Source organism: Streptomyces sp. NPDC006197 (assembly GCF_040613865.1).
In the GTDB taxonomy this organism is placed as follows: domain Bacteria; phylum Actinomycetota; class Actinomycetes; order Streptomycetales; family Streptomycetaceae; genus Streptomyces.
In genome coordinates this window covers 1-56,731 of record NZ_JBEXSZ010000031.1, presented here as the reverse complement: position 1 = coordinate 56,731, position 56,731 = coordinate 1, and the positions used below count along the sequence as shown (strand labels likewise).

The window sequence follows — 56,731 nt, the reverse complement described above, 5'->3', positions numbered from 1 at the left end:
CGCCGGAGGCGGGGATCGCGACATGGAAGGGGAGCGGGGAGCGCGCGGCGATCTCGTGCAGCAGCAGCGTCGCGATGGCGCCCTCCCGCCCCGACAGGCCGTAGTCGGGCGGGAACTCGACCGCCGCCAGCAGCAGTTCGCGCAGCAGCGGCGGCACGTCCACCACCGTGCAGCGGGCCGGCCACCACGGAACGACGCCCGGCTCCACGTACAGGCTGCGGGTGCTCACGCCCAGCATCCGGACCCGGTGCGGGGTCGCGGCCGGGATCAGCACCGCCCGCTCGGGCGGGACCGTCCACGTGCCGTCGGCGGTCTCGACGACCATGACGCCGGTCGCCCCGTAGAGGAACTGCGTCCGCCGGTGCTCGTGCCAGTCCAGGACCTGCCCCGCCGCGTAGTCGGTGCCGATCGGCAGCACGGCCCGGTCGAGGTGGTCGACGGCGTCCAGCGGGATGTTCTTCACCGGGCCACCGTACCGGCCGAGACGCGAAGGAATCCTGCCGACCATCGCATGCGGGAACCCCGGGCCACCTGGTGATCTTGAGCCATGGACGTGGTGACACTGATGGCGATCGGGCTCCTCACCGGAGCGACGACGGTCTTGTTCGGGTTCGGCGGCGGGTTCGTGGCGGTCCCGGTCGTGGTGTGGGCGGACGCCGCCCTCGGCACGGCGGCCCTCCCGGTGGCCACCGCCACCTCGGCCCTGGTGATGGTCGTGAACGCCGCCTTCGCCACGGCCGTCACCCCGCGGCCCGTGCTCCTCGCCCTGCGCGGCAGCGGCGCACTGCTGCCCCTGCTCGCGGCGGGCGCCTGCGCCGGGGCTTACGCGTCCCGCTTCGCCCCGCCGGCCCTCGCCCGCTGGGCGTTCGTCGCGTACACCGCCCTGACCGCCCTCGACCTGCTGCTCCGCCCCGGCTTCCTCCGCACCGCGACCCCGCCGGGCGCGGAGCCGGCGCGGACCCCGCGGCCGCTGCCGGCCGCCGCCGGCGCCCCGATCGGCGTGGTCGCCGCCTTCCTCGGCGTCGGCGGCAGCGTGATGACCGTCCCCGCCATGCGCCGGGCCGGCCACCCCATGCGGATCGCGACCGCGCTGGCCAACCCCCTCACCCTCGCCGTGGCGCTCCCGGCCGTCGCGGTCTCCCTCGCCGCCTCCCCGCCCCCGGCCGCGACCGGCACCGGCCTGGTCGGTCTGGTCGATCCGTACGCGGCGGGGGCGCTGCTCCTGGGCGCCCTCCCGGTCATCGCCGTCCTCCGCCGCCGCCCGCCCCGGATCCCGGACCGGGTCCACGCGTGCGCGTACCTCGCGCTGCTCGGCCTGGTGGCCCTCGCGATGCTGCTCACCGGCGGCTGAGCCCACCGCCCCCGGCGGGAGGGGGCGCACGGGAGCCGGGGCGGCGTCGGAGGCCCCAGGGAGCCGCCGCGCCGCGCGCCCGCCTTCGCCGGACGGCCGAATGCCGCGCCCGGGTCGGGCGAATCCGGGGCCTCGGGGGTGGTGCCGTGCGCCGGCGGTGGTACGTCGATGGCCATGCAGCCAGGCACACCCCCGACGGTCTCCCCCTTCCTCCGTACGGCCGCCGCCTACGCGTGGCGGCTGCTCGCCGTCGGCCTCCTCGTCTACAGCCTGTTCGCGGTGCTCGGGCGCTTCCACGAGATCGGGGTGGCCGTCTTCCTGGGCCTGGTGATCACCGCGCTGCTCCGGCCCGTCGCCGACCTGGTCGCCCGGCTGCTGCCCCGCCCGCTGGCCGTCGCCCTCACCCTGGTCGGCAGCATCGTGCTCGTCCTGGGGGTGCTCGCGCTGGTCGGCGAGGCGGTCGCGGGGGAGCGGACGACGCTCGTGCGCGAGTTCCGGGCGGGCGTCGGGCGGATCGAGGACTGGCTGGAGCGGCCGCCGTTCCGCCTCGACCCCGACACGCTCTCCGGAGTGCAGTCCAGGATCGGGGACTACCTCTCCAGCCACCGGTCGGCCCTGCTCAGCACGGCGGTGAGCGGAGCCGGCCACGTCGTCGCCGTCTTCGCCACGCTGGCCCTCGGCCTGTTCTCCTCGGTGTTCTTCATCCACTCGGGGGACCGGCACTGGTCCTGGTTCCAGGAGCAGTTGCCGAGGTCGGTGCGCGGCCGGGTGGGCATCGGCGGGCGCGCGGCCTGGAGCACCTTCACCGGCTACACGCACGGCATCGTCCTGGTGGCCGCGACGAACGCCGTGCTCGTCGGCATCGCCCTCTGGGCCCTCGGGGTCCCGCTGGCGGTGCCCCTCGCCCTCCTGGAGTTCTTCGCCGCCTTCGTCCCGCTCATCGGCTCGCCGATCGCCCTCGCGATCGCCGCCGTGGTGGCGCTCGCCTCGAAGGGCCCGCTGGTGGCGGGCCTCGTCATCGCCCTGATCGTGATCATCGGTCAGATCGAGGGGCACCTGCTCCATCCGCTGGTCATGAGCTGGGCGGTGCGGCTCCATCCGCTGGTGGTGGCCATCTCGGTCGTGGCGGGCTCGATCGCCGCGGGTGTCGTGGGCGCGGTGGTGGCGGTGCCGCTGGTGTCGGTGGTGTGGGCGGTCCGCACGGCACTCCGGGACGCGCGCACCTGAGTCCGCCCGTGCGCGGGGTCTTGCGCCGGAGGTGCGGCCTCTCTACTCTCCCCGCCAATGGTTAGGAATATTTCCTAACCATTGGCCATGGAGGGAAAGGGAGTTGACATGCGTCGACGAAGCGTCTCGCTTCTCGGGCTCGTGGGTCTGCTGGCGTTGCCCCTGACGGTCATGCCGCAGGCGCAGGCCGCCGACGGCCTGGTGTCCGGCGGAAAGACGGTGACCGCCTCGTCCGTCGAGACCTCGGCCTTCGGGCCCGGCCTCGCGGTGGACGGCAGCACGGCCACCCGCTGGGCGAGCGTCGAGGGGGTCGACCCGCAGTGGATACGGATCGACCTCGGCGCCGACCACACGATCTCCCGGGTGAAGCTCGACTGGGAGGCCGCGTACGGCAAGGCGTACCGCATCCAGACCTCCGCCGACGGGTCGACCTGGACCGACGTCTACTCCACCACCGCCGGCGACGGGGCGACCGACGACCTCACGGTCTCCGGCAGCGGCCGGTACGTCCGGATGTACGGCACGGGCCGCGGCACGCCGTACGGCTACTCCCTCTGGGAGTTCCAGGTGTACGGCGCACCCACCGGCACCGGCGGGGGCGGCGGCGGACCGGCCGTCCCCTTCGGCAGCCACCTCAAGCCCTACGCCGCCGGCATCCTGAAGCCCTCCGGCACGCGGTCCGCCCTCGACCAGAAGGTCGTCGACTACTACAACCGGTGGAAGGCCGCCTTCGTCCGGCAGAACTGCGGCAACGGCTGGTACCAGATCATCTCGCCCGACGCCGACCACCCCTACGTCGCCGAGGCCCAGGGCTACGGCATGGTCGTCACCGCCACCATGGCGGGCGCCGACCCGGACGCCAAGAAGATCTTCGACGGCCTCGTCAAGTGGAAGATCGACCACCCGTCCTCCGTCAACCCGAACCTCCTCGCCGCCGAACAGGACACCGCCTGCAAGAGCGTCAACGGCGGAGACGGCGCCACCGACGGAGACATGGACGTCGCCTACGGCCTGCTCCTCGCCGACAAGCAGTGGGGCAGCGCCGGCACGTACGACTACAAGGACCTCGCGCTCAAGCACATCGCCGCCATCAAGAAGGACGAGGTCAACCCGACGACCAAACTCCTGAAGCTCGGCGACTGGAGCAGCTCCGGCGACCAGTACTACTACATCTCCCGCACCTCGGACTGGATGGTCGACCACTTCCGCGCCTTCCGCGCGGCCTCGGGCGACACCACCTGGGACGCCGTGCGCGGCGCGCACCAGACGCAGATCTCCCGCCTCCAGTCCACCTACGCCTCCGGCACCGGACTCCTGCCCGACTTCGTCGTCGACACGAACACCACGCCCAAGCCCGCCCCGGGGCAGGTCCTGGAGGACCCCAACGACGGCGCCTACTGGTGGAACGCCTGCCGTACGCCGTGGCGCATCGCCGACGACGCGGTGACCAGCGGCGACGCCACGTCCCTCGCCGCCGCCCGGAAGCTCAACGGCTGGATCAAGACGAAGACCGGCGGCGACCCGAACAAGATCGCCGTCGGTTACAAGCTCAACGGCACCCAGATCTCCTCGGGCAGCGAGGCCGCCTTCTTCGCCCCGTTCGCGGTGGCGGCGATGACCGACCCGGGCAGCCAGGCCTGGCTGGACGCCCTCTGGAACAAGATGCTGGCGACCCCGATCGACACGAGCAGCTACTTCTCGGCCAGCATCCAGCTCCAGGTCATGATCACGGCCTCGGGCAACCACTGGGTCCCGTAGCGGGACGCCCGGCCGCACGGACAGGGCCCTGAGACGGGGTCGCTCAGGGCGGCGGCCGAACGGGCGACGAGCCGCCCGCCGGGACGGGCGACGAGACCGGTGACGCCGTCGGGGAGCCGGAGAGCACGAACTCCCCGACGGCGTCGCGGTGGACGGACACGGCGTCGACGGCAGGTGGTACGACCTTCCGGCGGCGGGCGGTACGGCCTTCCGGCGGTGGGCCGACCGGCGGGCGGTACGGCCTCCCGGGCACGGGGCCGACCGGCGGGAGTGTCGGTCGGGAGCGGTACTGTCGCGGCCATGCTGGCACTGATCACTCCCACCGCCCGACTGCATGCCTCCTGGACGGAGGCGTGCGACGAGTGGCCCGCCGACGCGCAGCAGGACGGCGCGGGACTCCGGCTCGCCCCGGACGGCGGACTCGACCGGCCGGACGCCTTCGCCGCCTGGGTGGAGAGGCTGCGCAGCCAGGGCGACGCGACGGTGCCCGCGGCCCCGGGCCGCGTCCACGCCACGTACCTGTGGATCGTCGACGGCGACAGCTACCTCGGCGCCGCCGAACTCCGGCACTCGCTCGACGACTTCCTCCTCGACGCCGGCGGCCACATCGGCTACAGCGTGCGGCCGTCCGCCCGGCACCGGGGCGTGGCGGCCTGGGCCCTGGGCGAACTCGTCGTCAGGGCCCGGGACCTGGGCCTCGACCGGGTCCTGGTCACCTGCGACGAGGACAACTCCGGCTCCGCCCGGACGATCGAACGCAACGGCGGCGTCCTGGAGGACGTCCGGACGACCGACCACGGGACCAAGCGCCGGTACTGGATCACCACATCCCCCGCGCTGCCGGTCATGCGCCCCGGCGGGATCCCCACGCACGAACTCCGGGTGTGGGGCCGGGCCCAGGGCTTCGCCGTACCGGACCGCGGTCGGCTGCCGAGCGAGCTCCTGCGCGCGTGGAGACGTGCCACCGAAGAGGCCGAAGAGCGCGCCGAATGATCGCGGAACTGCTGCCGCCTGATCCGCACGGACGGACCGGACCGCCATGTGCGGGGTCTGGACGCGGTCGACGGCACGCCGGTCCTCGACATCAAGCCGTACATGACGGAGGTCGGCCCCCAGGGCCCCACCATGCAGCCCGCCTGGGCCGACGAGCTCATGCGCCGCTCCTACTGAACAAGATCTCCTAAGCCTTCGGTCGCGCGGCGCGTGCCACCACCAGGAGGAAGAGGCCGCACGCCGACACGACGAGCCAGCCCGGGCGGGTCGCGGCGGGGAGGTCGGCCGGGGTGCTGCCCGCGACCAGCCCGCCGGCGACGGCGATGCCGACCGCCACGCCGACCTGGCGCGAGGTGGAGGTGATCGCCCCCGCCACTCCGGCCCGGGACGGCGGCAGGCCGCCGACCGCGGTGTTCGTCAGCGGGGCGTTGGCGAAGCCGAAGCCGATGCCGATCAGCAGGAAGGCGAGCAGGATCCGCCACACGCTCGTGTCGCCGTCCAGGCCCATGAGGCAGAGGCCGCCGGCCGCGGTGAACCCGCCCGCGAGGACCAGCGGGCGCCTGGGCCCGACGCGGCCCACCAGTACGCCGGACCAGGGCGCGCACAGCGTGGCGCCGAGCGCCATGGGCAGGGTCGCGGCGCCGGTCGCGAGCGGTGTCCAGCCGCGGGCCTGCTGGAGGTAGAGGGTGCTGAGCAGCAGGGTCATGTTGAGGGCGACGAAGACCGCCGTCGCGCCGAGCACCGCCGTGACGAACGGCGGGCGGCGGAACAGGCCGAGGTCCATCAGGGGCTCCTCGCGCCGGAGTTCGACCCGGGCGAAGCCGGCCGCGGCCGCCGCGGTCAGCGCGTAACCGGTGAGGGCCGCGGGTGACGTCCAGCCGATGCGGGGGCCTTCGATGAGGAGGCCGACGGTGAGGAAGAGCACCACGGTGAGGAGCAGTTGACCGGGCAGGTCGAGGCGGCGGGCACGCTCTCCGCGCGACTCCGGCACGAACAGGGCGACCAGGACGAGGGCGAGGACCACCACCGGCGCGTTGATCCAGAACACCGAGCGCCAGCCGAACGCGGCGATGAGCGCCCCGCCGGTGACCGGGCCCGCCGCCATGCTCAGCCCGAAGACCGAGGCCCAGACGCCGATCGCGCGGGCCCGTTCGCGTGGGTCGGGCATCGCGTTCACCACGATCGCCAGGGCCACCGGACTCAGCATCGAGGCGCCGATCCCCTGGACGGCCCTGGCCGCCACCAGCACGCCGGGCGACGGGGCGAGGGCGCACACGAGGGAGGCCAGGCCGAAGACGAGCAGCCCGCACCGGAAGACCCGGCGGCGCCCGAAGCGGTCGGCGAGGGCACCGGAGACGATGAGCAGACTGGCCATGACCACGGTGTACGCGTCCACGACCCATTCGAGACCGCGGGTGCCCACGTCGAGGCCCCGGCCGATCTCGGGCAGTCCCACGTTGACGATGGTGGCGTCGACGCCGACCAGGAACATGCTGAGCGCGCAGACCGCCAGCACCGTCCAGCGCCGGCGCGAGCCCAGCGGGGCGGGTGGAGCGGCGGTCAGGGATTTCGTGGGCATGTGTGTTCCCCCTTCGACGAGACCGGATGCCGCTCAGACTCGGACCGGGGGAGGGGGAGTGGCAAAGAAGTTTGCGGATATCGCAAAACCGGGCGCTGAGGGAAGACCGCGCACTGAAAGATGGGGGAGCGCGCGTGTTCAGGCGGTGCTGAAGAGGTCGCCGGGCGCGTCGTCGAGGACGAAGCCGTTGTCGAAGCGGACACGGACCGTCAGACGGAGCCTCCGTTCCCGGTAGGCGGTCCACGCCGGCTCCAGCGAGCCGACCTGCTCCTCCAACTGCCGCCTGCTGCCCGGAGGCATCTGGTGACCGAAGTCGTCGAGGAGCGACTTGAGCCGCTCGTACTCACGGACCTCCTGGCTCTGCGGCCGGTCCTCGTCCACCCGCTCGACGGTGCCCTCGGTGCCCGCGGCCAGGGCCAGGAACCCCGCCCCGGCCCCCTCCTCCGCAGGGTCCTCGCCCGCCGGGACGACCCGGCCCAGCCGGAGGTCCACCGCCAGCTTCACCCGCAGGCCCTCTTTCAGCGTCATCGGTCCTTCGTCTCCACGGTGGTCAGGGGGTGCCATTATCCGACCCCGAGGCCGTACCGGTTACCCCCCCGTGGCCCCGTACGGGTGGACTCGCCGCGCACGCGCCGGACCGGAGCCCCGTCGCCCCGGCCTCCGGCGGTGATGATGCCCCTCCTGAGCCCGCGACCCCGAGCTCGTGACCCGGAAGAGGCACCCCCGACATGCGACGTACCCCCTCCCGCCGGCTGTTCGCCGCGACGCTCCTCGTGGCGTCCGTGCTGGCCCCCGTGACGGCCACGCCCGCCGCCGCCGTCCACGCCGTGAGCGGCGACGCCGTCGTCAGGCACGGCGAGGACGACTGCCCGCCCGGCGGACTCGGCCCCGAGCTCACCGCCCGGCTCGACCGGGCCATCGAGGACGTCCGCAAGCAGGCCGGCATCCCCGGCGTCGCCGTCGGCCTGTGGATGCCCGGCAAGGGAAGCTACGTCCGCGCGACCGGCGTCGCCGACAAGGTCACCCGCGAGCCGATGACCACCGACGGCTTCGTCCGCATCGGCAGCGAGACCAAGACCTTCACGGTCACCGCCCTCCTGGAGCTCGTCGACGACCACCGGATCCGCCTCGACGCCCCCATCGCCCGCTACGTCCGCGGAGTGCCGAACGGACACCGGATCACCCTGCGCCACCTCGCCGAGATGCGCAGCGGCCTCTTCCCGTACACCTCCGACCCCGGCTTCATCCACGACCTGCTCAGCGACCCGCAGCGCTCCTTCACCCCGGAGGAGGCGCTCGCCTACGGCTTCAGGCACAAGAACACCTTCGCGCCGGGCGCGAAGTTCGAGTACTCGAACAGCAACCTGGTGCTCCTCGGCCTGGTGGTGGAGAAGGTCAGCGGCCAACCGCTGGACGAATTCCTCCGCGACCGCGTGCTCCGCCCCGCCCGCCTGCGCCACACGTTCCTCCCCACCGGCCCCGAGTTCCCCGAGCCGCACCCCCGCGGCTACACGAACCAGACGCTCAGCGGCGCGGTCGTGGACTCCACCGACTGGAACCCCAGCTGGGCCTGGGCGGCCGGGGCGATGATCTCCGACATGCACGACCTGCGCCGCTGGGCGAAGATCCTCGCCACCGGCGAGCTGCTCAGCCCCCGGACGCAGGCGCAGCGGCTCAGGACGCTGCCGACCGGCCACCCCGGCCTCGGCTACGGCCTCGGCATCTTCGACGCCAACGGCTGGATCGGGCACAACGGTTCGATCCCGGGGTACGAGACGGTGACCGTCTATCTGCCCGAGCGGGACGCCACGCTCGTCATCATGATCAACACGGACATCACCAGCCAGGGCCAGGAGCCGTCCACACCGCTCGCCCGCGCGATCACCTCGATCGTCACCCCGGACCACGTCTACGACGGCGCGGTCCAGCCCCGCTAGGCGGCATCCGGCACCCTTCCAGGGGTGTCGATCGAGGCTATCTGCACGAAACTGGGGAAGAGGTGGTCTGGCAGAGCGGTACGAGGAGGTGGGCCGGTGTCCATGGACGCCGACGACAGTACGGGGGAGGGGCCGCCGCCCCCCGGCCCCCGGTTCGTCGTCCGGGCCCGGCCCGGGGTGCCCGACGCGGTGGTCGTCCTCGAGCTGGGCGGCGAGCTCGACCACGACACGGCCGGCCCGCTGTGCCGGGCGCTGGACGAATGCGCCCGGGCCCGGCGGGTCGTCGTGGACTGCTCCGGTCTGACCTTCTGCGACTCGACCGGCCTGAACGAGCTGTTGCGGGCCCGTATGCGCCTGCTGGAGAGGGGCGGGCTCCTGGACCTCGCCGGGCTCCACCCGCCGGTGGACCGGATGTTCGACATCACCGGCGCCCGGACGGTCTTCCGGGTGTACGCGGACGCGGCCGAGGCGCTGGCCGACGAGGGCGCCGGGACGCGGGACGGGGGAGACACCCATGGCTGACGAAGGCGACGGCGGTCCCCTGGACCAGGTCCGCAGGCTGGTGCTGCACGGGACGCGCGGCGTCGTCTCGCGCTGCCGGGACTTCACCGCGAAGGCCCTGGCCGACTGGGGGTGGATCCCGGCGGACGGCGAGGAGGCCGAGGAGCGCGTCGAGGACGTCCTGCTCCTCGTGTCGGAGGTCGTCACCAACGCCTGCCTGCACGCCGGCGGACCCGAGCAGTTCGTCCTGCGGAACGGGCGGGGGCGGCTGCGCGTCGAGGTGTACGACGCCAGCCCGGAGCATCCGCGGGTGCGGACGCCCCGGTCCCCCGCGCTGCCCGGCGGGCACGGCCTGATGGTCCTGGACCGGCTCGCGGGCGACTGGGGCAGCCGGGACAAGGGGCCGGGAGCCATGGGCAAGGTGGTCTGGCTGGAGGTCGACCGCCCGCCCCGGAGGAAGCGGGACGAACCGGATTAGACCCGTCGGGGGCGGGCAGGCGTCGGGCGCGGGGGCAAGCGCATCCGGACGGAGAGGAGCGGGTCATGCCGCGCGGATCGAACGCCAAGCGGGAGCGGCAGTACGAGCACATTAAGGAGAGCGCTCTGGACCGGGGCGAGAGCGAGAAGCGCGCCGAGGAGATCGCCGCGCGCACGGTGAACAAGGAGCGGGCGCGGTCCGGCGAGGCGAAGACCGCGAGCAAGAGCTCCACGCAGGACATGTCCTCCTCGCGCCGCGGCGGCAAGCGCTCGCACAGCGGCTCGGAGGGCCCGACCTACGACCAGCTCTACGCCGAGGCCCAGCGCCGCAACATCCACGGCCGCTCCTCGATGGACAAGGCCGGACTGAAGCGGGCCCTGGGCGAGTAGGGAGCGCCTCGGACGGCCGCCGGGGACCCGGGCCGCTCATCCGGCCCGGGACCGCCCCGGAGGAGGCCCCACGACGCCCCGGACGACACCGAGGTCCACCAGGTCCTGGGGGCGCAGACGCAGCTGGTCTGCGGTGGTCGCGGCCTCCGCGGGAGCCCGCTTGAGGATGGCGGCGGCTGCCTCGGGCGCGATGACGGAGAAGTAACCGTCCGGCGTGGCCCAGGTGTTGCCCGGCGCGGCGAGCGCCAGGGCGCCGCCGGAACCCCCCTCGCCGATGAGCAGCGAGGTGAGCGGGGTGCGGGCGGAGGCGACGGCGGCGAACAGGTCGGCGATCGCCGTCCCCGCCCCCGCGCGCTCCGCCGCCGGGTCGTTGGCGGCGCCCGGGGTGTCCACGAGGGTGAGCACCGGGATGCCGAGGCGGTCGGCCAGGCGCACCAGGCGGGCCGCCGTGCGGAAACCGGCCGGACGGGTCGCGGTGCCGCACTGGGCCGCGTAGGCGACGGTACGGCCGTCGGGGAGCCGCCCGAAGCCGCACCGCATGCCCGGGTCGACGCCCCCGCAGCGGTCGCCGGAGATCTCCTCGCGCAGGGTGAAGTGGGCGTCGAGGTACGCGGCGGCCCGGGGCCGGTCCGGATGCCGGGCGCGCGCCACCGCCTCCCGGCCGCTCGCGGCAGGCGGCGCCCCCGGGTCGCCGAGCGCGTACGGCGGCGGAACGGGGCCCTCGGCGGGCCGGACCAGCAGCGACAGCCAGCGCCCGAGGGTCTCGCGCAGCGCCGCGGGCGGCACGATCGCGTCGAGGTGGCCGTGGGCGAGCTGCGCCTCGGCGGTGTACGCGGCCGGGTCCGCGTCCGGCGGCCGCACGCGGGAGCCGGCGAAGCCGACCTGGGCGCCAGGCAGGGCGAGGACGACGTCGGAGCCGGCGCCGAGCGTGGCCCAGCCGCCGCCCGTGGTCGGATCCCGCAGGACGGCGATCTGCGGCAGCCCCGCGGCCCGGGTGGCCTCCGACTCGCGCGCCAGGAACTGGAGTTGGAGGAGGGCGCGCATGCCCTCGTGCATCCGGCTGCCGCCGGTGGCCGGGAGGACGACCACGGGCAGCCGCCGCGCCCGGGCCAGGGCGTGGGCGGCGGCGGCCCGCGCGCCCGTCCGCTCCCCGAGGGACCCGCCGAGGAACCGGAACTCGAAGGAGATCAGCACCGCCGTCACCCCGCCCACCACGCCGGTGCCGCAGACCACCGACTCGGTCTCGCCGGTGCGGTCGGCGGCGCGGGCGTGCGCGGCGGAGTAGCCGGGCCAGCCGATCGGCCCGTCACCGGTCAGAGGGCCTTCCGCGAAGGGGAGTTCGCTGAAGTCGTCGGTGACGAGGGCGATCGCCTCACGTGCCGTCGTCGGGTCGCTCATGCAGGCCTCGCCGCTCGTCGCCGGAGTGTACGGACGGGATGGTGCGGTGCTCGGGTGCCTACGGGGCCGTGCGGTGCCGCCCCTCCACCGTACCGCCCGGTACCCCTCAGCAGCCCGGGACGAACGCCGGACGGCGGGCGATCCGCCGCCGGTCCGCCTCCGTGCCGAAGCGGAGGTCGATCGCCCGCGTGGCCTCCGCCCACTCCCGCATGGTCCGCACCCGCGCCAGGGCCTCCCGTACGAACGGGCCGTGCCGGCGGGCGACGGCCCGCCGCCACAGCTCCGTCGGGATCGTCCGTCAGGACGTTCCCGACGGTGCCCTCGTAGGCCGCCATCGCCCGCACCGCGCCGTCCGGTTCGATCTGCAGCACCGGCAGGCACACGCCCGCGTCAAGCAGCTCGTGCTCCGCGAGCGGATGGGCGCGCTCGGCGGGGCCGCGGCGGCGGTGCCGCTCAGCGCCCGGGAGCGGGACATCGCGCTGATGGCCGCGCGCGGTCGCACGAGCCGGGAGACCGCCGAGACGTACGTCCTGTCCGTGCGGACCGTGGAGAACCACCTCGGCAGGATCTGCCGCAAGCTCGGTGTCAGCGGCCGGGCGGACCTGGCGGACGTCCTCCTCGCCCGACCGTCCCGGGCCCGCCCGGCGCCGTGCCGTCCGCACGGCGCCGGGCAGGCCCCGACGCTGCTCCGGCACACCACCGGTCAGGCCAGGACGCCGCTGCCGTGCGGGGCGTACAGGTCGAGGAGACGGACCCGGGTCACATGGAGGCGGTGGGCGAGGATCGCCCCCACCCAGTAGATGACCGAGGCGCCGAACTCCGTGTCCGAGTGGCACATCGACCGCACGGCCGGGGCGTCGAACTCGTACGCCCGGACCGGTGTCATCGCCTCGGCCCCCGACTGGCACAGGTACGGCGGGAACAGCCAGGAGAGCCCGACCAGCTCGCCGTGGCGCAGGGTCTCGATCACGGGCGACCCCCGGCCCGGCACCTTCGCGTCGAGGGTCACCGCGCCCGTCTTCACGATCCAGAACCGGTCGGCGTGCTGCTGCTCCTCGAACAGGCGGTGACCGGACTCGAAGTACACGTCCTCGGCGAAGGCCATCAGGCGCTCCCGGTGCTCCTGGGGCAGCGTGCTGACCTTGGGCGCGGCTCTGCTCATGGCGGTCCCTCCTCGCGGACTCGGCTCCCCACCCCCAGTGTGGGCCCGGCCGTCGCCCCGCGCAGGCTCCGGGCCGCCGGGCGGGGCCGCCCCCGGGCCGGGACCCCGCAGCGTGCCGGTGCGCTCACCCTCCGTACGCCCGCCGTCCGGAGTGCGCCGGGCGGGTGGAGGGCGGAGCATGAACGTGGGGAGGAAGCGGCAAGCGGGGGCGTGACCCAGGAGGGTGCCATGCCCGTCCCGGACGGCGGCGACGCGCTCGTCGTACTGCGCGGGGTCGACAAGCACTTCGGTCCCCTGCACGTCCTCCAGTCCATCGACCTCACGATCCACCGCGGCGAGGTCGTCGTCGTCATCGGGCCGTCCGGCTCGGGGAAGTCGACGCTGTGCCGGGCGATCAACCGCCTGGAGACCATCGACGCGGGCGAGATCGTCGTCGACGGGCGGCCGCTGCCCGCCGAAGGACGCGAACTGGCGGCCCTGCGGGCCGACGTGGGCATGGTCTTCCAGTCCTTCAACCTCTTCGCGCACAAGACCGTGCTCGACAACGTGACCCTCGGTCAGATCAAGGTCCGCAAGAAGGACCGGAAGAAGGCCGAGGAGAGGGCCCGCTCCCTCCTCGACCGGGTCGGCGTCGCCTCGCAGGCCGACAAGTACCCGGCGCAGCTCTCCGGGGGCCAGCAGCAGCGCGTGGCGATCGCCCGCGCCCTCGCCATGGATCCGAAGGTGATGCTCTTCGACGAGCCGACCTCCGCGCTCGACCCGGAGATGATCAACGAGGTCCTGGAGGTCATGCAGCAGCTGGCCCGGGACGGCATGACGATGGTGGTCGTGACCCACGAGATGGGCTTCGCCCGCTCCGCGGCCAACCGCGTGGTCTTCATGGCCGACGGCCGGGTCGTCGAGGAGACGACCCCGGACGAGTTCTTCAGCAACCCGCGCAGCGACCGAGCCAAGGACTTCCTCTCCAAGATCCTCCACCACTGACCCGTCCAGGAGCCCGCCTCTCCGAGATCCTCCGCCACCGACCCGTCCAGGAGCCTGTGCCTCTCCGAGATCCTCCTCCACCACCACCGAGCCGCGGCCGCCGCCCGGTCGCCCGACCAGCAGCCCCCAGGGGTGATCCTCATGAACCCGCTCAGGACCAGCAGGGCCGTCGTGGCAGCCGCCGCGGCCGTCGTCCTCTCCGTCACCTCGGCAGGATTCGCGAACGCCGCGGCCGACGGCGCGCCCCGAGATCACGGCGACGGCAAGAAGATCACCGTCGGCATCAAGTTCGACCAGCCGGGCATCGGCCTGAAGACCCCCGACGGCACCTACACCGGCTTCGACGTCGACGTGGCGACCTACGTCGCCAAGCAGCTCGGCCACGACCCGAAGGACATCGTCTGGAAGGAGGCCAAGAGCGCCGACCGGGAGACCCTGCTCCAGCGCGGCGACGTGGACTTCATCGCGGCCTCGTACTCGATCAACCCCAAGCGGATGGAGAAGGTCGACTTCGCGGGTCCCTACCTCCTCGCCCACCAGGACGTCCTGATCCGGGCGGATGACGACTCGATCAAGAAGCCGTCCGACCTGAACAACAAGAAGCTCTGCTCGGTCACCGGCTCGACCTCCGCGCAGAACGTCAAGACGAAGATCGCCCCGAACGCGCAGCTCCAGGAGTACGGCGGCTACTCCGAGTGCCTCACCGGCCTGGAGAACGGCGTCGTCGATGCCCTCACCACCGACGACGCGATCCTCGCCGGGTACGCCGCGCAGCCCGAGTTCAAGGGCAAGTTCAAGCTCGGCGGCTTCAAGATGAGCAACGAGAACTACGGCATCGGCGTCCAGAAGGGCAGCGACCTCAAGGCCAAGATCAACACGGCCCTGGAGAAGATGGTCGCCGACGGCTCGTGGCAGGCCGCCGTCGACAAGAACCTCGGTCCGTCCGGCTACAAGAACGAACCCGCCCCGAAGATCGGCGTCATCGTCAAGTGAGCAGGCCGTCGTGTTCGACTTCCTCCAGGGGTACGACCTGCTCGGAGCCTTCTGGGTGACGGTGCAGCTCACCGTCTACTCCGCGATCGGCTCCCTCGTCTGGGGGACGCTGCTGGCCGCGATGCGCGTCAGCCCCGTCCCCCTCATGCGGGGCTTCGGCACCGCCTACGTCAACATCGTCCGCAACATCCCTCTCACCGTCATCATCGTCTTCACCTCGCTCGGCCTCTTCCAGACCCTCGGAGTCAGCCTCGGCGCCGACCGGTTCACCACCATCAACTTCCGGCTCGCCGTCCTCGGCCTCACCGCCTACACCAGCGCGTTCGTCTGCGAGGCCCTGCGCTCCGGCATCAACACCGTCCCCCTCGGACAGGTCGAGGCCGCCCGCGCCATCGGACTGAACTTCCCCCAGGTCCTGCGCCTGATCGTGCTCCCGCAGGCCTTCCGCTCCGTCGTCGGCCCGCTCGCCAACGTCCTCATCGCCCTCACCAAGAACACCACCGTGGCCGCCACCATCGGCGTCGCCGAGGCGGCCCTGCTGATGCGCGAGATGATCGAGAACGAGGCCCAGCTCCTCCTCATCTCCGTGACCTTCGCCGTCGGCTTCCTCTGCCTCACCCTGCCCACCGGGCTCCTCCTCGGCTGGGTGGCCAAGAAGGTGGCGGTGAAGCGGTGAAGGGCCCGAAGGAGAAGCCCACCGTCCTCTACGACGTCCCCGGCCCGCGCGCCCGCCGGCGCGACCTCGTCTGGAGCCTGCTGTTCCTGGTCGGCCTCGCCGCCGTGGTGTGGTGGGTCGTGACGAGCCTCGCCGACAAGAACCAGCTCGAATGGTCCAAGTGGGCGCCCTTCTTCACCGACGCCCGCGTCTGGGAGACGTACATCCTGCCCGCCCTGAAGAACACCGTGATCGCCGCCGCGCTCGCCATGGTCATCGCGCTGCCCCTGGGCGCGCTCCTCGGCATCCTCCGGCTCTCCGACCACCGGTCCGTCCGTGCCGCGGCCGGCACCGTCGTCGAGTTCTTCCGCGCCATCCCCGTTCTGATCCTGATGCTCTTCGCGAACGCCGCCTACTCCGAGTTCACCGACATCAGCCCGGACACCCGCCCCCTGTACGCCGTCGTCACCGGCCTCGTCCTCTACAACGCCTCCGTCCTCGCCGAGGTCGTCCGCGCCGGCATCCTCGCCCTGCCCGCCGGCCAGACCGACGCCGCCAAGGCCATCGGCATGCGCAAGGGCCAGATCATGGCCCACGTCCTCCTGCCGCAGTCCGTCACGGCCATGCTGCCCGCCCTCGTCAGCCAGCTCGTCGTCATCGTCAAGGACACCGCCCTCGGCGGCGCGATGCTCGGCTTCTCCGAACTCCTCGCCTCCGTCCGCCCGATGAGCGCCAACTACGGCGCCAACACGATCGCCTGCTTCACCGTCGTCGCCGTGATCTTCGTCGCCCTCAACTTCGCGCTCACCACCTTCGCCTCCTGGCTCGAACGCCGGCTGCGCCGCGGCAAGAAGTCCACCGGCGCGGTCGTCGGGGTCGAGGCGGTGGAGGAACTGGCGACACCGGGCGAACACCCCGACACGCGCTGAGCCCCCGACCGGGCGAACACCCCGATACGCGCTGAGCCCCCGACCGGGCGAACACCCCGACACGCGCCGGGGCCCATACGGGTGACGCGGCCCATCCGCGCGGCCCGGCGTGCCGAAACACCCACCATGGAAGCCACCGGGAACCCGCGCGAGCCGCACCACGAACCCACCCGCACCGACCGCCTCCTCGCCGCGCTCGGAGGCCTGGTCTCGGCGTACGTCTCCCTGGCCGTCGCGGACCTCGTCGCCGCCCGGGTACGTCCCGAGGCGGGCCCCGTCCCGGCCGTCGGCGGCGCCGTCGTCGACCGGACCCCGGCGGCCCTCAAGGAATGGGCGATCCGCGCCTTCGGCGAGAGCGACAAGACCGTCCTCCAGCTCGGCATTCTGCTCCTCCTCGCCCTCCTCGCCCTCGCGGTCGGGCTGCTCGCTCTGCGCCACCGCCTGCTCGGCACGGCGGCCGTCGCCGCCTTCGGCGTCCTCGGAGCCCTCGCCGCCGTCACCCGCCCCGACTCCGACACCGCCCTGGACGCCGTCCCCTCCCTTGCCGGAGCCGCGGCCGGCGCGCTCCTCCTGTACGTCCTGACCGGTCGGCTCCTCACCCCGCGGCCCGGAACCGCCCGGGCGGACCGGCGCGGCTTCCTCGTCGTCGCCGCCTCCACCGGCCTCGCCGCGACCGGCGCCGCCGCACTCGGCCGCGCGGTCGGCAGCCCCGTACAGGAGAACGCCGCCGCCTCCCGCGCGGCCCTGCGCCTGCCCCGGCCCGATTCCCCCGCACCGGCCGTACCCGCCGGAGCGCAGCTCGACGTCCCCGGCATCAGCCCCTTCGTCACCCCGAACCGCGACTTCTACCGCGTCGACACCGCGCTCATCGTCCCCAAGGTCGACGCCGACCACTGGCGGCTGCGCCTCCACGGCAGCGGGGTCCGCGCGGAACGCACCCTCACCCTGCGGGAGCTCATGGCCCGGCCGACGGTGGAGCGGGACATCACCCTGTGCTGCGTCTCCAACGAGGTCGGCGGTTCGCTCGCCGGCAACGCCCGCTGGCTCGGCGTCCCCCTCGCCGGCCTGCTCCGCGAGGCCGGCGTCCGTCCGCCCTCCGAGGGCGGCCCCGCCGACCAGCTGGTCGCCCGCTCCGTCGACGGCATGACCATCGGCACCCCCGTCGAAGCCGTCATGGACGGCCGCGACGCCCTCCTCGCCTTCGGGATGAACGGCGAACCCCTGCCCTTCACCCACGGTTTCCCCGTCCGCATGGTCGTCCCCGGCCTGTACGGCTACGTCTCCGCCTGCAAATGGATCGAGTCGATCGAGCTCACGACCTTCGACGCGTACGACGCCTACTGGGTCCCGCGCGGCTGGGCGGCGCAGGCCCCCGTCAAGACCCAGTCCCGCATCGACACCCCGCGCCCCTTCGCCCGCCCCGCCGCCGGCACCGTCATGGTCGCCGGGGTCGCCTGGGCCCAGCACCGCGGCATCCGCCGGGTCCAGGTACGGATCGACGACGGCCCCTGGCAGGACGCCCGGCTCGCGGCCGAGGACAGCGCCGACACCTGGCGCCAGTGGGCCCACCCCTGGGCCGCCACCCCCGGCCGCCACACCCTCACCGTCCGTGCCACCGACGGCACCGGCACCACCCAGCCGGAACGCCGCACCGACACCATGCCCGACGGGGCACAGGGGTGGCACTCGGTCGTCGTCACGGTCGAAGGAGGGTGATCCCGGCGCCGGCGCGCGATCAGAACCAGTGCAGGCAGTGCGGGGAACGCTCGCCGCGGAACAGGGCGTCGGCGCGTGCGGCCGCGCCGGGGTGGTGGGCCCGGACGTGCCCGGCGCGCACCAGGGTGCTCGGGGCGGTGCCGCCGAGGTAGACCGCGCCCAGGTCCCGTACGTCCAGGGAGAGATCGGGCTCCCGGTCCGTCGGGACGCACTCCGCCTTGCCGTCCCGGACGGTCAGCAGGTGGCGGCCGTGCTCGCCGAGGAACGGGTCCTCCACGTCGAGGACGAGCTCGCCGTCCGTGAACCAGCCGCGCGCGGTCAGCGCGCCCGGCACGTCGAGCAGCCGGACCCAGAGCCAGTCGGTGTCCTTGCTCACCTCACCGGCGCGGAAGTCCGCCAGCTGCAGGCGCAGCGGATGCCCGGGCGGGACGTGCTTGAACACGACCGTACTGATCAGGTCGTGTTCGAGCACGAACCGGGCCAGAGCCGTGAAGACGGCGTCGTCGCAGACGATCGTCTCGTCGACGGTCAGGGTGCGGTCCTCACCGATGGCGTAACTGGCGTACCCGTCCGGGGTTCCGTCGGCGTCCCGGTGGACGGCGACGTAACGCGGCGCCGGAGCGATCGGGGGCTGCCCCGCCCGCAGGGCCCACCAGCGGGGCGGCCGGGACAGCGCGCCGGGCTGCGTGCGGCGGTACCGGTCGTAGACCGCTTCGAGGATCTCCCCGCACTCGGCGCGCCGCAGCACCTCGACCGAGCCGGCGTCCGCCCCCGCCGCCGTGACACCGGCCGTCCCGAGTGCCCGGGGCGGGGCGAGCGCGGCCTGCCGGCGCGGTACGGTCAGCCGCTGCGTGTAGGTCGCCGGGCCGTAGCCGAACCTGCCGTAGATCGTGGCCTCGGAGGCCAGCAGCACGGAGAGGAAGTCCCCCCGGGCCCGCAGCTCGGTGAGCTGGTGCCGCATCATCGCACTGAGCACGCCGCGGCGCCGGTGCGAGGGCAGCACACCGACGGCGGTCACTCCGCCGACCGGGACGAGGACGTCACCGGGCAGGGTGAGCTCGAAGGAGTACGAAGCGGCGGTGCCGACGGGCCGCCCGTCCCGCGCCAGGGCGAACAGGCCACGTTCCATCTCGAGCGCCGACCACCAGACGCCTCCACCGTCCTCGGCCGGCGTTTCGGGGAAGAGCCCGAACGCGGTGTGCATCGTGTCGACGAAGACACGGAGGTCCTGGTCGGTCGTGGGACGGATCTCCATCGGTACTGCTGCCTCCCCGGAACACCGGCACCACCACCCGCGGCGCCCCGCACAGTGCAGTCCCGTCCCGGGGCCGGGTCAAACGATTTTCCGCTCCGGAACGGGGACCGGCGGCGTAACGAACCGGTTCCACCGGTCCGTTCGCGGCGCGCATGAGGGAGACTGCTTCCGTGCGTGGACATCTGCCGGACGAGAACCCCGGTTTCGTGGGGCGCCGCACGGAACTGGAGCGCGTCTCCGCCGCGTTGGCGGACCACCGACTCGTCACCGTGACCGGCGTCGGGGGAGTCGGGAAGACCCGGCTCGCGCTGCGCGCCGCGCACCGCGCCGCCGACGGACACCCGGACGGCGCCTGGTGGACCGACCTCTCCCAGCTCGACGGCGACCGGCTCCTCGTCCCGCTCGTCGCCGACTCCGTCGACCTCGCCGACCACACCCCCGGCATGGCCGCCACCGGACTCTGCCGCCGCCTCGCCGACGCCCGGCTGCTCCTCGTCCTCGACTCCTGCGAGCACCTCGCCGAACCCTGCGCCCGGCTCGTCACCGAACTCCTCGCCGCCGCCCCCGGCCTCACCGTCCTCGCCACCAGCCGCCGCCCCCTCGGCGTCCGGGGGGAGCGGGCCGTCGCCCTCGACCCGCTGCCGCCCGCCGGACGCGACGCCCTGGAACTCCTCCGCCGGGCCGCCGGCGAGGACCTCCCCGCCGCCGGACCCGCCGGCGAGATCTGCGTACGCCTGGAGGGCATCCCGCTCGCCCTGGAACTGGCCGCCGCGCAGATCCGCCTCCAGGGCGCCGAAGCCGTCCGCGACCAGCTCGGCACCCGCCTCGACGCCCCGCCGGGCGCCCGCTTCGACCTGCTCGCCCACACCGAGCGGGTCTGGCCGAGCCGCCACCAGACCCTGCGCGCCGCCATCGGCTGGAGCCACGAGCTGAGCACCCCCCTCGAACGCCTCCTCTGGGCCCGGCTCTCCGTCTTCCGCGGCCCCTTCGACCTCGCCTCCGCGACCGCCGTCTGCGCCGGCGGCCCCCTCGACCGCGCGACCCTGCCCGGCGCGCTCGACGGCCTCGTCCGCTCCTCCGTGGTCCGTCCGCCGGACGCCGCCGGCAGGCTCCGCATGCTCGACACCATCCGCGAGTACGGGGCGACCTGGCTGGACCGCACCGGCGAGACCGCGACGGTCGCCGAACGGCACGCCGCCCACTTCCGGGGCCTGGCCCGCCGGGCCGAGACCGCATGGCACGGCGCCCGCCAACTCCGCTGGCACCGGACCGTCGACGCGCACCACGCCGACCTGCGCACCGCCCTGGACCGGCTGCTGCGCACCGACCCCGACGCCGCCCTCGACCTCGTCGGGTCCGTCGCCTTCGCCTGGTCCTGCCGAGGCCGCCTCCACGAGGCCCGCGACGGCCTCGAACAGGCCCTCCTCAGTGGGACCCGGGGCCGCGCCCGGGCCCGCGCCCTGTGGGCCCTCGGCGTCACCCTGGTCCTGCAGGGCGAGCCCGGCCCCGCGCAGGAGGTGAGCGAGCGCTGCGCCCGCGAGGCCAGGTACGCGGAGCACGTCGAGCCCTCGCCGTACGAGGGAGCTCCTCACGGCGACCGCGACCGGCCCGGCGACCTCACCCTCGACGCCGCCGCCCTCGCCGGGCTCATCGCCCTGACCACCGGCCGGCCGATGGCCGCGTACGTCGTCGTGGGCCACGTCCTCGACGCCGCCCGGGGCGGCCCCGCCGACTCCGCCGCCCGCCTCCGCTGCCGGCTCGTGCGGGTCTTCGCCCTCACCGGCCTCGGCCGCCTCGCCGAGGCCCGGCAGCGGGCGCTCCGGCTGCGCGCCCGGTGCGAGGAGCTCGACGAGCACTGGATCCGCACGGCCCTCGAGTACCAGCTCGCCCTCACCGGCCTCCTGGAGGGCGATCCGGCGGCCGCCGCCGGCCACGCCCGCGCCATGCTCGAAGGCACCCGCGGCCTCGGCGCGAGCCTCGGCGTTGCCCTCGGCCTCGACGTCCTCGCCACCGCCCTCGCGGCGGCCGGGGACGGCGAGCGCGCCGCCGACGTGAGCGGCACGGGTGAGGCGTACTGGCGCTCCACCGGCCAGCCCCGGCGCGGGCTGCCCGGCCTGCGGGCCCTGCGCGAGAAGTACGCGGACACCGCGAGGGCGACGATCGGCGAACCGGCCTACGAGGAGATCTTCGTCCGCGCCCTCACGGGCCCCCCACAGGCCGGCCTCGACCGCGCCCTGCGCGTCCCCCGACAGGGCTGGGGGGACGAACCCGCGCCGAGACCCCGGCAGGCCTGAGGGGCCGGGCGGACCCGATGGGAACAGGTCCGGCGAGAACGGGCCCGGCGGAGGCGGACCCCGCGGTCCTGCCGGAGCAGGCCACGACCCGGTCCGTCGGCTCGGCCGACTCCGGCGGCTCCGCAGGCTCGGTCGAATCCGCCGGCTCGGTCGGCTCGGTCGACTCGGTCGGCTCCGCGGCCTCCGCCGCCGACACCCCCTGGCCGGGGCCCGAGACCCCGCAGGGCGGGCGGGGGCCGCTGCACGGCGCGCCGGGGCCCGGCCCGGACCCGACCCCGATCTCCGTCCCGACGACCAGTCAGGTCTCGACGGAGACGCTGCGGCGGACGACTCGCGCGGAGATCGTCAACCGGGCCAAGAAGTGGGTCGCCGCACAAGTCCCGTACTCCATGGAGAAGTACTGGTCGGACGGGTACCGCCAGGACTGCTCCGGCTACATCTCCATGGCCTGGAACCTGCGCAGCAACGAGTGGACCGGCAGCCTCGACCGCTTCGCCGAGCGGATCGGCCGCACCGAGCTCCAGCCCGGCGACATCCTGCTCTTCCACAACCCGGCCAACCCGACCCGCGGCTCGCACGTCACGATCTTCGGCGGCTGGACCGACTACACCCACACCTCCTACATCGCCTACGAGCAGACGAAGCCGCGCACGCGGAAGCAGGCGACGCCCATGGCGTACTGGGAGAACTCCGACCGGTACGTGCCCTACCGCTACAAGGGCGTGGTCAGCGGCAGCACGGGCGGCGGGGCGGAGCCCACGGTGGCGACGCCGTTCCCGGGGGCGGGGAAGTTCGGCCCGGGCGCGGACAACGCGTACGTCACCCAGCTCGGGCAGCTCCTCGTCGAGCGCGGCGGCCGGAAGTTCTACAGCCAGGGCCCCGGCCCGAAGTGGGGGGAGGCGGACCGCAGGGCCACCCAGGCGTTCCAGCTCGCGCAGGGCTGGAGGGGCGCGGAGGCGGACGGGCTGCCCGGGCCGCACACGTGGCGGCTCCTGGTGGCCGGCGGGGGCAAGGACATCGGCGGTTCGAGTGGTTCGAGCGGCCCGAGCGCGAATGCGACGAGGTTTCCCGGGCGTGGCTACTTCCGTCCGGGCCAATCCAACGCATATGTGGAGAAGCTGGGCAAACAACTGGTGAAGCGGGGCTTCGGCAAGCACTACCTGTCGGGACCCGGTCCGCGCTGGACGGAGGCGGACCGCCGCAACGTCGAGGCGTTCCAGCGGGCACAGGGCTGGCGCGGCGGAGCGGCCGACGGCTACCCGGGCCCGGAGACCTGGCGGCGTTTGTTCCGATGACCCCGAGAGCATGAGGTGGACCCCGAATGACGGCATCGACCCCGAACCCCGCGGACTCCGGCGCGGCGGCCTCGCGTGACGCGGCCCGCACGGCCAGACGCCTGACGGACGGCACCCTCCCGCGCACGTCCCCACCGGACAAGGACCGCCCCCTGCCCACCCCGAAACCGGACCGGGGGCCGGGTACGGGGTCGGGCACGGCACAGGGGGCCCCGTCGGGGCCGGCGCCGGGTGGAACGGGGGAGCCGCCGACGGGACCCGCCGTGGCGGGGCTTGTGTCCGGTACGGCGCCGGTTCCGACGGAGCCTGTGTCGGGCTCGGGGGCGGCGGTCTCCGCCGGGTCGGCGCCCGGGGCAGGCGCCCCGGCTCCGACCGGTCCCGCGCCCACGTCGGGAACGGCGGTTCCCGACGGGCCGGTGCCTGCTTCGGGGGCGGGGGCTTCGGCCGGTCTCGGACCTGGTTCGGGGGCGGGGGTTTCGACCGGTCTCGCGCCCGCCTCGGAGGCGGGGGCTTCTGCCGGTCTCGCGCCCGGGGCGGGGGCGGCGGCTTCGGCCGGTCTCGCGCCCGGCTCCGGGGCAGCGGTCTCCACCGGGCCCGCGGCCGGCTCGGGGGCGGGGGTTTCCGCCGGGTCCGTGGCCGGGACGGGTGCCCCGGTCCCGACCGGGCCCGCGCCCGCCTCAGAGGTGTCGGTCCCGACCGGGCCCGCGTCCGCCCCAGCGGCGTCGGTCCCGACCGGGCCCGCCTCCGGCGAGGGGTCTGCCGTCGCGAGTGGTTCCGCCCCCGGTACGCCGACGGCGCCCCCGCCGCCGGCCCCCGACCGCCCCGCCGAAGAGGTCGCCGACGAGAGCGGCGACGGCGACAAGGCTTCCGTCCCGACCCCCGCCCCCGGCCCGGCCGCGGCCCCCGCCGTGCTCGACCTCCGGCGGATCAGTGGGGCGCGGGTCGGTACCGTCGCGGTGCCCGTCGCCGCCGTGGTGCGGGTGGCGCGGCGGAAGAACGTGATCGGGACCGAGACCACCGGCTCCATCCCGGTGCACCTGCTCTTCCGGGACGAGCCGGAGGCCGCCGTCCACGTCGCGGCGGGCGACGACAAGGGGCCCGACACGATCTCCATGGCCGCGCCGACCCCGCCGGCGGTGGGCCGCAAGCCCGCCATCCCGGCCCCGTCGAAGGTCCAGGCCGCCCCGGCCAAGCCGGACCCCGAGCCCCGGACCGAGCCGAACTCCCAGGCGAAGTCGCACTCCACGCCACCGCCCAAGGCCCCGGCCCGCCCGCAACCCGGGGACAGGCCGAAGGTCGCCGCGTCCCGTCCCGCCCCCACCGCCGATCCCGCGCTGGTGGAGCGGCCGGCGTCGGTGCTGCCCGGGTGGGTCGGGGTGGTCGCCGGGGTGCTGGCGATCGCCTGGTGCGCGGGGGTCGTGTGGTGGGTCGGGGCGGTGCCCGCCGAGGCGGCGCGGATGCTGCGGCTGCCGACGCGCCCGTACAACGGCATCCCTCTCGGTCAGTGGGCCCTCCTGGCCCTGGGCGTGGTGCTCGCCCTGTTCGCGCTGGGCGGTCTCGGCCGTGGCCGGGTCGGGTACGCCTGGGTGCTGTCCCTGTTCGGCGACTACCGCGGCACGGTCCGCCGTACGGGCCTGGTGTGGGTCAGCCCGCTGCTGCTCCGCCGTCGGGTGGACGTCCGGCTGCGGCACTGGCGCAGTGAGCCGCTGTCGGCGGTGGACGCGAAGGGCACCGCGCTCGACGTGACCGTCCTGGTGGTGTGGCGGGTGCGGGACACGGTCCGGGCGGTGCTCGGGGTCGACGGGCACGAGGACTACCTGCGGGAGCAGGTGGAGGCGGCGATGGCCCGGGTGCTGTCGCAGCTTCCGGCGGACGCGTTCCACGAGGACGCCCCGACGCTGCGGGACGCGGAGGCGGTCGGCGAGGCCCTGACGCGGATGCTGTCGGCGGAGTGCGCGCCGGTCGGCGTGGACGTGTTCTCGGCGCAGCCGACGCGCATCGAGTACGCGCCGGAGGTGGCGGCGGCGATGCGTCGGCGCCGGATCGCGGCGATCGACGCGAAGCACCGGGACAGCGTGCTGACCTCGGTGGTGGACGCGGTGGACGACGTGGTCCACCGACTGACCAGTCGTGGTCTGGTGGAGCTGGACGACTACGAGCGCAAGGCGCTGGTCAAGGACCTGACGGTGGCGTTCTACACGGGCAGGACGGGGCCGGTGGAGGGGGCGTGAGAGGGATGGACATGCCCGACGTCCGTCCATACCTTGGTACTTGGTCCAGACCAAAGAACGAGTGAAGCAGTACCGTACGCGCGCGCACGGCCCAAAGGAACTCCCCCACGTTCTCCTGGAGCGACAGCATGCGCAAAAAGTCAGTCGGGGCGGCGGTGGTGGCGCTCGGCGTCGCCGGCGCCACCCTCCTGGGCACCGGCACCGCCGGCAGCCACGGCTACACCGACTCGCCGATCAGCCGTCAGAAGCTCTGCGCCAACGGCACCGTGACGAACTGCGGCCCCATCCAGTGGGAGCCGCAGTCGGTCGAGGGCCCGAAGGGCTTCCCCGCCGCCGGTCCCGCCGACGGAAGGATCTGCTCCGCCGGGCTGTCGCAGTTCGCGCAGCTCGACGACCCGCGCGGCGGCGCCTGGCCCGCCACCCGGCTCACGGCGGGGCAGAGCTACGGCTTCCGCTGGCAGTTCACCGCCCGCCACCGCACCACCGACTTCAGGTACTACATCACCAGGAACGGCTGGGACCCGACGCAGAAGCTGACGCGGGCCGCGCTCGACCCCCAGCCGTTCCTGACCGTCCCCTACAACAACCAGCAGCCGCCGGCGACGCTCTCGCACTCCGGGACGATCCCGGCGGGCAAGACGGGCCGGCATCTGATCCTGGCGGTGTGGACGATCGCGGACACCGCGAACGCCTTCTACGCCTGCTCGGACGTCACGTTCTGACGGTTCAGTTCTGACGAACCGTCAGTTAAAGTCCGGCCCATGAGGAGCGCGGACACCGTTGCGGAGCTCGTACGGCGCCAGTGGGGCGACCACCGGACCGGCCTGAGGGACGAGCACCACACCCTCACCCACCACCAGGTCGCCGCCGGCGCCGCCGCGCGGGCCGCACTGCTCGTGGACCTGATGCCACCCGTGCCGAGGGGCGAGCCACACCTCGGCATCCTGCTCGACAACACGCCGGAGTACCCGCTCTGGCTCAGCGCGGCGGCCCTCGCGGGGGCCGCCGTCGCCGGGATCAACCCCACCCGGCGCGGCCCCGAACTCGCCCGGGACATCCTCCACACCGAGTGCCGGGTCCTCGTGACCCAGCGCGCCCACCTGCCGCTCCTCGACGGGCTCGCGCTGCCGGGCCTGCGGATCCTGGTCACGGACACCGAGGCCTACCGGGAACTCCTCGCCCCCTACGGGAACGCCCGGCCGGGAGACGCCACCCTCGGCCCCGTACGCCCCGACAGCCGCTTCCTGCTCTCCTTCACCTCCGGTTCGACGGGCGCGCCGAAGGCGGCCCTGTGCAGTCAGGGGCGGCTCGCGGCAGCCGGCGCCTCGCTCGTCGCCCACTTCTCCGTCCGCCGGGACGACGTCCACTACGTCTGCATGCCGATGTTCCACGGCAACGCCGTGATCGCCGACTGGGCGCCCGCGCTCGCCGCCGGGGCCGGGGTGGCGCTGCGGGCCCGCTTCTCGGCCTCCCGCTTCCTCCCCGACGTACGCCGCTTCGGCGCCACGTACTTCACCTACGTGGGCCGGGCCGTGCAGTACCTGCTCGCCACCCCGCCCGGCCCCGACGACCGCGCGCACCCGCTGCGGCTCGGCTTCGGCACGGAGGCGGGGGCGGTGGACGCGGCCCGCTTCCGGGAGCGCTTCGGGGTCCCGCTCGTGGAGGGATACGGCTCCTCGGAGGGCGGCGCGGCGATCCAGCGGACCCCGGACACGCCGACGGGCGCGATCGGCCGGGCGGCACCCGGCGACGACCTGGCGGTCATCGCCGCCGACACCGGTGAGGAGTGCGCCCCGGCCCGCTTCTCGCCCACCGGCCGGCTCCTCAACGCCGCCGAGGCGGTCGGCGAGCTCGTCAACCGGGGCCGCTCGCCCTTCGAGGGCTACTGGCGCAACCCCGAGGCGGAGGCGGCCCGGCTGCGCGGCGGCTGGTACTGGACCGGCGACCTCTTCTACCGGGACGCGGACGGCTTCCTCTACTTCGCGGGCCGTACGGACGACCGTCTGCGGGTCGACGGCGAGAACCTGGCCGCGGCGATGATCGAGAACATCCTCGCCCGCTGGGACCGGGCGGCGGGGGTCGCCGTCTACGCGATACCCGACCCGGTGACGGGCGACCAGGTCATGGCGGCGCTGGCCCTGCGGGAGGGCGCGGACTTCCAGCCGGCGGCCTTCGCCGACTTCCTGGCCGCCCAGCCGGACCTGGGCACGAAGATGGCGCCGCGCTTCGTCCGCGTCCTGCCCGCACTGCCGCTGACCGCCACCAACAAGATCCACCGGGTCGCCCTGCGCCGGGCCTCGTTCCGCTGCCCGGACCCCGTCTGGTGGCGCCCCGCCCCCGACGCCCCCTACGAGCCCCTGACCCGGGCGGCGCTCGACACCCTCCGTGCCCACTACACCCGGCACGGCCGCCCCGAGGCGTACGGCTAGACGCCCCCACGGGCCACCAGTCCGCTCCAAGGGGCGCGGACCATCTCAAACAGGCGCACCTGAGGCCCGGAGGCCGCTCGGGGGTAGGGCCGGCCCTACCCCCCGTACGCCCTCCAGGGCCATGGTCCCGCCCCGCCCGCCGGCCCTACCGTGGGCGCCATGGAACCCCGTACGCCCTGGCAGGCACTCGCCAGATCCCGGTATCCGCGCAGCTCCTGGCCGTGGCGCTCCGCCGGGTACCTGGCCGGCGGAGGAGTCGTGGGAGCCCTCGCCTGTGCCGTGCTCCTGGTGCTCGGGGTGTTCTCGCTGTTCCTCGTCGGGCTGCCGCTGCTCCTCCTCGCCGGGCTCGCCCTCGGCCGGGCCGAGCGCCTGCGGCTCCGTCTCGCCGACCTGGACCCCGTCCCCGACCCGCACCGCGTCCCCGCCGCGCCCGGCCTGGCCGCCTGGCTCCGGACCCGGGTGACGGAGCAGGCCACCTGGCGGGAGCTCGCGTACGCCCTGCTGCTCGCCACCGTCCTGTGGCCGCTCGACCTCCTCGCCCTCGCCGTGGGCGTCGGTCTGCCCCTCGCCCTCCTCGGCACGCCCTTCCAGCTCGCCGCGGACGGCCACGAGGTCAAGGTCGTCAAGGCGTATCTGGTCACCTCCTATCCGGAGGCCCTCGCCGCCGCCCTCGTCGGCGCCGTCCTCCTCGTCGCCCTCGCCTACCCCCTCGCCGCCGTCGCCGGGGCCCGCGCCGCCCTCGCCCGCGCCCTGCTCACCCCGCGCGAGACCGAGCGGCCGGGCGCGATCGGCGAGGTCATCGCCTCCCGCGCCCGGCTCGTCGACGCCTTCGAGGCCGAGCGGCGCCGCATCGAGCGCGACCTGCACGACGGGGCCCAGCAGCGCCTGGTGGCCCTCACCATGACCCTGGGCCTGGCCCGGCTCGACGCCCCGCCCGGCGGCCCGCTCGCCGAGCAGCTGGCGAAGGCCCACGCGGAGGCCGGGCAGGTCCTGACGGAGCTCCGCGAGCTGATCCACGGCATCCACCCGCAGGTCCTCGCCGACTACGGACTCGGCCCGGCGCTCGCCGACGCCGCCGACCGCTCGGCCGTCCCGGTCGACACCGACGTCGACGCGCTGCCCCGGCTGCCCGCGAGCGTGGAGAGCGCCGCGTACTTCGCCGGCTGCGAGGCCCTCGCCAACATCGGCAAGCACAGCGGCGCCCGCCGGGCGCGGGTCACCGCCCGGCACACCGGCGGCGCCCTGCGGCTCGACGTCGAGGACGACGGGCACGGCGGCGCGGACCCGGCCCGGGGCTCCGGCCTCACCGGGCTGGCCGACCGGATCGCCGTCCTCGATGGCACACTGACGATCATGAGCCCGCCGGGCGGGCCGACCCTCCTGAGAGTGGAGATCCCGTGTCCCGCACTGCCGACAGGCTCCGCGTCGTCCTCGCCGAGGACAGCGTCCTCCTCCGGGAGGGACTGATCGGGCTCCTGGCCCGGTTCGGTCACGAGGTGGTCGCCGCCGTCGGTGACGCCGACGCGCTGCGCGAGGCGGTCGCCGTCCACGAGCCCGACATCGTCGTGACCGACGTCCGGATGCCGCCCGGCTTCCAGGACGAGGGCCTGCGCGCGGCGGTCGCGCTCCGCGCCGAGCGGCCGGCCCTGCCGGTCCTGGTCCTCAGCCAGTACGTGCAGCGCAGCTACGCCGCCGATCTCCTCGACGCGGGCGACGGCACCGGCGTCGGCTACCTCCTGAAGGACCGGGTCGGGCAGGTGGAGGAGTTCGCGGACGCCCTGGCCCGGGTCGCGGCCGGCGGCACGGTCGTCGACCCGGAGGTCGTACGGCAGCTGCTGCGCCGGCACCGGGATCCGCTGGAGGCGCTGACCCCGCGCGAGCGCGAGGTCCTGGGTCTCGTCGCGGAGGGCCGCTCCAACGGGGCGATCGCCCGCCGTCTGGTCGTGACCGAGGCCGCCGTCGGCAAGCACATCGGCAACATCCTGGCGAAGCTGGACCTGCCGCCGGCCGAGGACAGCCACCGCCGGGTCCTCGCGGTCCTCACGTACCTCCGGGCATGACGAGAAGGCCCCCTCACCGAGGTGAGGGGGCCTTCCCTGTCTGTGCGCCGCCAGGGACTCGAACCCCGGACCCGCTGATTAAGAGTCAGCTGCTCTAACCAACTGAGCTAGCGGCGCCTGCTGACAGAGAAAATACTACCTGGTCCCGAGGGGTGCTTCCGACCACCCCACCGGGCCCCCTCTCCGTATGCCTCAGATCGCCAGCGAGAGCACCACCGGGGCGGCCCTGCGGTTGAGCGTGTCCGCCGCCGCGCGCAGCCGGTGGGCGTGCTCGATCGGCAGGGAGAGGGCCAGGCAGCCCACGGCCGAGCCCGCCGTCAGCGGGACGGCCGCGCAGACCGTGCCCACCGCGTACTCCTGGAGGTCGAGCACGGGGACGGTCGCCGGCTGGCTGTCGAGCTTCGAGAAGAGGATCCGCTCGCTGGTGATCGTCCGGGAGGTCAGCCGGGCGATCTTGTGCCGGGAGAGGTGGTCCCGGCGGCCGTTCTGGTCGAGCTGGGTGAGCAGGCACTTGCCGACCGCGCTGGCGTGCGCGGCCGAGCGGAAGTCCACCCACTCGTTGACCTTGGGCGTGCGCGGGCCGTCGGCGAACTGGGTGATCTTCACCTCGCCGTCGATGTACCGGCTGATGTAGACCGCCGCGCCGACGGAGTCCCGGAGCTCGGTCAGGGTCTCCTGGAGCTTGGCCTCCAGGGCTTCGCGGCGGGTCAGGCCGGAGCCGAGGAGGACGAGGGAGTCCCCGATCACGTACGCGCCGTCGGCGACCTGCTCGACGTACCCCTCGCGGCGGAGCATGAGGAGCAGCGAGGACAGGTGGGCGACGGGCAGGCCGGTCTCGCGCGCGATCTGGACGTCTGTCACTCCGCCACCGTGCCGTGAGACCGTCTCGAGGACGCGCAGGGCGTATTGCACCGAGTGGAACGGCGCGGTGGGCTCGGGCTTCAGCGCCACGGTTTCCCCCTACCAGGTTGTGACCGCAAGCTTTCGTACCACGATAACCGCCAAGGACCCTTTACGGGGCGGCTGTTGGCGAGAATGATGCGGCGGACCGGGCCTCTGGGCTGGGGCGCGACACTCTGGCATATGCCCACGTCATGAGTGGTGCGCAGAGCCTCAGGTCAGGGCCGTGCGCGGCGGTGCCGGCGTCGGTGTTCGGCCATCGGCGAGCGGCAGAAATTTTCCGCCCGCGACGGGACGGAATAAGCGGAGACACCCTCCTGTTGTCGTCCTGACGTATCCGCACGCGTGCCGAGGAGGGTCCCGACGGTGACCGACGCTATTCGAGGAGAGGCGCGGGGCAGCGCGCCCGTGCCGCTGTCCGTACTGGACCTGGTGACCGTCGGCAGCGGGCGGACCGCGACCCAGGCGCTCGCCACGAGCGTCGAGCTGAGCCGGCTCGCCGAGCGGCGCGGCTTCCACCGGCACTGGGTGGCCGAGCACCACTCCATGCCCGGGGTCGCCTCCTCTTCCCCGGCCGTGATCCTCGCCCACCTCGCCGCCCACACCCGGCGCATCCGGCTCGGCTCGGGCGGCGTCATGCTGCCCAACCACGCCCCGCTCGTCGTCGCCGAGCAGTTCGGCACCCTGGAGGCCCTCGCCCCGGGCCGGGTCGACCTCGGCCTCGGCCGCGCCCCCGGCACCGACGGCGCCACGGCGGCCGCCCTGCGCCGGTCCGACACCCTTGCCGAAGGCGCGGACGACTTTCCGGAGCAGCTGGCCGAGCTGACCCGGTTCCTGGACGACGACTTCCCCGACGGGCACCCGTACGCCCGGATCCACGCCGTGCCGGGGCCGGTGCAGGGCCCGAAGGGGCGCCCGCCGATCTGGCTGCTCGGCTCCTCCGGCTTCAGCGCCCGTCTCGCCGGTCTGCTCGGACTGCCCTTCGCCTTCGCCCACCACTTCTCGGCCAGGAACACGATCCCGGCGCTCGACCTCTACCGGGACTCCTTCCGGCCCTCGGTGGTCCTCGACGCCCCGTACGCGATGATCGGCGTCTCGGCGTTCGCGGCCGAGGAGGCGGCGCAGGCCCGCCGCCAGGTCCTCGCCGGCGCGCTCGCGATGCTGCGGCTGCGCACCGGCCGGCCGGGTCTGGTGCCGACGCCGGAGGAGGCGGAGGCGTACGGGTTCAGCCCCGCCGAGCGGGAGTTCGTCGACGGCTGGCTCGCGAACGTCGTGTACGGCACGCCGGACGAGGTGCGCGTCGGTCTGGACGACCTGCGGAAGCGGACGGGCGCGGACGAGCTGATGATCACGGCCAACGGACACGGCGGCGCGGAGCGGGTGCGGAGCTACGAGCTGATCGCCGACGCGTACGAGCTGCCGGAGCTGCCGGAGCTGCCGGAGTCGCCGGAGCTTCCGGAGCTGCCGGAGTCGCCGGAGGCCTAGGGGGTCTGGCGGCCTGGCGGTCCGGTGGCCTGGTGGCCGAAAATCCCGGGGCGTTGGTTCAGCGCCGAACGAACCACGCCGTCGTCCTAAGCGAACCTTAAGCCGCTCGTCACCGATGGTGGCGGGCGGTTTCCTTTTGTGCTCCACCTCTCTGACAAGGGCTTTCTCCATCGGATTGGTCTAGTCCTCAATCTGGTTCAGACCATTGACGAGCTGTTCACGCGGCGGATATCACTGCTCCAACTTCCGTACCGCCACCCCCTCCCGGAGGCAGCACGTGCACCCCCGCAAGCCCTTGATCGCCGCGCTCCTCAGCTCGGCCCTCGCCGCCGGCGCCCTCGCCGCCACGGCCGGACTCGGCTCCGCCCAGGCCGCCGAAGCCGGCACCACCGCCTCCACGGGCGGCGTGAAAATCGCGTACTACGACCAGTGGAGCGTCTACGGGAACGCCTTCTACCCGAAGCACCTCGACGAGCGGGGCATCGCGGCGAACCTGGACGTCATCAACTACTCGTTCGGGAACATCCACCCGACCGACCTCACCTGTTTCGAGACCACCAAGGCCGCGGGCGACGACAACAACCCCAACGCGGGTGACGGCGCCGGCGACTCGTACGCCGACTACCAGAAGTCCTTCTCGGCGGCGGACAGCGTCGACGGCGTCGCCGACAAGTGGGACCAGCCGATCGTGGGCGTCTTCAACCAGTTCAAGGAGCTGAAGGCGAAGCACCCCAAGCTGAGGATCAACATCTCGATCGGCGGCTGGAGCTACTCCAAGTACTTCTCCGACGCGGCCAAGACCGACGCGAGCCGCAAGAAGTTCGTCGCCTCCTGCGTCAAGCAGTACATCCAGGGCGACCTGCCCGTCGAGGGCGGCTTCGGCGGCCCCGGCGCCGCGGCCGGCATCTTCGACGGCATCGACATCGACTGGGAGTACCCCGGCTCGCCCGACGGCCACCTCGGCAACCACTACGCCCCCGAGGACAAGCAGAACTTCACGCTCCTGCTCGCCGAGTTCCGCAAGCAGCTCGACGCGTACGGCGCGGCCCACGGCGGCAAGAAGTACCTCCTGACCGCCGCCCTGCCGGCTGGCCAGGACAAGATCAAGAACATCGAGACGGACAAGATCGGCGCGTACCTCGACTACGCGAACATCATGACGTACGACATGCACGGCGCCTGGGACGGCGACGGGCCCACGTACCACCAGTCCCCGATGCACTCCGGCACGAACGACCCGACCGACGTCATCAAGCCGGGCACCGAGAAGTACTCGATCGAGAACGCGATCGACTCCTGGATCGACGGCAAGCCCGCCTACGGCATCACCGGCGGCTTCCCGGCGAACAAGCTGACCCTCGGCTACGAGTTCTACTACCGCGGCTGGAAGGGCGTCCCGGCCGGGACCACCAACGGCCTCGCGCAGACCGCGACCGGCGGCTCCAACGCCCGCCCGCTGAGCCAGGCGGCCGGCATCGCGTACTACAAGGAGCTCGGCGGCATCGTCGACAACCCGGCGGCCACCTTCTGGGACGACCAGGCCAAGTCCGCGTACTTCTACAAGGACGGCGAGTTCTTCACCGGCCTGGACAAGCGCACCGTCCAGGCGCGCGCCGACTACGCCCACAACCGCGGCCTGGCCGGCGCGATGATGTACTCGCTCCTCGGCCTCGACGCCAACGCGACGCTCTTCAAGGACATCGTGACGGCGGTCGGCTCGTCCCCGACGACCCCGACCACCCCGCCCACCACCCCGCCGACGACGGGGCCCACGACCCCGCCGACCACCACGCCGCCCACCACCCCGCCGACGACGCCGCCCACGGGCTGCACCGCCCCGGCGTACGTGGCCGGCCAGGTCTACACCGGCGGCTCGCTCGTCTCCCACAAGGGCCGCACCTGGAAGGCCCAGTGGTGGACGCAGAACGAGGAGCCGGGCACGACCGGCGAGTGGGGCGTCTGGAAGGACCAGGGCGCCTGCTGATCCCCCTCGCCGAATGAACCACTGCCCCCGCCCGGAACGTCCCTCCGGCCGGGGGCAGTTCCATGCCTCCGCCGCTATACGGGAAGTGGCTCCGTGCCGATCAGCTCGGCGATGCGGTCCGGGGCCACCGCCCGCGAGTACAGCCAGCCCTGCCCGGTGTCGCAGCCGATCCGGCGCAGCCGGCTGGCCTGTCCGGCCGTCTCGACGCACTCCGCGGTCACGGTGAGGCCGAGCCGGTGCGCCAGGTGCACGAGCGCCTCGACGATCAGTTCGTCCGCCGGGTTGGCGTGCTCCTCGTCCTGGAAGCCCCGGACGAAGGAGCCGTCCAGCTTGAGCACGGAGACCGGCAGCCGGCTCAGATAGGCGAGGTTCGAGTAGCCGGTGCCGAAGTCGTCGATGGCGATCCGCACGCCCATGTCGCTCAGTGCCTGGAGCGCCTGGAGCGGCCGGCCGTTCGAGCCCATCACCGCGGACTCGGTCAGCTCCAGCTGGAGCAGGTGCGGCGCCAGACCGGTCTCCGCGAGGATGCCGGCCACGTCCGCGACCAGGTCGGAGTCCCAGACCTGGCGGACCGCCACGTTGACGCTGACGAAGATCGGGCGTTCGCGCGGATGGTCCTTCTGCCACTGCCGTGCCTGGCGGCAGGCGGTGGCAAGGACCCACCGCCCCAGCTCCACGATGGAGCCGTCCTCCTCGGCGATCCCGATGAACCGATTCGGCGCGAGCGAGCCGAACTGCGGGTGGTTCCAGCGCACCAGCGCCTCCACCCCGCGCACCGCCCCGTCGGCCAGGTCCACCAGCGGCTGGTACTCCAGGGCGAACTCCCCGCGCTCCACGGCCGGCCGCAGGGTGGAGGAGAGCGACTGCCGGGTCATCCGGTGGGCGTTGCGCTCCGGGTCGAAGAGCGTCCAGCGGGCCTTGCCGTCCGCCTTCGCCCAGTACAGCGTGGTGTCGGCGGCCTGCATCAGGGCGGTCGCCGTCGTCCCGGGCGCCGCGCGCTCGACCACGCCGATCGAGGCGGAGACCGAGAGCCGCTGGCCGCCCAGGTCGAAGGGGCGCTGCAGCGCGTCGAGCACCGAGCGCGCCAGGTCCGCCAGTTGTTCCGTGCCGGTGGAGTCCTCGACCAGGATCGCGAACTCGTCGCCGCCGAGCCGCGCCACGAGGTGGCCGCCGTTGCGGGTGTAGCCGTCGCTGTCCGCGCACTCCGTCAGCCGGGTGGCGACGGCGGCCAGGAGCCGGTCGCCGACCCGGTGGCCGAGGGTGTCGTTGACCGCCTTGAAGCCGTCGAGGTCCAGGTAGCAGAGACCGATCCGCCCTGTTCTGCCATAGCCGTACGACTCGTATGGCTCATATGACTCATGTGACTCGTGCGACCGGGGGGAGTCCTGGGAGCCGTACTGCGCGCGGGCCTCGGCGGCTGCGACGTCCTGGGCCGCGATCTCCAGGGCCGCCGAGAGGCGCTCGAAGAACAGTGCGCGGTTGGGCAGCCGGGTCACCGGGTCGTGCATCTGGAGGTGTCGCAGCCGGGCGTGGAGCTCGCGCCGCTCGCTGATGTCCGCGATCGACAGCAGGACGCGCCGGCTTTCGGGCACGGGGGCGACGGTGACCTCGGCCCACAGCGAGCGCCCGTCGGCGTGCTTGAGGCGGCGGGTGCAGCGGAAGCGGGAGCGGCGGCCGCCGAGCACCTCGCGGTAGGCGTGCCAGGTGCGGCCGTCCGAGGCGAGGTCGACGAGGTCGGCCGCGGCCTGCTCCCGGAGCGCCGCGGGCTCGGTGCCGAGGAGGGTCCCGAAGGAGTCGTTGGCGGCGATGACGACCCCGTTCTCGTCGATCACGGCCATGGCGAGCTGGGCGACCCGGAAGGCGGCGCGGTAGTCGCGGAGTTCGGCCGTCCGGCGCGCGAGGTGACGCTCCGTGAGTGCGGGTTCGGCCGCGTGTGTCTCCGCCGGCTCTGGGTGCACCGGTCCTTCGGGGGTTCCGCTCACCGCTCGCTCCCGTGTGCAGTCGGGCCGGTCACATGTGGTCGGGATGGTCGGCCAAGGAAGAGTGAGCCGATCATAGAGCCAGCCGGGGGAGCGTTCCAGCTCCCAGGCGTCCGCGAGGGGCCTCCGGCGCTGTGAGGCTGCCCACCGGGCCGCCCCGCCCGATCGTTTCTGCGCGGGTCTGACACGGGCCGTCGAGGGCATGACCGAATGTGACTTTCCGTGAGCTGAAGCGCGCTCGTGTCGCGTCGACCCCGTGGCGCGCCCTCACCCGACCGGGGCAGCGGAAACATGCGAAACGCCGCGAACCATCACAAGGTGGGTGGGGTGTCCCGCATTCCCGATCCGGAGGTCCACGTGAGGGCTCAGCAGCCACCCGGGGGAGTGGAACGCCCACGGCTGCGTGCCGGCGCGGCGGCCTTCACCGCCCTCGCCGCACTGGCCGCCACGGGGCTCGTCACGGGCCCCGCCGTCGGCGCGTCCCCGGCGATCCCCTGCGCCCTGTCCCGTACCGCCGCCCACCACTCGCTCGGCCTCGACACCTGGAACAGCTCCTACCCCCGGCCGAACCGGGACCTCGACGCGGTCATGATCTTCCTGTCCTTCCCGGACTCCGCACCGCTCACCGAACCGGCCGAACTCGCCGCCGACCACTTCCCCGCCACCAGCGAGTACTTCGCCCGCGCCTCCTACGGACGCTTCACCCTGCGCCCGCACACCCGGCCCGCCTGGACCCCGATGCCGCACGCGTCGGAGGAGTACGACATACGGCGGGACTGGGACGCCGGGAAACGGGCCGCCTACCTCCGCGACGCGATCGCCGCCGCCGACGAGGACGTCGACTTCTCGCGGTACGACATCGTCTACCTGGTCGCCGACCCGGACGCGCCCGGCGTGGACTCCGACGCGACCAAGGTCGTCAACCTGGAGCACCCGCTGGAGGCCGACGGCACCGAGATCAAGCGCGTCGTCACCGTCTTCGAGCGGCACCCGCCCGACCGCAACGTCCTCGCCCACGAGACCGGCCACGTCTTCGACCTGCCCGACCTCTACCACCGGCCGGTGGACGGCAAGGGCGACTGGGACACCCATGTGGGCGACTGGGACGTCATGGGCAGCCAGTTCGGACTCTCCCCGGACCTCTTCGGCTGGCACAAGTGGAAGCTCGGCTGGCTCTCCCGCGCCCAGATCACCTGCGTCCAGGGCTCCGGCTCCCGGCTGGTCAGCCTGGAGCCGGTCGACGCCCCGCCCCCGGCCGGCGGCACCCTCGGCACCCGGCTCGCCGTCGTCCGCACCGGCCCCGACAGCGTCCTGGCGATCGAGGCCCGGAGCAGCGCCGGGAACGACGCCGACACCTGCACCGAGGGCGTGCTCGTCTACCGGGTCCGCAGCAGCGCGGCCTCCGGCGACGGCCCGGTCGAGGTCGTGGACGCGCACCCGGCCACCCAGGCGTGCGCGGACCGCTCCGTCTACCCGCCGCTCGCGGACGCCCCCCTGGAGGAGGGCGAGACCCTGACCGTGCCCGGCACCGGGGTCCGCGTCGAGGTCACCGACCGCACCGAGGCGGGCGTCTGGACGGTGAAGGTCACTCCTCCCGGAAAGGCGTGACCCGGAACACGAAGAAGCCCCTCGCTTCCGCGAGGGGCTTCTTCCGTCTGTGCGCCGCCAGGGACTCGAACCCCGGACCCGCTGATTAAGAGTCAGCTGCTCTAACCAACTGAGCTAGCGGCGCCTGCTGACGTCGTAGACATTAGCACCCGGATCGGCGGGAGGAAAAATCGATACCCGCACGTCGGCGGCGGAGGCCGCCCGGACGGCCCGCACACAGGCCCAGAGCACGACCTCGGGGCCGGGCAGCCACGGGTGCCGGGTGTCCGGGGCCACCAGCCAGCGGGGCCCGGCGGAGCCGGACGGCGCGAGCGCCGGCACGGTCACCGCGTCCCCCAGCCCGTGGCAGAGCGGCCGGGGGACCGCCTCGCCCCATTCCTCCCAGTCGAGCAGCGCCGGCAGCCGCTGGGCCGTCCCCGGCGCGGCGAACAGCATCATCCGGCCCCGGTGCGTCGCGACGGGCCCCGAGCCCGGGCCCTCCTCCCACAGCCGGTCCAGCATCCGGCGCCCGAAGACCGGATCCACGTTGACGACGTCGAAGACCGTCCCGCAGGGCAGCGCCGCCGGGGAGCCGGAGCGGGACTCCCAGCGGGCGAGCGCGGCACCCTCGCGGCCCCCGGCGGCCGAGGCGAGCCAGGCGGCCCCGTCGGCGGTCACCCGGGCCGTCTGGTGCCGTCCCTCGTCACCCTGCCGGAGGAACCGGAAGATGTCGTGCGGGGTCTCGTCGCGCAGCCAGGTCGTCATGGATCCAGGTGTACCGGGCGTGACGAGACGATCGCCGAGGGTTCGCGGAATCCCGGACAGGAGGGGCGGCGGAGGAGTATCGTGCCCCCTCGGCATATGCCAGGGGTGCTTTTTCGGTCAGACGTACGCCTCCGAGCCACGCGGGCCCACCGGACCGCCGGGCCGACGCGCCGGACCCGCACGCGTACACGTACGGCCGCCCCGCCGCCCGCCCGGTCCTCCGCCGGCCGGCCGTACGCCTGCTCAGTCCTCCGTCGGCTGTCCGTTCGTCCGGATCAGGTCACGGCCGAACTCGATCATCTTCCGGGCGTAGTCCTCGGTCCACGCCGCCCGCTCGGCGACGTCCGCCGCCGTCAGCCGGTCGAACCGGCGCGGATCCGCCAGCTGCGCGGCCGCGATCGCCTGGAACTCGGTCGCCCGGTCCGTCGCCGCCCGGAACGCGAGCGTCAGCTCCGTCGCCCGGGACAGCAGCTCGCGGGGATCCTCTATCGACTCCAGGTCGAAGAAGTGCTCCGGATCGGCGGTCGCCTCGGCAGGCTCGAAGATCAGCGGTGCCGGCCGAAGCCGCCGCTGTGCGCTCCGCTCCGCGGGTTCCGCCATCGTCCTTCTCCTCCTCGCACAGGCACGGCCCGGACTCCCGGGCCGTCTTCCATTGTCCCGCGTCCCGCAAGAGCGCGAATCTTTCCCCGTACGCCCCCGCAGTCCCTCCGGGCCCCGGTTTCGACCCGGGCGGGACGGGTCACGGCGTCCAGGTCACCCGGTGTTCCTCCAGGTGGGAGGGGGCCGCGTGGTCCGCCCCGGAGGCGGTGGGCATCGCCCGCGCCGTGACGGAGTCCAACCCCGTTGTCACCGCGAACAGTTCGCTGCCAGCCGCACGCTCCGCGGCGAGGCACGTGAATCCGGCTCCGGTCCAACCCGGTTGACGGCCGCTTCACCGGAACCGGCCTGATCCTCACCCGGCCGAACTCACCCTGAAAACCTCGGTGGTCGATTCACGGAGGGGCTGCTCACGGTTCTCGTCGGGCCCTTCACGGCGTGATTCGACCTTCAACTTTTCAGCCCGCTGACGCATTCAACTTCCTTTGAGGCCGTTCCCTCTTGACGCCACGAGGAGGCAAGGAGAATCGTGGAAAGCGAGCCTGTGATTCGTCATAAGCCAGGTGATGCACCATGCAAGTCGCCCTCCGCAAACGCACCGCCCTAGCCGTGTCCGGCTTCGCGCTCTGCGGTGCCCTCGCCGCACCAGCGGTCATGGACGTGGTCTCCATCGTGACGGATACCCAACAGACCCAGGTCGACGCCGCGAGGAAGAAGCCGAAGAAGCCGCCGCGGCACTAGTAGGCCCAGGTCACGCCGAGAGCAAGAAGACGAGAGCAAGAAGAGAAAGAAACCCAAGACCCACCCACAGAGCCGGGGCGTGCTCATGTATCAGCCATGCCCCGGCAGCCCTTCCCCCAAAAGCCCTCGCGGGCGCCGCCCGAGCCTCCTCGGCGCCCGCCTCACGGCGTCCAGGTCACCCGGTGTTCCTCCAGGTGGGAGAGGACCGCGTGGTTCGCCTCCCAGCCGTCGGGGAACGAGACCGCGACCCCCAGTCGCACCGGATCCGTCGACGGGTGCTCGTCGAGGAGCTCCGCCACGCCCGCCCGGCACACCACGATGCACGCGTGCCGGTGCCGGGAGGCCAGCACGCACAGCCGGCCCGTCTCCAGGTGGAACGCGGTCGCGTCCGGGCGCCCCGACAGCGGGTGCAGGACGACCGTCACGTCGTACTCGCGGCCCTGGAGCCGGTTCGCGGTGTCCACCGTCACGCCCGTCACCCCCAGGTCCGCGAGCGCCGCCCGGACCGCCGCCGCCTGGTCGCGGTGGGCGGTGCCGACGGCGACCCGGTCCGGGGTGAGCGGGACCGGGGTCTCCGAGCGCTCCGAGACCGCCGCGCCGCCCCGGTCCAGGAGCCGGCGCACGACCAGGGCGATCGCGCCGACCGCCTCGGGGTCGGTGCGGGGGGTGTGCCGGGCCGGGAGTTCGAGCAGGCCCCAGCCGGACTCGGCGGCCTCGTCGAGGACCCGGTCGGCACCGGAACCGTCCGAGGGCACCCCGAAGGAGAGCCTCCGGTCCCCGTGCCCGGTGCCGCTGCGGAACGGCGTGTACGGGTAGAAGGCGTCCGACACCAGCGGCGCCGCCGTGGCCGGCAGCCGCCAGGAGACCGGCAGCCGGTGCTGCGGCAGCTCCGGGTTGTGCGCGAGCAGCGTGGAGACGGCGCTCGCCGACGGGTCGTACGTGAGCCCCGCCCACTGCTCCGCGCCCACCACCGAGAACGGGTCGAGCTGCCCGGGGTCGCCCACGAACAGCGCCCGCTCGAAGAGGCCCGCCACGGCGAGCAGCGCGTCCGAGCGCATCTGGTACGCCTCGTCGACGATCGCGTGCGCCCACGGCTCGACGTTCTTCACGTGCCCCCATTTGGCGGCCGTGGACAGGACGACCGGCAGCCCGGTCAGCTCGCCGGCCTTCGCCGACTTCCGTACGTTGGCCAGGTCGTCGAGCGCCTTGTCGTACGGGTCGGAGTCGTTCGAGTGCAGCCGGCCGACCTCCAGATCCGGCTCCTTCTCGGCGAGCCGCAGCACCAGGTCGTCCACCTGCGCGTTCGTCTGGGCGACCACCATCAGGGGGCGCCCGGCGGCGGCCAGCTCCAGGGCGGCCCGGACCACGAGCGTCGACTTGCCGGCACCCGGCGGGGAGTCGACGACGACGCCCCGCGCGGTGCCGTGCAGGGTGTCCGCCAGGATGGCGGAGGTCGCGCGGGCGGCCTCGGCGGACGGGTCGAACACGGTCACGGCAGGTCCTCGCGGGTCACGGCGTCGAACAGGATCACGGCAGGTCCTCAGGGGTCACGGCGTCGAACACGGTCACAGGACGTCCTCCGGCGTCACGGCGTCGAACACGGTCACAGCACGTCCTCCGGCGTCACGGCGTCGGGCAGTTCCACGGCGTCCGTCCGGGGCGGACCGCCGTGTGTCCAGGGTGTCTCCTCCGGGTCCGGCAGCTTCGGTCCGACCCGCTGGTCGTGCTCGAACAGCGTCCAGGCGATCCGCTCGCCCTTCTCCGGCACCGAACCCTCCGCGGGCTCCCTGGACCGGCCCATCCGGTCCAGGATCCGCAGGATCAGCGAGCCGTCCTCCTCGTACCGCACGAACTCCGCCGCCTGCGGCTTGCCGTCCAGCGAGCGGTAGACCTTCACCTTCTCGCCCAGGTGCGGCCGGTCGTCCGTGCGGACCGTGACGAGCGGGCGCGGCGCGGGCCGCTTCGACTCCGTCCACGCCATCGTCACCTCGACCACCTCGGCCGAGAAGGCCTCGCCCGCGAGCCGCCGCCCCGCCAGGACCAGCGGATCGTCCAGGGCCTCCTGCGCCTCCAACTGGCCCTGCGCCTGCTCGCGGGCGGCGAGCTTCGAGGCCGCCGTCACGGCGTCGTCCCGGCGCGGCTGCGGCGGCTCGCCGGCCGCGACCCGGTCCCGGTGGCCGGTGAAGGACCAGCGGTCGCGGGTCCAGCGGTCCTCGACCCGGGCGCCCTCCGGCAGCTCCCGCAGCAGCTCGACCGCCCGCCAGACCGCGTCCCAGGTCGGCTTCAGCTGCGAGGCGATCAGCCGGCGCAGCTCCCGCTCGGCCCGGTGCAGCTCGGCGAGGCCCGTGTCGGCGCTCTCGCCGTCCTCGGCCGCGCCGAGCGCCTGCCGGGCCCGGTCGTACCGCTCGATCGCGGGCGCCAGGAGCTTGTTGTCGAAGGCCGGGTCGGTCGCGGGTCCGGCCGGCGGGCACAGCAGCTGCCCCTGGGCGTCCCGGCCGACCTCGGCCCGCAGCGCCCCCTCCGGGCCCGACTCCCCGTCCCGCGGGTCGATCCAGGCGAGCAGCGCGCCCAGGTGCTGGTCCTCCAGGGACGACTGGCCGGTCGCCCAGTGCCGGTTGAGCAGGTCCGTCGCCGCGAGGAGCAACGAGGAGCCGGGCACGCGGGCCCGCTCGCCGAAGTGCGTCAGCCACCGCCCGAGCAGCGGCACCCGCGGCGGCGCGGGGAACGGCGTCTCCGGGTCCTGCTCGGCCGTCCGCCGGAACCGCGTCGACCGCCCGAGCAGCCGCACGTACTCGATGCCCGCCCGGCTCGGCACGATCAGCTGCGGCGCGTCGGCGCACAGCTCGACCTCGACCTTCACCTTCTTGCCGGTCTCCGGGTCGACCTCGTTCCTCTCCGCCGCCTCGACGACGTCCGTGAACGAGTCGACGTACGGCAGGATCTCCTCGGCCAGGTCCGCGAGGAACGCGAACCGCAGGTCACGGTCGCGGGGTTGCGGCACCACCAGGAGCCGCGGCTCCTCGGGATCGGTGCCGACCAGCGCGCCCAGCGGGGCGCCCGCCTCACCGGCCGTCGTCAGCGGCACGAGGACCAGCGGCCGCGCGGACAGCCGCCGGTGCCGGACCGTGGCGAGCGGCTGCGCCCGGCCCGACTCGACGGCCTCCATCCGGGCGAGCGTGGAGATCAGCGACATGCCGCCACCCCCGCCAGGGCCTCGTCGCGCAGCGCCCGCGCCCGGCGCAGCGCCGCCACCGCCGGGTCCTCCGGGTCGCCCTCCTCGCCGCGCGCCGCCGCCAGGACCGCGCCGACCGTCGTCAGACCGCCCAACTCCCCCCGTACGGAACGGCCCAGGGTCTCCACCGCGCCCGCCTCCCGGGAGCGCGCCCGGCAGTGGAAGGCCAACTCGCAGGCGGCCAGGCACTCCGGCGCGTACTGATGGGGCACGCACTCCACGGCCGCCGTCAGCTCCTCCGCCGTCCGCTCCACCACGTCGAAGCTGATGCCCTCCGGCAGGGCCCGCGCGATCTCGTCGATCCGCGTCAGCCGGGCCAGCTGACGCCGGGTCACCGACCGCTGCTTGCGCACGTCGACCACCGAGGCCGCCGGCACGTTCGAGAAGTCCTTCGGGCAGACGAGGAGCACCGACTGCGCGACCCGCGCGCCCTCCGTACGGGCCGCCACCCGCTCCAGGGCCAGCACGTACACGGCGGCCTGGCGGGCCGCCGCGCCCACCTTCGCCGCGTCGGCCGAACCGTCGATCATCGGGAACGACTTGATCTCCACCACCGTCCACCCGCCGTCGGGGTGCACCACCACCGCGTCCGGCTCCAGGTAGACGGGGGAACCGGCGACCTCCAGGGCGAGCAGCGGATGGTCGAGCAGCGCCCACGCCCCGGCGCCCGTCGCCTCCCGCAGCGCGAGCGCCGTGCGCGCCACCCGCCCCTCGGGTCCGGCCGCCGCCAGGTCGGGCACGGACACCTCGCCCGGCTCCTCCACGCCGATCAGGCGCAGCAGTTCGCGCCCGCCGTCCGCCTTGACCTTCGCCTCGAAGGAGTTGCCCCGCACGATCGCGAACTGCGACTGCCCGAACGGCGCGGGCGAGCCGAGCTTCGCGGCCAGCGCCGACTTGTCGACGCCGGCGCCGTCGAGGACGGCCCGCCGCTTGCAGCCCGGGTTGGCCGCGAGCGCCGCGAGGGCTCGGGCGTCCAGCGGACGCGGCACGACGGCCGGTCCGCGCAGCTCAGCGAGCAGTTTTCTGCTTGTCGTCTGCGGTGCTCGGGACGGACCGCTGTCCAGGGATGCGCTCACCCGCGGAAGTCTCCCATCCGCCACTGACAACCGGGAGCGCTTCCGGTGTCGTACGGACCCTGTCGGCGAGCCGCAGCGCGTACGGGGCGAGCAGCAGACCCGCGCCCATCACGGCCGCCCCGGCGACCGCGTCGAGCAGGTAGTGGTTGGCGGTGCCCATCACGACCAGCGCCGTGACCAGCGGATACGCCATCCCGAGGGCCTTGGTGAGCGGCGTCCGCCCGTACCGCCACAGCATCGCCCCGCACCACAGCGCCCAGCCGACGTGCAGGCTGGGCATCGCCGCGTACTGGTTCGTCAGACCGCCGAGCCCGCGTGGCGCGCTGGCCTCGCCGCCCCACCAGCCGTACGCGCTGAAGTGCGCCATCGTGTCCGTGAAGCCGTGGGCCGCGTCGAGGAGCCGGGGCGGGCAGGTCGGCAGCAGCGTGAAGCCGACGAGGCCGAGCAGGGTGGAGAGCATCAGCCAGGTGCGGGCGGCCCGGTAGTGCGCGGGGCGGCGGCGGAAGAGCCACACCAGGACCGCCGGGGTCACCAGGTAGTGCAGCGAGGCGTACGCGAAGTCCGCCGGGACCCCGAGCGCGGGGACGTCCGTGAACAGCCGGTTCAGCGGGTGCTCGGCGTCGATCCCGAGGCCCTCCTCGAACCGCAGGAGCGCGAGCCCGTGCGTCACGGCCGAGGCCTCGTCGCCCCTCACCAGGAGCCGCCCGCCCGAGTAGGCCGCGTACACGACGGCGATCAGGGACAGCTCCGCCCACCAGCGTGGCTTGCGCATGAACGAGTCCCCCAGTCGGTGATCGGCCCGGGGGAGGGGACGCGGGGCGGCCCCCGGGGGTTGCCCGGACGCCACCGCGCATTCACGTCGGCGATGATGGGAGGAGGCACGTCCGCACCGTGAAACCCCTGGAGCGTCCTTCCCATGGCACCGCGCATCCTGCTCGCCCGGCACGGCCAGACCGAGTGGTCCCTTCTCGGCCGGCACACCGGCAGGACCGACATACCGCTGCTCGACGAGGGACGGCGCGGGGCGAAACTGCTCGGCGAGCGCCTGCACCGGGGCCCCTGGCAGGGGCTGCCCGACGTGGAGGTGCGCACCAGCCCGCTCGTCCGGGCGAGCGAGACCTGCGAGCTCGCCGGCTTCGGGGACAGGGCCCAGCCCTGGGACGCGCTGATGGAGTGGGACTACGGCGCGTACGAGGGGCTCACCCCGCCCGAGATCAAGAAGATCCAGCCGGACTGGTTCATCTGGCGCGACGGCGTCCCCGAGGGGGAGACGCTCGCCCAGCTGTCGGACCGCGCCGACGAGATCGTGGAGTGGGCCCGCTCCGCCGACCGGGACGTCCTGGTCTTCGCCCACGGCCACATCCTGCGCTCGATCGGCGCGCGCTGGCTCGGCGAGGACGTCTCCTTCGCCTCCCGCATCCGCCTGGACCCGACGAGCCTCTCGATCCTCGGCTGGGCGTACGACGCCCCGGCGATCGAGCGCTGGAACGACACGGGGCACCTGGAGCAGTAACGGCCCGGGAGGTCTCAGTACGTGCCGGCCAGGACCCGGCTGGTCTCCGAGAGCAGGTCGCGGATCCGGGCCGAGGCGATGCCGTCGAGGGAGTCCACGACGCGCCGCGCCTCCGCCGCCGCCTCGTCCCGGCGGCCGGCGTGCGCCAGGTCCTTGGCGAGGTGGGCCCGGTAGAGCGCGAGGTTCCGGGCGAAGTGCGGGTTCTGCAGGACCACCGCCCGGTGGGCGTGGCGCGCCGCCCGGCCCCACTCGCCGAGCGCCGACCAGCACCCGGCCTCCAGCGCCTCCCGCTCCGGCTCGCCGAAGAAGGACATCCACTCGGGGTCGCCCTCGGCCGGGCCCCGCTCGAAGTGCTGGTGCGCGCGGCCGAGGGCCTGCTCGCAGGCGGAGCGGTCGCCGAGCCCCGCCCACCCGCCCGCCTCCCGCAGCGACAGCAGCGAGAGCAGCCGGGCCGAGTCCAGCGGCTGCGCGGCCCGCAGGCCCGCCTGGGCCGCCCGTACCGCCTCGCGGTGGCGGCCGGTGTCCCGGGCCAGGAACGAGGTGTTGCAGAAGGCGTGCGCCTCCAGGGCCGCGTTCCCCGCCACGCGCGCGGTGGCCAGCGCCTCCGCGTAGTGCGAGCGCGCGTCCTCGTGCCGCCCCGAGTCGTGGGCCAGCCAGCCGACGGAGAGGGAGAGCTCGCCCGCGCCCGCGTGCAGCCGGTCCTCGGTGGAGCGGCGGGTCATGGTGCCGGCGTCGAGGAGCGCGTACGCGGTACGGAGCGGCTGGGCGGCCACCTTGTAGAGCCCGTCGGCGCCGTGCCGGTCGTCGAGCAGCCGGATCCGCCGCACGGCGTCCTCGACGGCCCGCACCTCGGTCTCGCCGATCCGGTGGGTGCCGCGGGGGGAGGGGATCGCGACGGCGGGGCCGCCGAGTCCCAGCGAGGCGGCCGCCAGGGTGGCGGAGCCGCTCGTCATGAATGCGCGACGCAGCACGTCGCTCTCCTCATCGTTCCGGGTGGTGATGGCGGCGGGAGGCGCTGCCCCGGCCGGGACGGCCTGCCGCCGGCCGCGCACCGTCTCCCGCGCGGAGAACCCCAGGTCGGAGAGGCTCAGACCGGGGAACATGTGCAGGAAGACCCGCTCGTACGCGTAGTTGGGGCAGCGGATCTCGCCCGCCTCCACGCGCCCGATGTAGCGTGCGTCGCACGCGACCTGTTCGCCGATCTCCCGCGCCGCCCGGCGGACCGCCGCGGCGAACTCCGCCGGCGAGTGCTGTCCGCGGAGCCGACGGAAGGCGAGATTGGGAACTGCCCGTGACATCGCCATGGCCGAGCCCTCTCCTGGTGCTGCCGGGTTTCCGGCGGCAAGAACGTACCTGCTGTGACCGGATGCGTACGCTGAGTTTGGCTACAAATCGGATATCTCGCCTGTGATCTGCCATGAACTGCCATCCTTTGCGGCGGCATGGCGCCGTAGCCGTTGACGCGTACGGGCGTTGAACCGTATGGGAGAGACGGAACGCGTCTCCTCTCGTAGCGAGGAGGGATCCCGATGTCGGAGATCGGTTCGCACTCGGCCACGCGGCACGCACCCGCCCCGGAGGCCGCACGCCACACACCCGCCCCGGACGTCACACGGAACGCTCCCGCCCCGGAGGCCGACGGGTCCCGGCCCGCCGCCGGAGCCTGGGACCTGGTGACCGTCCCGGTCCGCCAGGGCCTGGAGGCCGTGGACATCCTGCGCCGCGCCGCCGCCCCCGCCGTCGGACCGGTCGTCCACGACGGCACCTGCGACACCCTCGGCTTCCTGGTGCCGCCCGGCACCGCCGCCGCCTGGGACATGCCCGGCAGCGCCTGTACGCGCACCTCGGGGCGGGGCCTGCGCCTCCCCGAGCTGCCGGAGCTCCCCGAACCGGCGGGCGACGCGCCCCGCCCCGCCGGCTGGCTGCTGCCCCCGGGCGACACCGACCGCGTCACCGACCCCGCCGTCCTGCGCGAGGCGCTCGGCGAGGCGGCCCGACTCATCGAGGCGGCCGACGGCTGCCACTGAGCTCCCAGGGGGCGTCTTGTCGGTCAGGCCGGGCTCGCGACGCCTGGCACCGCGCCTCGCCGGCCGTGCCCCGATAATGGGCCCGTGGCCAGGAACAAACAGCGGGACCGGGCGGCGGCGGCCGTCCCCGTCGTCGAGACCGTCGACGGCGGCCTCGCCGAACTCATACCCGACCGGGAACGCCCGCGCGGCTGGACGCTGCTCATCGACGGCGCCCCGCAGTCGCACGTCGACCTCGACGACCCGGCCCGCCTCACCTTCGAGTACCAGCGGCGCCTCGGCCACATCGCCGACCTCGCCGCCCCGCCGAACCGGCCGCTCCAGGCCGTCCACCTCGGCGGCGGCGCCTTCACCCTCGCCCGGTACGTCGCCGCGACCCGGCCCCGCTCCACCCAGCAGATCGTGGAGCTCGACGCGCCCCTGGTCCAGCTCGTCCGCCGGGAACTGCCCCTCGACGCCGGCGCCCGCATCCGGGTCCGCTCCACCGACGCCCGCGCCGGCCTCGCCAAGGTCCAGGACGGCTGGGCCGACCTCGTCATCGCCGACGTGTTCAGCGGGGCCCGCACCCCGGCCCACCTGACCAGCACCGAGTTCCTCACCGAGGTGCGACGGGTGCTGAGGCCCGGCGGCTTCTACGCGGCGAACCTCGCCGACGGCCCGCCCCTGACCCATCTGCGCGGCCAGATCGCCACCGCCGCCGCCGTCTTCCCCGAACTGGCACTCACCGCCGACCCGACGGTCCTGCGCGGCCGCCGCTTCGGCAACGCGGTGCTGCTCGCCTCGGACCGCGAGCTGCCGGTGGCCGAACTGACCCGCCGGGTCGCCACCGACCCGCACCCGGGGCGCGTGGAGCACGGCCGGGCCCTCGCCGACTTCGCCGGGGGAGCGGCGCCCGTCACCGACGCGAGCGCCAAGCCCTCGCCCGTACCCCCGGCGTCCGCCTTCCGCTGACCACCGCTCATGTCCGGCGGTCGTCGACCTCCACGCGGGGCGCGGTGTCGTGCCACACGCAGAACACCGACAGCTCGCGACCGCCCTCGGTGAACGTGACCCGGATCCAGGTCGGCTGCTTCCACACCTGCATCTGCCAGCCGGACGCGGGCGTCGCCGAGACCAGTTCCGCCGAGGTCTCCCCGAGGTCGAAGGTGACCCGGCCGCCGTCCACGGTGTAGGTCTTCACGTTCGAGTCCGGCGGGGTGGTGGCGGGCGCCGGTGTCGTCGGCCGCGTCGTCCTCGGCGGGGTCGCGGACGGGGTGGCCGGGGACGTGCGGGCCTCGCTCGGCGTGGACGTCGGGGCGGCGGACGCGGAGGGCGGGGCGCTCTCGGGCCGCCGGGTGGGGGAGGCCCCCGGGTCGTCCCCGGAGGCAGCCGTTCCGATGGCGGGGCCGGCCGGGAGGGGCAGTGCGCGGGGCGGGTCGTACACCGTGCCGGACAGCACCGTGTGCACCCCCCACCAGGACAGGGTGACCGCCGCGCCGGTGGCGAGCGACCAGGCCAGGGCGTGAACGGGTCCTCTTCGCACCGGGACATAGTGCACCACCGGACAAAGGCCCGTACCGGAGGGTGGACATTGCTCACGGCCTCACCCGAATGGCGTACGGTGCCGCCCATGGCAAGTGTGCTCGTGGTCGAGGACGACCAGTTCGTGCGCTCCGCCCTCATCCGGCAGCTGACCGAGGCCTCCCACACCGTACGGAGCGTCGGCACGGCTCTGGAGGCGCTGCGCGAGGTCGCCCATTTCCGCTTCGACGTCGTGATCCTGGACCTCGGTCTGCCCGATCTCGACGGGTCCGAGGCGCTCAAGATGCTGCGCGGGATCACCGACGTCCCGGTGATCATCGCGACCGCCCGGGACGAAGAGGCCGAGATCGTACGGCTCCTCCACGCCGGGGCCGACGACTACCTCGTGAAGCCCTTCTCCGTCGACCACCTCTCCGCGCGGATGGCCGCCGTCCTGCGCCGCTCCCGGGCCGCCGCCGACGAGCCGCCGCCCTCCCGGACCCTCCGCGTCGGCGGGCTCACCGTCGACCCGCTGCGCCGCCAGGCGGAGCTCGACGGGACGCCGCTGGACCTGACCCGGCGCGAGTTCGACCTGCTCGCCTTCCTCGCCGGGCGGCCCGGCGTCGTCGTCCCGCGCAAGGAGCTGCTCGCCGAGGTCTGGCAGCAGTCGTACGGGGACGACCAGACCATCGACGTACACCTGTCGTGGCTGCGCCGGAAGTTGGGCGAAACGGCCGCCCGGCCCCGCTATCTGCACACCCTGCGCGGGGTCGGCGTGAAGCTGGAACCGCCCCGGGAGCGGGAACCGGAGCCGCAGCCTTGAGATGGGCGCTCGTCAAGGTGTCCCTGGCCGTCACCGTCATGGTCGTCTTCGCCTTCGCCATCCCTCTCGGACTCGTCGTCAAGGAGATGGCCCGCGACCGGGCCTTCTCCAACGCCGAACGGCGGGCCGCCGGCCTCGCCCCGGTCCTCGCGATCACCACCGACCGCGACGAACTCGACAAGGCCGTCGCCACCACCGAGGACGGGGCAGCCGGCCGGCTCGCGATCCACGTGCCCGCCCCCGGACCCGGCGGCACCGCCCTGGAGATCGGCACCCGCCGCGCCGGCCCCCGGGAGCTCGCCGCCACCCGCCGTCTCGGCCGCGCCTCCATCGCCGAGGTCCCCGGCGGCTTCGCCCTGCTCCAGCCCACCGCGCTCAGCAGCGGCCAGGTCGCCGTCGTCGAACTCTTCGTCCCCGAGGGCGAGGTCAGCAACGGCGTCGCCACCGCCTGGCTCGTCCTCGCCGGCGTCGGCGTCGCCCTCGTCGTCGGCTCCGTCGCCGTCGCCGACCGCCTCGGCGTCCGCATGGTCCGGCCCGCCCAGCGGCTCGCCGGCGCCGCCCACGACCTCGGCGAGGGCAGGCTCGGCGCACGCGTCCCCGAGGAGGGGCCGCCCGAACTCAAGTCGGCCGCCGTCGCCTTCAACTCGATGGCCGACCAGGTCGTGCAGCTCCTCGCCAACGAGCGGGAGCTGGCCGCCGACCTCTCCCACCGGCTCCGCACCCCGCTCACCGTGCTCCGCCTCAACGCGGCCTCGCTCGGCTCCTCGCCCGCCGCCGAGCAGACCCGCGCGGCCGTCGAACAGCTGGAGCGCGAGGTCGACATCATCATCCGCACGGCCCGCGAGGCGAAGCCGCAGACCCAGGCGGCCGGTCCCGGCGCCGGCTGCGACGCCGCCGAAGTGGTCCGCGAGCGGATGGAGTTCTGGTCGGCGCTCGCCGAGGACGAGGGCCGCCGGGTGCGGGTCGCGGGCATCGAGCGCCCGGTCCGCATCCCCGTTGCCCGGCCCGAACTCGTCGCCGCCCTCGACGCCCTGCTCGGCAACGTCTTCCGCCACACCCCCGAGGGCACGGCCTTCTCCCTCGACGTCCACAACGGGGACGACGCCGTCATCGTCCTCGTCTCCGACGCGGGCCCCGGCATCGCCGACCCCGCCGCCGCGCTCGCGCGGGGCGCGGGTAGCGGACGCGACGGCTCCACCGGCCTCGGCCTCGACATCGTGCGCCGCATGGCCGAGTCGACCGGCGGCGACGTCCGCATCGGCCACTCGGTCCTCGGCGGTACCGAGGTGCGGATCTGGATCGGTCTCGGCGGACGCGGAGCCGGTACGGGCGGGGGTGGAGGCCGTCGCGGCCGCCGCCGCAAGGCGTGAGGCACCCGGGCTTCCGCGCCCAACCTTTCGTGGTTCCGATGCCTTCCTTAAGCGGACCCTAAGAATCCGAACGACGGCGCCGAGGACGGCAATTGTCCGTTTTCCCGGCGCTAGCGTGCTGCCGCACCCCACCTCCACCCCCGGCACGCAGAGGCAGGCACGCGATGGGCAGCAGTTCGCACCGGCGCAGGACGAGCACCCGGACCAAGGTCGTCGGAGCGGTCGTCGCGGCCGCCGTCGTCGGCGGCGCGGCCCTCGCGCTCACCGGCACCGCCCAGGCCGCCGCCGTCGGCGCCGCCTACACCCGGACGAGCTCCTGGACCGGTGGCTACACCGGCCAGTACGTCGTCACCAATGAGACCTCCAGCGTCCAGTCGGGGGGCTGGACGCTGGAGTTCGACCTTCCGGCCGGCACCACCATCGGCTCCCTGTGGAACGGCGAACACACCGTCTCCGGCAACCATGTCACCGTGAAGCCCGCGAGCTGGAACAGGCAGCTGGCGCCCGGCCAGTCCGTCACCGTCGGCTTCGTGACCTCGGCGTCCGGCGAGGCCGGCGACCCCACCGGCTGCCTCATCAACAAGGCCGCCTGCTCCGCCGGAGGCGCCACCCCCACCCCGAGCGGCCGCCCCACCGAGCGGCCCACCGCGACGGCGTCCCCGAAGCCGACGGCCACCGCGACGGCGAAGCCCACGCCGACCGCCACCGCCACCGCGAGCCCGAAGCCGACCGTCACGGCGACCGCGCAGCCCACGCCCACCCCCACCACGACCGGCGCACCGGCCACGGGCGCCAAGTACGCCCCGTACGTCGACACCTCGCTCTACCCGGCGTACGACCTGGTCGCGACCGTCGGCGCCACCGGCGTGAAGGAGTTCAACCTCGCCTTCATCACCTCCGGCGGCTCCTGCGCCCCGCTGTGGGGCGGCGTCACCGACCTCGCGAACGACAAGGTCGCGGCCCAGATCGGCGCCCTGCGCGGCAAGGGTGGTGACGTCCGCGTCTCCTTCGGCGGCGCCGCCGGCCACGAGCTGGCCCTGAACTGCCCGACCTCCTCGGCGCTCGCCGCCGCGTACGGCAAGGTCGTCGACCAGTACCAGCTCACCAAGCTCGACTTCGACATCGAGGGCGCGGCCCTCCCGGACACCGCCGCCAACACCCGCCGCTCGCAGGCGATCGCCCGGCTCCAGAAGGACCACCCCGGCCTGGACGTCTCCTTCACCCTGCCGGTCATGCCCGAGGGCCTGACCCAGCCGGGCGTGGACCTGCTGGCCGACGCCAGGCGGAACGGCGTCCGCGTCGACGCCGTCAACATCATGGCGATGGACTACGGGCCGGCGTACAGCGCCGACATGGGCACGTACGCCGTCCAGGCCGCGACCGCGACCCAGGCCCAGATCAAGGGCGTTCTCGGCCTCTCCGACGCGGCCGCCTGGAAGGCCGTCGCGGTCACCCCGATGATCGGCGTCAACGACGTCGCCTCCGAGGTCTTCACGGTGGAGGACGCCACCCAGCTCGTCGCCTTCGCGAGGTCCAAGGGGATCGGCCGGCTCTCGATGTGGTCCTCGGCCCGCGACAAGCAGTGCGCGGCCGGCGCCGTGAACCACGCCGACCCCACCTGCTCCTCGATCCTCCAGCAGCCGCTGGCCTTCACGAAGGCCTTCGGCGCCTACAAGTAGCCGGACCCCCGAGTCCCCCCACACCGCGCGCCCCGGCCGGAACCACCCCACCGCCGACCGGGGCGCGCACCCTTCGTGCCGTCGACGTGCCGTCGAACGTCTTCGACGGTTCCCGGACCTTGACCGTGTTCTGGCAGGACCCCAATAGTGGGAGCGCTCCCACCCATTCTTCGACGGGATGTCCATGCGCAGAACACGCCCCCTGCTCGCGGGGCTCGCCCTCGTCGCGGGCCTCCTCGCGGGAGCGGCCCCCGCGAGCGCCGCCCCCACCGCCCCGGCCGCCGCCTCCCCCTCGTACACCTGGAAGAACGTCCGCGTCGACGGCGGCGGCTTCGTCCCCGGCATCGTCTTCAACCGGAGCGAGAAGGACCTCCTCTACGCCCGGACCGACATCGGCGGCGCCTACCGGTGGGAGCCGTCCACCAAGACCTGGACCCCGCTCCTCGACTCCGTCGACTGGGACCACTGGGGCCACACCGGAGTCGTCGGCCTCGCCACCGACGCCGTCGACCCCGACCGGGTGTACGCCGCCGTCGGCACGTACACCAACGACTGGGACCCCGGGAACGGCGCCGTCCTGCGCTCCGCCGACCGCGGCGCCACCTGGCGGCGCGCCGACCTCCCCTTCAAGCTCGGCGGGAACATGCCGGGCCGCGGCATGGGCGAACGCCTCGCGATCGACCCGCACAAGAACAGCGTCCTCTACCTCGGCGCCCCCAGCGGCAACGGCCTCTGGCGCTCCACCGACTCCGGCGCCACCTGGGCGAAGGTCACCTCCTTCACCAACCCGGGGAACTACCGGCAGGACCCCACCGACACCAGCGGCTACAACTCCGACGAACAGGGCGTCGTCTGGGTCACCTTCGACGAGTCCACCGGTACGGCGGGCAGCGCGACCCGCACGATCTACGCCGGCGTCGCCGACAAGGAGAACGCCGTCTACCGCTCCACCGACGCCGGCGCCACCTGGACCCGGCTGCCGGGCCAGCCCACCGGCTACCTCGCCCGCAAGGGCGTCCTCGACGCACGCGGCGGCTTCCTCTACCTCGCGTACGGCGACAAGGCCGGTCCGTACGACGGCGGCAAGGGCCAGGTCTGGCGGTACGCGACCGCCACCGGCGAGTGGAAGGACATCAGCCCCGTCGCCGAGGCCGACACCTCCTACGGCTTCAGCGGCCTCACCGTCGACCGGCAGCACCCCGGCACCCTCATGGTCTCCGGCTACAGCTCCTGGTACCCCGACACCCAGATCTTCCGCTCCACCGACAGCGGCGCCACCTGGACCAGGGCCTGGGACTACACCTCGTACCCGAACCGCACCGACCGCTACACGATGGACGTCTCCTCCACGCCCTGGCTGACCTGGGGAGCCAGCCCCGCCCCGCCCGAGCAGAGCCCCAAGCTCGGCTGGATGACCGAGGCACTGGAGATCGACCCCTTCGACTCGAACCGCATGCTGTACGGCACGGGCGCCACGATCTACGGCACCACGGAGCTCGGCGGCTGGGACACCGGGACGAAGTTCACCATCCGGCCCATGGTCCGGGGCCTGGAGGAGACCGCCGTCCTCGACCTGGCCTCCCCGCCCTCCGGCGCCCCGCTGATCAGCGCCCTCGGTGACATCGGCGGCTTCCGCCACACGGACCTCGCCAAGGTCCCCCCGATGATGTTCACCGGCCCGAACTTCACCTCCACCACCAGCGTCGACTTCGCCGAGACCGCCCCGGACAGGGTCGTGCGCGCCGGGAACCTCGACGGCGGACCGCACATCGCCTTCTCCACCGACAACGGCGCCGACTGGCACGCGGGCCAGGACCCTTCGGGCGTCACCGGCGGCGGCACCGTCGCCGCCTCGGCCGACGGCGGCCGCTACGTCTGGAGCCCGGACGGCACCGGCGTCCACACCGGCACCGGAGGCGCCTGGACCGCCTCCACCGGCATCCCCGCCGGCGCGACCGTCGAGTCCGACCGCGTCGACCCGCTCACCTTCTACGGCTTCAAGGCCGGCACCTTCTACACCAGTACGGACGGCGGCACGACCTTCACCGCCCGGGCCGGCGGCCTCCCCGCCAAGGGCCCCGTCCGCTTCAAGGCCGTCCCCGGGAAGAAGGGCGACGTCTGGCTCGCGGGCGGCGCGACCGACGCCGCGTACGGCCTCTGGCACTCCACCGACGGCGGCGCCACCTTCGCCCGGGTCGCGGGCGTCGACCAGGCCGACACCATCGGCTTCGGCAAGGCCGCCCCCGGAGCCGCGTACCCCGCCCTCTACACCAGCGCGAAGATCGGCGGCGTCCGCGGGCTCTTCCGCTCCACCGACGCGGGCGCGAGCTGGGTCCGGATCAACGACGACGCCCACCAGTGGGGCTGGACCGGCGGAGCGATCACCGGGGACCCCCGGGTCTACGGCCGCGTGTACGTCTCCACCAACGGCCGCGGCATCATCTACGGCGACACGGGCGAGACCGGCGGCACCACGCCTCCGCCCGGAAACGCCTGCAAGGTCACGTACAGGGTCACCAACCAGTGGCAGGGCGGCTTCCAGGCCGACGTCACCCTCACCAACACCTCCGCCGCCGCCTGGACCGGCTGGACGCTCGGCTGGGACTACCCGGCGGGCCAGCGCATCGGCCAGATGTGGAACGCCACCCCCACTCAGACCAGCACCGCCGTCACCGCCCGGAACACCGGCTGGAACGGCACGGTCGCCGCCGGGGCCTCCGCCTCCTTCGGCTTCACCGGCACCTGGACCGGGAGCAACCCCGCACCCGCCGCCTTCACCCTCGGAGGCGCGACCTGCACGTGAGAACGACTCAGGCCCCGGTTCTTTCGAACCGGGGCCTGAACCATCAGGGTGAGTAACGGGACTCGAACCCGCGACATCCTGGACCACAACCAGGTGCTCTACCAGCTGAGCTATACCCACCACGACCGGCGGTTTTCCCGAAGGTTTCCCCGACCGGCCGAGAAGAAGTCTACAGGGTTCCGGAGGGTGCTCGCGCCACCGTTTCCCGCGGGGGCTTCCCGGGGCTTCCGGGGGCGCGAGCGGACGGTCACTCCGCGGGCAGGACGTGACGGGCCGCGATCTTCTTCGCGGTCTCCGAGTCCGGGCCGGGCTGCGGGACGAAGACCGCCTCGCGGTAGTAGCGCAGCTCCGCGATGGACTCGCGGATGTCGGCGAGCGCCCGGTGGTTGCCGTTCTTCTCCGGACTGTTGAAGTACGCCCTCGGGTACCAGCGGCGGGCCAGCTCCTTGACCGAGGAGACATCGACGATCCGGTAGTGCAGATGGCTCTCCAGGGCGGGCATGTCGCGCGCGAGGAAGCCGCGGTCCGTGGAGACCGAGTTCCCGCACAGCGGCGCCTTGCCCGGCTCCTTGACGTGCTCGCGGATGTACGCGAGGACCTGGGCCTCCGCGTCGGCGAGCGTGGTGCCGCCGGCGAGCGCGTCGAGCAGCCCCGAGGCCGTGTGCATCTGGCGCACGATCTCGGGCATGGTCTCCAGGGCCGCGTCCGGCGGGCGGATCACGATGTCCACGCCGTCGCCGAGCACGTTCAGTTCCGAGTCGGTGACCAGCGCGGCCACCTCGATGAGTGCGTCGTCCGTCAGCGAGAGCCCGGTCATCTCGCAGTCGATCCACACCATGCGATCGTTCATGCGTCCTACCTTAGGGCCTGCCTTTCGGATCGGACCGGGCGCGCGGGGCCCGATCCGAAGGGCGGACCCAGGGCGTGTCCCACCGATCCGGCCGGGCCCGTGGGCTTTCGGAACCTCCCCCGGAGGGCCGACGGGCCCCCGGGGGAGGTGCGAGGACGGTCACCAGGAGCGTGCGCCCCTCGTGTCCGCCGGTGACGCGCACCAGC

Annotated in this window: 48 protein-coding genes, 3 tRNA genes and 2 pseudogenes (1 of these 53 cut by a window edge); 33 read left to right on the top strand and 20 right to left on the bottom strand. The window is 73.8% G+C overall.

The genetic code is table 11. From position 1 onward, the window contains the following. Positions 1–463, bottom strand: partial view of a helix-turn-helix transcriptional regulator gene (locus ABZ318_RS12945; RefSeq protein ID WP_356902513.1) — the 5' portion only. The gene continues 305 nt to the left of window position 1, outside the view; only the first 463 of its 768 coding nucleotides appear in the window; the start codon lies at positions 461–463; the stop codon falls past the left edge of the window. A gap of 84 nt (positions 464–547) precedes the next feature. Between ABZ318_RS12945 and ABZ318_RS12940 the strand changes: the two genes are divergently transcribed. The 5 genes and pseudogenes from ABZ318_RS12940 to ABZ318_RS12920 all read left to right on the top strand — a co-directional run. Beyond that, the gene (locus ABZ318_RS12940; RefSeq protein WP_356902512.1) at positions 548–1,351 is read left to right on the top strand and encodes a sulfite exporter TauE/SafE family protein; all 804 of its coding nucleotides are present in this window, start codon (positions 548–550) and stop codon (positions 1,349–1,351) included. A 174-nt stretch (positions 1,352–1,525) separates the two neighbouring features. Further along, positions 1,526–2,578, top strand: a complete 1,053-nt coding sequence (locus ABZ318_RS12935) for an AI-2E family transporter (protein ID WP_356902520.1) — start codon at positions 1,526–1,528, stop codon at positions 2,576–2,578. Positions 2,579–2,686: 108 nt separating this feature from the next. Further along, positions 2,687–4,336, top strand: coding sequence for a glycosyl hydrolase family 8 (locus tag ABZ318_RS12930; RefSeq protein ID WP_356902511.1), 1,650 nt, complete (start codon positions 2,687–2,689; stop codon positions 4,334–4,336). Positions 4,337–4,636: 300 nt separating this feature from the next. After that, entirely contained in the window at positions 4,637–5,329 is a 693-nt protein-coding gene (locus tag ABZ318_RS12925) for a GNAT family N-acetyltransferase (protein ID WP_356902510.1), read from the top strand. Continuing rightward, positions 5,330–5,506: pseudogene (locus ABZ318_RS12920) on the top strand (TrmO family methyltransferase); the annotation flags it as partial. Between the two features lie 10 nt (positions 5,507–5,516). Here ABZ318_RS12920 and ABZ318_RS12915 read toward each other — a convergent pair. Together ABZ318_RS12915 and ABZ318_RS12910 are read right to left on the bottom strand one after the other, a co-directional pair. Continuing rightward, complete coding sequence (locus tag ABZ318_RS12915; RefSeq protein WP_356902509.1) at positions 5,517–6,908, bottom strand: MFS transporter; 1,392 nt, start codon at positions 6,906–6,908, stop codon at positions 5,517–5,519. Positions 6,909–7,046: 138 nt separating this feature from the next. Next, positions 7,047–7,436: a hypothetical protein gene (locus ABZ318_RS12910; RefSeq protein ID WP_356902507.1), complete on the bottom strand. Its 390-nt coding sequence runs from the start codon at positions 7,434–7,436 to the stop codon at positions 7,047–7,049. A gap of 200 nt (positions 7,437–7,636) precedes the next feature. Between ABZ318_RS12910 and ABZ318_RS12905 the strand changes: the two genes are divergently transcribed. The 4 genes from ABZ318_RS12905 to ABZ318_RS12890 all read left to right on the top strand — a co-directional run bounded on the left by ABZ318_RS12905 (position 7,637) and on the right by ABZ318_RS12890 (position 10,213). Continuing rightward, positions 7,637–8,845, top strand: a complete 1,209-nt coding sequence (locus tag ABZ318_RS12905) for a serine hydrolase domain-containing protein (RefSeq protein ID WP_356902506.1) — start codon at positions 7,637–7,639, stop codon at positions 8,843–8,845. A 102-nt stretch (positions 8,846–8,947) separates the two neighbouring features. Then, on the top strand, positions 8,948–9,367 hold the full coding sequence (locus tag ABZ318_RS12900) for an STAS domain-containing protein (RefSeq protein ID WP_356902504.1): 420 nt from the start codon (positions 8,948–8,950) through the stop codon (positions 9,365–9,367). Next, positions 9,360–9,824 (top strand): ATP-binding protein, encoded by a 465-nt coding sequence (locus tag ABZ318_RS12895; RefSeq protein WP_356902503.1) that lies wholly within the window; start codon positions 9,360–9,362, stop codon positions 9,822–9,824. Before ABZ318_RS12900 ends, ABZ318_RS12895 begins: the two co-directional genes overlap by 8 nt. Positions 9,825–9,889: 65 nt before the next feature. Beyond that, positions 9,890–10,213 carry a plasmid stabilization protein gene (locus ABZ318_RS12890; protein WP_356902502.1) on the top strand — a complete coding sequence of 108 codons (324 nt, stop codon included), beginning with the start codon at positions 9,890–9,892 and terminating at the stop codon, positions 10,211–10,213. 36 nt (positions 10,214–10,249) lie between these two features. Here ABZ318_RS12890 and ABZ318_RS12885 read toward each other — a convergent pair whose 3' ends face one another. Continuing rightward, a complete protein-coding gene (locus ABZ318_RS12885; protein ID WP_356902501.1) occupies positions 10,250–11,611 on the bottom strand; it encodes a carboxyl transferase domain-containing protein in 1,362 nt (453 codons plus the stop codon). A 161-nt stretch (positions 11,612–11,772) separates the two neighbouring features. Here ABZ318_RS12885 and ABZ318_RS12880 point away from each other — a divergent pair, with 161 nt between their 5' ends. Next, positions 11,773–12,411, top strand: a complete 639-nt coding sequence (locus tag ABZ318_RS12880; RefSeq protein WP_356902500.1) for a helix-turn-helix transcriptional regulator — start codon at positions 11,773–11,775, stop codon at positions 12,409–12,411. Here ABZ318_RS12880 and ABZ318_RS12875 read toward each other — a convergent pair. Beyond that, positions 12,315–12,773: a cyclic nucleotide-binding domain-containing protein gene (locus ABZ318_RS12875; protein ID WP_030690750.1), complete on the bottom strand. Its 459-nt coding sequence runs from the start codon at positions 12,771–12,773 to the stop codon at positions 12,315–12,317. The two genes, ABZ318_RS12880 and ABZ318_RS12875, sit on opposite strands and share 97 nt — an antisense overlap. A 228-nt stretch (positions 12,774–13,001) precedes the next feature. On the opposite strand from ABZ318_RS12875, the gene ABZ318_RS12870 reads away from it, so the two are divergent. The 5 genes from ABZ318_RS12870 (at position 13,002) to ABZ318_RS12850 (ending at position 18,050) form a co-directional block, all read left to right on the top strand. Next, on the top strand, positions 13,002–13,757 hold the full coding sequence (locus ABZ318_RS12870) for an amino acid ABC transporter ATP-binding protein (RefSeq protein WP_356902499.1): 756 nt from the start codon (positions 13,002–13,004) through the stop codon (positions 13,755–13,757). A gap of 141 nt (positions 13,758–13,898) precedes the next feature. Beyond that, positions 13,899–14,750, top strand: a complete 852-nt coding sequence (locus ABZ318_RS12865) for a glutamate ABC transporter substrate-binding protein (RefSeq protein WP_356902498.1) — start codon at positions 13,899–13,901, stop codon at positions 14,748–14,750. A 10-nt stretch (positions 14,751–14,760) separates the two neighbouring features. Continuing rightward, entirely contained in the window at positions 14,761–15,426 is a 666-nt protein-coding gene (locus tag ABZ318_RS12860; protein WP_356902497.1) for an amino acid ABC transporter permease, read from the top strand. Beyond that, on the top strand, positions 15,423–16,334 hold the full coding sequence (locus tag ABZ318_RS12855; protein ID WP_356902496.1) for an amino acid ABC transporter permease: 912 nt from the start codon (positions 15,423–15,425) through the stop codon (positions 16,332–16,334). The genes ABZ318_RS12860 and ABZ318_RS12855 overlap by 4 nt, the downstream gene beginning before the upstream one ends. Positions 16,335–16,460: 126 nt before the next feature. After that, positions 16,461–18,050: a molybdopterin-dependent oxidoreductase gene (locus tag ABZ318_RS12850; protein WP_356902495.1), complete on the top strand. Its 1,590-nt coding sequence runs from the start codon at positions 16,461–16,463 to the stop codon at positions 18,048–18,050. Between the two features lie 19 nt (positions 18,051–18,069). On the opposite strand, the gene ABZ318_RS12845 is transcribed toward ABZ318_RS12850, so the two are convergent. Then, complete coding sequence (locus tag ABZ318_RS12845; RefSeq protein ID WP_356902494.1) at positions 18,070–19,305, bottom strand: GNAT family N-acetyltransferase; 1,236 nt, start codon at positions 19,303–19,305, stop codon at positions 18,070–18,072. A gap of 170 nt (positions 19,306–19,475) precedes the next feature. Here ABZ318_RS12845 and ABZ318_RS12840 point away from each other — a divergent pair, with 170 nt between their 5' ends. The 7 genes and pseudogenes from ABZ318_RS12840 to ABZ318_RS12810 all read left to right on the top strand — a co-directional run bounded on the left by ABZ318_RS12840 (position 19,476) and on the right by ABZ318_RS12810 (position 29,614). Further along, complete coding sequence (locus ABZ318_RS12840; protein ID WP_356902493.1) at positions 19,476–21,599, top strand: NB-ARC domain-containing protein; 2,124 nt, start codon at positions 19,476–19,478, stop codon at positions 21,597–21,599. Between the two features lie 17 nt (positions 21,600–21,616). Continuing rightward, a complete protein-coding gene (locus tag ABZ318_RS12835) occupies positions 21,617–22,894 on the top strand; it encodes a peptidoglycan-binding protein (protein WP_356902492.1) in 1,278 nt (425 codons plus the stop codon). Positions 22,895–23,880: 986 nt separating this feature from the next. Next, positions 23,881–25,125 (top strand): annotated as a pseudogene (locus tag ABZ318_RS12830) (SPFH domain-containing protein); the annotation flags it as partial. Positions 25,126–25,253: 128 nt separating this feature from the next. Further along, complete coding sequence (locus ABZ318_RS12825) at positions 25,254–25,847, top strand: lytic polysaccharide monooxygenase (RefSeq protein ID WP_356902491.1); 594 nt, start codon at positions 25,254–25,256, stop codon at positions 25,845–25,847. Between the two features lie 39 nt (positions 25,848–25,886). Continuing rightward, positions 25,887–27,554, top strand: a complete 1,668-nt coding sequence (locus tag ABZ318_RS12820) for an AMP-binding protein (protein WP_356902490.1) — start codon at positions 25,887–25,889, stop codon at positions 27,552–27,554. Positions 27,555–27,713: 159 nt separating this feature from the next. Next, complete coding sequence (locus ABZ318_RS12815) at positions 27,714–29,021, top strand: sensor domain-containing protein (RefSeq protein WP_356902489.1); 1,308 nt, start codon at positions 27,714–27,716, stop codon at positions 29,019–29,021. Then, on the top strand, positions 28,952–29,614 hold the full coding sequence (locus ABZ318_RS12810) for a response regulator transcription factor (protein ID WP_093875947.1): 663 nt from the start codon (positions 28,952–28,954) through the stop codon (positions 29,612–29,614). The genes ABZ318_RS12815 and ABZ318_RS12810 overlap by 70 nt, the downstream gene beginning before the upstream one ends. A 43-nt stretch (positions 29,615–29,657) precedes the next feature. On the opposite strand, the gene ABZ318_RS12805 is transcribed toward ABZ318_RS12810, so the two are convergent. After that, positions 29,658–29,731: transfer RNA gene (locus tag ABZ318_RS12805), tRNA-Lys, on the bottom strand. 75 nt (positions 29,732–29,806) lie between these two features. Next, positions 29,807–30,565 (bottom strand): IclR family transcriptional regulator C-terminal domain-containing protein, encoded by a 759-nt coding sequence (locus ABZ318_RS12800; RefSeq protein WP_017237127.1) that lies wholly within the window; start codon positions 30,563–30,565, stop codon positions 29,807–29,809. Between the two features lie 315 nt (positions 30,566–30,880). On the opposite strand from ABZ318_RS12800, the gene ABZ318_RS12795 reads away from it, so the two are divergent. Next, a complete protein-coding gene (locus ABZ318_RS12795; protein ID WP_356902488.1) occupies positions 30,881–31,999 on the top strand; it encodes an LLM class flavin-dependent oxidoreductase in 1,119 nt (372 codons plus the stop codon). A gap of 277 nt (positions 32,000–32,276) precedes the next feature. Further along, positions 32,277–33,983: a glycosyl hydrolase family 18 protein gene (locus tag ABZ318_RS12790; protein ID WP_356902487.1), complete on the top strand. Its 1,707-nt coding sequence runs from the start codon at positions 32,277–32,279 to the stop codon at positions 33,981–33,983. Positions 33,984–34,057: 74 nt separating this feature from the next. On the opposite strand, the gene ABZ318_RS12785 is transcribed toward ABZ318_RS12790, so the two are convergent. Next, positions 34,058–35,965, bottom strand: a complete 1,908-nt coding sequence (locus tag ABZ318_RS12785; RefSeq protein WP_356902486.1) for an EAL domain-containing protein — start codon at positions 35,963–35,965, stop codon at positions 34,058–34,060. Between the two features lie 354 nt (positions 35,966–36,319). On the opposite strand from ABZ318_RS12785, the gene ABZ318_RS12780 reads away from it, so the two are divergent. Next, positions 36,320–37,570 carry a M6 family metalloprotease domain-containing protein gene (locus ABZ318_RS12780; protein ID WP_356902519.1) on the top strand — a complete coding sequence of 417 codons (1,251 nt, stop codon included), beginning with the start codon at positions 36,320–36,322 and terminating at the stop codon, positions 37,568–37,570. 50 nt (positions 37,571–37,620) lie between these two features. Here the strand turns inward: ABZ318_RS12780 and ABZ318_RS12775 are convergent. From ABZ318_RS12775 to ABZ318_RS12765, 3 genes are all read right to left on the bottom strand, one after another. Further along, positions 37,621–37,694 (bottom strand) — tRNA-Lys (locus tag ABZ318_RS12775). After that, positions 37,685–38,314: a hypothetical protein gene (locus ABZ318_RS12770; protein WP_356902485.1), complete on the bottom strand. Its 630-nt coding sequence runs from the start codon at positions 38,312–38,314 to the stop codon at positions 37,685–37,687. Before ABZ318_RS12770 ends, ABZ318_RS12775 begins: the two co-directional genes overlap by 10 nt. 243 nt (positions 38,315–38,557) lie before the next feature. Then, positions 38,558–38,914, bottom strand: a complete 357-nt coding sequence (locus ABZ318_RS12765; RefSeq protein WP_030693847.1) for a hypothetical protein — start codon at positions 38,912–38,914, stop codon at positions 38,558–38,560. Positions 38,915–39,484: 570 nt separating this feature from the next. Between ABZ318_RS12765 and ABZ318_RS12760 the strand changes: the two genes are divergently transcribed. Then, positions 39,485–39,652, top strand: a complete 168-nt coding sequence (locus ABZ318_RS12760) for a hypothetical protein (RefSeq protein ID WP_356902484.1) — start codon at positions 39,485–39,487, stop codon at positions 39,650–39,652. Positions 39,653–39,813: 161 nt separating this feature from the next. On the opposite strand, the gene ABZ318_RS12755 is transcribed toward ABZ318_RS12760, so the two are convergent. The 4 genes from ABZ318_RS12755 to ABZ318_RS12740 all read right to left on the bottom strand — a co-directional run bounded on the left by ABZ318_RS12755 (position 39,814) and on the right by ABZ318_RS12740 (position 44,732). Beyond that, positions 39,814–41,145 carry an AAA family ATPase gene (locus ABZ318_RS12755; RefSeq protein WP_356902483.1) on the bottom strand — a complete coding sequence of 444 codons (1,332 nt, stop codon included), beginning with the start codon at positions 41,143–41,145 and terminating at the stop codon, positions 39,814–39,816. A 110-nt stretch (positions 41,146–41,255) separates the two neighbouring features. Then, positions 41,256–42,845: a hypothetical protein gene (locus ABZ318_RS12750; RefSeq protein WP_356902482.1), complete on the bottom strand. Its 1,590-nt coding sequence runs from the start codon at positions 42,843–42,845 to the stop codon at positions 41,256–41,258. After that, complete coding sequence (locus ABZ318_RS12745; RefSeq protein WP_356902481.1) at positions 42,836–43,960, bottom strand: hypothetical protein; 1,125 nt, start codon at positions 43,958–43,960, stop codon at positions 42,836–42,838. Before ABZ318_RS12745 ends, ABZ318_RS12750 begins: the two co-directional genes overlap by 10 nt. Further along, positions 43,893–44,732, bottom strand: coding sequence for a phosphatase PAP2 family protein (locus ABZ318_RS12740; RefSeq protein WP_356902480.1), 840 nt, complete (start codon positions 44,730–44,732; stop codon positions 43,893–43,895). Before ABZ318_RS12740 ends, ABZ318_RS12745 begins: the two co-directional genes overlap by 68 nt. A gap of 144 nt (positions 44,733–44,876) precedes the next feature. Here ABZ318_RS12740 and ABZ318_RS12735 point away from each other — a divergent pair, with 144 nt between their 5' ends. Then, complete coding sequence (locus ABZ318_RS12735; RefSeq protein WP_356902478.1) at positions 44,877–45,473, top strand: histidine phosphatase family protein; 597 nt, start codon at positions 44,877–44,879, stop codon at positions 45,471–45,473. Positions 45,474–45,487: 14 nt separating this feature from the next. On the opposite strand, the gene ABZ318_RS12730 is transcribed toward ABZ318_RS12735, so the two are convergent. After that, on the bottom strand, positions 45,488–46,777 hold the full coding sequence (locus tag ABZ318_RS12730) for a tetratricopeptide repeat protein (RefSeq protein ID WP_356902477.1): 1,290 nt from the start codon (positions 46,775–46,777) through the stop codon (positions 45,488–45,490). A 225-nt stretch (positions 46,778–47,002) separates the two neighbouring features. On the opposite strand from ABZ318_RS12730, the gene ABZ318_RS12725 reads away from it, so the two are divergent. Beyond that, positions 47,003–47,500, top strand: coding sequence for a hypothetical protein (locus ABZ318_RS12725; RefSeq protein WP_356902476.1), 498 nt, complete (start codon positions 47,003–47,005; stop codon positions 47,498–47,500). Positions 47,501–47,584: 84 nt separating this feature from the next. Then, the gene (locus tag ABZ318_RS12720; RefSeq protein WP_356902475.1) at positions 47,585–48,451 is read left to right on the top strand and encodes a fused MFS/spermidine synthase; all 867 of its coding nucleotides are present in this window, start codon (positions 47,585–47,587) and stop codon (positions 48,449–48,451) included. A gap of 7 nt (positions 48,452–48,458) precedes the next feature. Here ABZ318_RS12720 and ABZ318_RS12715 read toward each other — a convergent pair whose 3' ends face one another. Then, positions 48,459–49,022, bottom strand: coding sequence for a hypothetical protein (locus ABZ318_RS12715; RefSeq protein ID WP_356902474.1), 564 nt, complete (start codon positions 49,020–49,022; stop codon positions 48,459–48,461). 87 nt (positions 49,023–49,109) lie between these two features. Between ABZ318_RS12715 and ABZ318_RS12710 the strand changes: the two genes are divergently transcribed. From ABZ318_RS12710 to ABZ318_RS12695, 4 genes are all read left to right on the top strand, one after another. Then, positions 49,110–49,823: a response regulator transcription factor gene (locus ABZ318_RS12710; protein ID WP_356902473.1), complete on the top strand. Its 714-nt coding sequence runs from the start codon at positions 49,110–49,112 to the stop codon at positions 49,821–49,823. Beyond that, positions 49,820–51,193, top strand: a complete 1,374-nt coding sequence (locus tag ABZ318_RS12705) for a HAMP domain-containing sensor histidine kinase (protein ID WP_356902472.1) — start codon at positions 49,820–49,822, stop codon at positions 51,191–51,193. The genes ABZ318_RS12710 and ABZ318_RS12705 overlap by 4 nt, the downstream gene beginning before the upstream one ends. Before the next feature lie 164 nt (positions 51,194–51,357). Continuing rightward, on the top strand, positions 51,358–52,872 hold the full coding sequence (locus tag ABZ318_RS12700; RefSeq protein ID WP_356902471.1) for a cellulose binding domain-containing protein: 1,515 nt from the start codon (positions 51,358–51,360) through the stop codon (positions 52,870–52,872). 184 nt (positions 52,873–53,056) lie between these two features. Further along, on the top strand, positions 53,057–55,675 hold the full coding sequence (locus tag ABZ318_RS12695; RefSeq protein ID WP_356902470.1) for a cellulose binding domain-containing protein: 2,619 nt from the start codon (positions 53,057–53,059) through the stop codon (positions 55,673–55,675). A 47-nt stretch (positions 55,676–55,722) separates the two neighbouring features. Here ABZ318_RS12695 and ABZ318_RS12690 read toward each other — a convergent pair. Together ABZ318_RS12690 and orn are read right to left on the bottom strand one after the other, a co-directional pair. Further along, positions 55,723–55,795, bottom strand: a tRNA-His gene (locus ABZ318_RS12690). 127 nt (positions 55,796–55,922) lie between these two features. Further along, positions 55,923–56,525 carry an oligoribonuclease gene (gene orn, locus ABZ318_RS12685; RefSeq protein ID WP_093875966.1) on the bottom strand — a complete coding sequence of 201 codons (603 nt, stop codon included), beginning with the start codon at positions 56,523–56,525 and terminating at the stop codon, positions 55,923–55,925. Positions 56,526–56,731: the final 206 nt, after the last annotated feature.

What these genes read in the sequence shown, in the direction of transcription:
- ABZ318_RS12740 (WP_356902480.1), bottom strand. Translation starts at nt 44,732, where the DNA reads ATGCGCAAGCCACGCTGGTGGGCGGAGCTGTCCCTGATCGCCGTCGTG.
- ABZ318_RS12850 (WP_356902495.1), top strand. Translation starts at nt 16,461, where the DNA reads ATGGAAGCCACCGGGAACCCGCGCGAGCCGCACCACGAACCCACCCGC.
- ABZ318_RS12870 (WP_356902499.1), top strand. Translation starts at nt 13,002, where the DNA reads ATGCCCGTCCCGGACGGCGGCGACGCGCTCGTCGTACTGCGCGGGGTC.
- ABZ318_RS12910 (WP_356902507.1), bottom strand. Translation starts at nt 7,436, where the DNA reads ATGACGCTGAAAGAGGGCCTGCGGGTGAAGCTGGCGGTGGACCTCCGG.
- ABZ318_RS12925 (WP_356902510.1), top strand. Translation starts at nt 4,637, where the DNA reads ATGCTGGCACTGATCACTCCCACCGCCCGACTGCATGCCTCCTGGACG.
- ABZ318_RS12890 (WP_356902502.1), top strand. Translation starts at nt 9,890, where the DNA reads ATGCCGCGCGGATCGAACGCCAAGCGGGAGCGGCAGTACGAGCACATT.
- ABZ318_RS12845 (WP_356902494.1), bottom strand. Translation starts at nt 19,305, where the DNA reads ATGGAGATCCGTCCCACGACCGACCAGGACCTCCGTGTCTTCGTCGAC.
- ABZ318_RS12930 (WP_356902511.1), top strand. Translation starts at nt 2,687, where the DNA reads ATGCGTCGACGAAGCGTCTCGCTTCTCGGGCTCGTGGGTCTGCTGGCG.
- ABZ318_RS12865 (WP_356902498.1), top strand. Translation starts at nt 13,899, where the DNA reads ATGAACCCGCTCAGGACCAGCAGGGCCGTCGTGGCAGCCGCCGCGGCC.
- ABZ318_RS12835 (WP_356902492.1), top strand. Translation starts at nt 21,617, where the DNA reads ATGGGAACAGGTCCGGCGAGAACGGGCCCGGCGGAGGCGGACCCCGCG.
- ABZ318_RS12700 (WP_356902471.1), top strand. Translation starts at nt 51,358, where the DNA reads ATGGGCAGCAGTTCGCACCGGCGCAGGACGAGCACCCGGACCAAGGTC.
- ABZ318_RS12730 (WP_356902477.1), bottom strand. Translation starts at nt 46,777, where the DNA reads ATGGCGATGTCACGGGCAGTTCCCAATCTCGCCTTCCGTCGGCTCCGC.
- ABZ318_RS12935 (WP_356902520.1), top strand. Translation starts at nt 1,526, where the DNA reads ATGCAGCCAGGCACACCCCCGACGGTCTCCCCCTTCCTCCGTACGGCC.
- ABZ318_RS12905 (WP_356902506.1), top strand. Translation starts at nt 7,637, where the DNA reads ATGCGACGTACCCCCTCCCGCCGGCTGTTCGCCGCGACGCTCCTCGTG.
- ABZ318_RS12725 (WP_356902476.1), top strand. Translation starts at nt 47,003, where the DNA reads ATGTCGGAGATCGGTTCGCACTCGGCCACGCGGCACGCACCCGCCCCG.
- ABZ318_RS12900 (WP_356902504.1), top strand. Translation starts at nt 8,948, where the DNA reads ATGGACGCCGACGACAGTACGGGGGAGGGGCCGCCGCCCCCCGGCCCC.
- ABZ318_RS12915 (WP_356902509.1), bottom strand. Translation starts at nt 6,908, where the DNA reads ATGCCCACGAAATCCCTGACCGCCGCTCCACCCGCCCCGCTGGGCTCG.
- ABZ318_RS12895 (WP_356902503.1), top strand. Translation starts at nt 9,360, where the DNA reads ATGGCTGACGAAGGCGACGGCGGTCCCCTGGACCAGGTCCGCAGGCTG.
- ABZ318_RS12735 (WP_356902478.1), top strand. Translation starts at nt 44,877, where the DNA reads ATGGCACCGCGCATCCTGCTCGCCCGGCACGGCCAGACCGAGTGGTCC.
- ABZ318_RS12770 (WP_356902485.1), bottom strand. Translation starts at nt 38,314, where the DNA reads ATGACGACCTGGCTGCGCGACGAGACCCCGCACGACATCTTCCGGTTC.
- ABZ318_RS12940 (WP_356902512.1), top strand. Translation starts at nt 548, where the DNA reads ATGGACGTGGTGACACTGATGGCGATCGGGCTCCTCACCGGAGCGACG.
- orn (WP_093875966.1), bottom strand. Translation starts at nt 56,525, where the DNA reads ATGAACGATCGCATGGTGTGGATCGACTGCGAGATGACCGGGCTCTCG.
- ABZ318_RS12760 (WP_356902484.1), top strand. Translation starts at nt 39,485, where the DNA reads ATGCAAGTCGCCCTCCGCAAACGCACCGCCCTAGCCGTGTCCGGCTTC.
- ABZ318_RS12765 (WP_030693847.1), bottom strand. Translation starts at nt 38,914, where the DNA reads ATGGCGGAACCCGCGGAGCGGAGCGCACAGCGGCGGCTTCGGCCGGCA.
- ABZ318_RS12710 (WP_356902473.1), top strand. Translation starts at nt 49,110, where the DNA reads ATGGCAAGTGTGCTCGTGGTCGAGGACGACCAGTTCGTGCGCTCCGCC.
- ABZ318_RS12695 (WP_356902470.1), top strand. Translation starts at nt 53,057, where the DNA reads ATGCGCAGAACACGCCCCCTGCTCGCGGGGCTCGCCCTCGTCGCGGGC.
- ABZ318_RS12885 (WP_356902501.1), bottom strand. Translation starts at nt 11,611, where the DNA reads ATGAGCGACCCGACGACGGCACGTGAGGCGATCGCCCTCGTCACCGAC.
- ABZ318_RS12875 (WP_030690750.1), bottom strand. Translation starts at nt 12,773, where the DNA reads ATGAGCAGAGCCGCGCCCAAGGTCAGCACGCTGCCCCAGGAGCACCGG.
- ABZ318_RS12820 (WP_356902490.1), top strand. Translation starts at nt 25,887, where the DNA reads ATGAGGAGCGCGGACACCGTTGCGGAGCTCGTACGGCGCCAGTGGGGC.
- ABZ318_RS12825 (WP_356902491.1), top strand. Translation starts at nt 25,254, where the DNA reads ATGCGCAAAAAGTCAGTCGGGGCGGCGGTGGTGGCGCTCGGCGTCGCC.
- ABZ318_RS12815 (WP_356902489.1), top strand. Translation starts at nt 27,714, where the DNA reads ATGGAACCCCGTACGCCCTGGCAGGCACTCGCCAGATCCCGGTATCCG.
- ABZ318_RS12750 (WP_356902482.1), bottom strand. Translation starts at nt 42,845, where the DNA reads ATGTCGCTGATCTCCACGCTCGCCCGGATGGAGGCCGTCGAGTCGGGC.